The sequence below is a fragment of the Leuconostoc citreum genome (genome assembly GCF_007954785.1).
Classification (GTDB): Bacteria; Bacillota; Bacilli; order Lactobacillales; family Lactobacillaceae; genus Leuconostoc; species Leuconostoc citreum.
In genome coordinates, this window is sequence record NZ_CP042410.1 from 1,735,001 (window position 1) to 1,792,671 (window position 57,671).

Annotated in this window: 58 protein-coding genes and 2 tRNA genes (1 of these 60 cut by a window edge); 40 read left to right on the forward strand and 20 right to left on the reverse strand. The window is 39.6% G+C overall.

Annotation, left to right across the window (positions count from 1 at the left end):
* Positions 1–257: 257 nt before the first annotated feature.
* On the forward strand, positions 258–1,460 hold the full coding sequence (locus tag FGL72_RS08700) for an MFS transporter (RefSeq protein ID WP_004905072.1): 1,203 nt from the start codon (positions 258–260) through the stop codon (positions 1,458–1,460).
* Positions 1,461–1,498: 38 nt separating this feature from the next.
* Here FGL72_RS08700 and FGL72_RS08705 read toward each other — a convergent pair whose 3' ends face one another.
* The gene (locus FGL72_RS08705) at positions 1,499–2,272 is read right to left on the reverse strand and encodes a TIGR01457 family HAD-type hydrolase (RefSeq protein ID WP_004909326.1); all 774 of its coding nucleotides are present in this window, start codon (positions 2,270–2,272) and stop codon (positions 1,499–1,501) included.
* A 276-nt stretch (positions 2,273–2,548) separates the two neighbouring features.
* Here FGL72_RS08705 and FGL72_RS08710 point away from each other — a divergent pair, with 276 nt between their 5' ends.
* Positions 2,549–2,977, forward strand: coding sequence for a hypothetical protein (locus FGL72_RS08710; RefSeq protein ID WP_004902196.1), 429 nt, complete (start codon positions 2,549–2,551; stop codon positions 2,975–2,977).
* Complete coding sequence (locus tag FGL72_RS08715; protein ID WP_004909322.1) at positions 2,978–3,781, forward strand: DUF6681 family protein; 804 nt, start codon at positions 2,978–2,980, stop codon at positions 3,779–3,781. It begins immediately after the preceding gene.
* Here the strand turns inward: FGL72_RS08715 and FGL72_RS08720 are convergent.
* Positions 3,778–4,221 carry a GNAT family N-acetyltransferase gene (locus tag FGL72_RS08720; protein WP_004909319.1) on the reverse strand — a complete coding sequence of 148 codons (444 nt, stop codon included), beginning with the start codon at positions 4,219–4,221 and terminating at the stop codon, positions 3,778–3,780. The genes FGL72_RS08715 and FGL72_RS08720 overlap by 4 nt on opposite strands.
* A 58-nt stretch (positions 4,222–4,279) precedes the next feature.
* Here FGL72_RS08720 and FGL72_RS08725 point away from each other — a divergent pair, with 58 nt between their 5' ends.
* The 4 genes from FGL72_RS08725 (at position 4,280) to FGL72_RS08740 (ending at position 9,083) form a co-directional block, all read left to right on the forward strand.
* A complete protein-coding gene (locus FGL72_RS08725; protein WP_004902191.1) occupies positions 4,280–6,481 on the forward strand; it encodes an LTA synthase family protein in 2,202 nt (733 codons plus the stop codon).
* A gap of 89 nt (positions 6,482–6,570) precedes the next feature.
* On the forward strand, positions 6,571–7,638 hold the full coding sequence (locus tag FGL72_RS08730; protein ID WP_012305452.1) for a glycosyltransferase: 1,068 nt from the start codon (positions 6,571–6,573) through the stop codon (positions 7,636–7,638).
* A 17-nt stretch (positions 7,639–7,655) separates the two neighbouring features.
* Positions 7,656–8,156 carry a MerR family transcriptional regulator gene (locus FGL72_RS08735; RefSeq protein WP_004902186.1) on the forward strand — a complete coding sequence of 167 codons (501 nt, stop codon included), beginning with the start codon at positions 7,656–7,658 and terminating at the stop codon, positions 8,154–8,156.
* A 6-nt stretch (positions 8,157–8,162) separates the two neighbouring features.
* Positions 8,163–9,083, forward strand: a complete 921-nt coding sequence (locus FGL72_RS08740) for an RluA family pseudouridine synthase (protein ID WP_085700040.1) — start codon at positions 8,163–8,165, stop codon at positions 9,081–9,083.
* 49 nt (positions 9,084–9,132) lie between these two features.
* Here the strand turns inward: FGL72_RS08740 and FGL72_RS08745 are convergent, their stop codons facing one another.
* Positions 9,133–9,852, reverse strand: a complete 720-nt coding sequence (locus FGL72_RS08745) for an MIP/aquaporin family protein (protein WP_004909313.1) — start codon at positions 9,850–9,852, stop codon at positions 9,133–9,135.
* A 283-nt stretch (positions 9,853–10,135) separates the two neighbouring features.
* Between FGL72_RS08745 and FGL72_RS08750 the strand changes: the two genes are divergently transcribed.
* Both FGL72_RS08750 and FGL72_RS08755 read left to right on the forward strand, forming a co-directional pair.
* Entirely contained in the window at positions 10,136–11,491 is a 1,356-nt protein-coding gene (locus tag FGL72_RS08750) for a gluconate:H+ symporter (protein WP_004905063.1), read from the forward strand.
* A 94-nt stretch (positions 11,492–11,585) separates the two neighbouring features.
* Positions 11,586–12,323, forward strand: a complete 738-nt coding sequence (locus FGL72_RS08755) for a DUF1003 domain-containing protein (protein WP_004902176.1) — start codon at positions 11,586–11,588, stop codon at positions 12,321–12,323.
* 26 nt (positions 12,324–12,349) lie between these two features.
* Here the strand turns inward: FGL72_RS08755 and FGL72_RS08760 are convergent, their stop codons facing one another.
* Both FGL72_RS08760 and FGL72_RS08765 read right to left on the reverse strand, forming a co-directional pair.
* Positions 12,350–14,389, reverse strand: a complete 2,040-nt coding sequence (locus FGL72_RS08760; RefSeq protein ID WP_085700044.1) for a copper-translocating P-type ATPase — start codon at positions 14,387–14,389, stop codon at positions 12,350–12,352.
* 2 nt (positions 14,390–14,391) lie between these two features.
* Positions 14,392–14,826 (reverse strand): CopY/TcrY family copper transport repressor, encoded by a 435-nt coding sequence (locus FGL72_RS08765; RefSeq protein ID WP_085700038.1) that lies wholly within the window; start codon positions 14,824–14,826, stop codon positions 14,392–14,394.
* An 88-nt stretch (positions 14,827–14,914) separates the two neighbouring features.
* On the opposite strand from FGL72_RS08765, the gene FGL72_RS08770 reads away from it, so the two are divergent.
* Together FGL72_RS08770 and ubiE are read left to right on the forward strand one after the other, a co-directional pair.
* Entirely contained in the window at positions 14,915–16,354 is a 1,440-nt protein-coding gene (locus FGL72_RS08770; RefSeq protein ID WP_004902170.1) for an o-succinylbenzoate--CoA ligase, read from the forward strand.
* A 44-nt stretch (positions 16,355–16,398) separates the two neighbouring features.
* A complete protein-coding gene (ubiE, locus tag FGL72_RS08775) occupies positions 16,399–17,109 on the forward strand; it encodes a bifunctional demethylmenaquinone methyltransferase/2-methoxy-6-polyprenyl-1,4-benzoquinol methylase UbiE (protein WP_085700042.1) in 711 nt (236 codons plus the stop codon).
* Positions 17,110–17,223: 114 nt separating this feature from the next.
* Here ubiE and FGL72_RS08780 read toward each other — a convergent pair.
* The 7 genes from FGL72_RS08780 to FGL72_RS08810 all read right to left on the reverse strand — a co-directional run bounded on the left by FGL72_RS08780 (position 17,224) and on the right by FGL72_RS08810 (position 22,544).
* A tRNA-Asn gene (locus FGL72_RS08780) sits at positions 17,224–17,295 on the reverse strand.
* Positions 17,296–17,351: 56 nt separating this feature from the next.
* Positions 17,352–18,473: an aspartate aminotransferase family protein gene (locus FGL72_RS08785; RefSeq protein WP_004902161.1), complete on the reverse strand. Its 1,122-nt coding sequence runs from the start codon at positions 18,471–18,473 to the stop codon at positions 17,352–17,354.
* Between the two features lie 10 nt (positions 18,474–18,483).
* Positions 18,484–19,221 carry an acetylglutamate kinase gene (argB, locus tag FGL72_RS08790; protein WP_004902157.1) on the reverse strand — a complete coding sequence of 246 codons (738 nt, stop codon included), beginning with the start codon at positions 19,219–19,221 and terminating at the stop codon, positions 18,484–18,486.
* Positions 19,222–19,243: 22 nt separating this feature from the next.
* Positions 19,244–20,458, reverse strand: a complete 1,215-nt coding sequence (gene argJ / locus FGL72_RS08795) for a bifunctional glutamate N-acetyltransferase/amino-acid acetyltransferase ArgJ (RefSeq protein ID WP_012305447.1) — start codon at positions 20,456–20,458, stop codon at positions 19,244–19,246.
* 16 nt (positions 20,459–20,474) lie between these two features.
* The gene (argC, locus tag FGL72_RS08800; protein WP_146992940.1) at positions 20,475–21,518 is read right to left on the reverse strand and encodes an N-acetyl-gamma-glutamyl-phosphate reductase; all 1,044 of its coding nucleotides are present in this window, start codon (positions 21,516–21,518) and stop codon (positions 20,475–20,477) included.
* Positions 21,519–21,642: 124 nt separating this feature from the next.
* Entirely contained in the window at positions 21,643–22,149 is a 507-nt protein-coding gene (locus tag FGL72_RS08805) for a YbhB/YbcL family Raf kinase inhibitor-like protein (RefSeq protein WP_004909287.1), read from the reverse strand.
* Positions 22,146–22,544, reverse strand: a complete 399-nt coding sequence (locus FGL72_RS08810) for a hypothetical protein (RefSeq protein ID WP_040177524.1) — start codon at positions 22,542–22,544, stop codon at positions 22,146–22,148. The genes FGL72_RS08805 and FGL72_RS08810 overlap by 4 nt, the downstream gene beginning before the upstream one ends.
* 98 nt (positions 22,545–22,642) lie before the next feature.
* Here FGL72_RS08810 and FGL72_RS08815 point away from each other — a divergent pair, with 98 nt between their 5' ends.
* The 5 genes from FGL72_RS08815 (at position 22,643) to FGL72_RS08835 (ending at position 26,523) form a co-directional block, all read left to right on the forward strand.
* Positions 22,643–22,948, forward strand: a complete 306-nt coding sequence (locus FGL72_RS08815) for a hypothetical protein (RefSeq protein ID WP_004902140.1) — start codon at positions 22,643–22,645, stop codon at positions 22,946–22,948.
* Positions 22,949–23,059: 111 nt separating this feature from the next.
* Complete coding sequence (locus tag FGL72_RS08820; RefSeq protein WP_004902139.1) at positions 23,060–24,601, forward strand: DHA2 family efflux MFS transporter permease subunit; 1,542 nt, start codon at positions 23,060–23,062, stop codon at positions 24,599–24,601.
* 33 nt (positions 24,602–24,634) lie between these two features.
* On the forward strand, positions 24,635–25,159 hold the full coding sequence (locus FGL72_RS08825; protein ID WP_004909278.1) for a PadR family transcriptional regulator: 525 nt from the start codon (positions 24,635–24,637) through the stop codon (positions 25,157–25,159).
* Positions 25,160–25,185: 26 nt separating this feature from the next.
* A complete protein-coding gene (locus FGL72_RS08830; RefSeq protein ID WP_085700034.1) occupies positions 25,186–25,611 on the forward strand; it encodes an OsmC family protein in 426 nt (141 codons plus the stop codon).
* A gap of 90 nt (positions 25,612–25,701) precedes the next feature.
* Positions 25,702–26,523: an alpha/beta fold hydrolase gene (locus tag FGL72_RS08835; protein WP_004902136.1), complete on the forward strand. Its 822-nt coding sequence runs from the start codon at positions 25,702–25,704 to the stop codon at positions 26,521–26,523.
* Positions 26,524–26,579: 56 nt separating this feature from the next.
* Here FGL72_RS08835 and FGL72_RS08840 read toward each other — a convergent pair whose 3' ends face one another.
* Together FGL72_RS08840 and FGL72_RS08845 are read right to left on the reverse strand one after the other, a co-directional pair.
* A complete protein-coding gene (locus FGL72_RS08840; protein WP_004902135.1) occupies positions 26,580–27,245 on the reverse strand; it encodes a potassium channel family protein in 666 nt (221 codons plus the stop codon).
* A gap of 18 nt (positions 27,246–27,263) precedes the next feature.
* A complete protein-coding gene (locus FGL72_RS08845) occupies positions 27,264–28,667 on the reverse strand; it encodes a TrkH family potassium uptake protein (protein ID WP_085700032.1) in 1,404 nt (467 codons plus the stop codon).
* 159 nt (positions 28,668–28,826) lie between these two features.
* Between FGL72_RS08845 and FGL72_RS08850 the strand changes: the two genes are divergently transcribed.
* The 6 genes from FGL72_RS08850 to FGL72_RS08875 all read left to right on the forward strand — a co-directional run bounded on the left by FGL72_RS08850 (position 28,827) and on the right by FGL72_RS08875 (position 34,615).
* A complete protein-coding gene (locus FGL72_RS08850; RefSeq protein WP_133285972.1) occupies positions 28,827–29,120 on the forward strand; it encodes a bacteriocin immunity protein in 294 nt (97 codons plus the stop codon).
* Between the two features lie 67 nt (positions 29,121–29,187).
* Positions 29,188–29,355, forward strand: coding sequence for an arginine repressor (locus tag FGL72_RS08855; RefSeq protein WP_240740991.1), 168 nt, complete (start codon positions 29,188–29,190; stop codon positions 29,353–29,355).
* Between the two features lie 201 nt (positions 29,356–29,556).
* Entirely contained in the window at positions 29,557–31,113 is a 1,557-nt protein-coding gene (locus tag FGL72_RS08860) for an ABC transporter ATP-binding protein (protein ID WP_085700030.1), read from the forward strand.
* Complete coding sequence (locus FGL72_RS08865; protein WP_146992943.1) at positions 31,113–32,249, forward strand: ABC transporter permease; 1,137 nt, start codon at positions 31,113–31,115, stop codon at positions 32,247–32,249. Before FGL72_RS08860 ends, FGL72_RS08865 begins: the two co-directional genes overlap by 1 nt.
* A gap of 2 nt (positions 32,250–32,251) precedes the next feature.
* Positions 32,252–33,208 (forward strand): ABC transporter permease, encoded by a 957-nt coding sequence (locus tag FGL72_RS08870; protein WP_004902123.1) that lies wholly within the window; start codon positions 32,252–32,254, stop codon positions 33,206–33,208.
* Positions 33,209–33,391: 183 nt separating this feature from the next.
* Positions 33,392–34,615, forward strand: coding sequence for a NupC/NupG family nucleoside CNT transporter (locus FGL72_RS08875; RefSeq protein WP_004902121.1), 1,224 nt, complete (start codon positions 33,392–33,394; stop codon positions 34,613–34,615).
* A 92-nt stretch (positions 34,616–34,707) separates the two neighbouring features.
* Here the strand turns inward: FGL72_RS08875 and FGL72_RS08880 are convergent, their stop codons facing one another.
* The gene (locus tag FGL72_RS08880; RefSeq protein ID WP_004908858.1) at positions 34,708–35,622 is read right to left on the reverse strand and encodes a lactate/malate family dehydrogenase; all 915 of its coding nucleotides are present in this window, start codon (positions 35,620–35,622) and stop codon (positions 34,708–34,710) included.
* Positions 35,623–35,863: 241 nt separating this feature from the next.
* On the opposite strand from FGL72_RS08880, the gene FGL72_RS08885 reads away from it, so the two are divergent.
* Positions 35,864–37,201 carry an amino acid permease gene (locus FGL72_RS08885; RefSeq protein WP_085700028.1) on the forward strand — a complete coding sequence of 446 codons (1,338 nt, stop codon included), beginning with the start codon at positions 35,864–35,866 and terminating at the stop codon, positions 37,199–37,201.
* 73 nt (positions 37,202–37,274) lie between these two features.
* Here FGL72_RS08885 and FGL72_RS08890 read toward each other — a convergent pair whose 3' ends face one another.
* Genes FGL72_RS08890 through trpX form a run of 3 tightly spaced genes read right to left on the reverse strand, consistent with a single transcriptional unit; the run spans position 37,275 to position 39,923 of the window.
* Entirely contained in the window at positions 37,275–38,030 is a 756-nt protein-coding gene (locus FGL72_RS08890) for an ABC transporter ATP-binding protein (protein WP_004908853.1), read from the reverse strand.
* Positions 38,023–38,922 (reverse strand): ABC transporter permease, encoded by a 900-nt coding sequence (locus FGL72_RS08895; RefSeq protein WP_024047494.1) that lies wholly within the window; start codon positions 38,920–38,922, stop codon positions 38,023–38,025. The genes FGL72_RS08890 and FGL72_RS08895 overlap by 8 nt, the downstream gene beginning before the upstream one ends.
* Positions 38,919–39,923 (reverse strand): tryptophan ABC transporter substrate-binding protein, encoded by a 1,005-nt coding sequence (gene trpX, locus FGL72_RS08900; protein ID WP_085700026.1) that lies wholly within the window; start codon positions 39,921–39,923, stop codon positions 38,919–38,921. Before trpX ends, FGL72_RS08895 begins: the two co-directional genes overlap by 4 nt.
* 467 nt (positions 39,924–40,390) lie before the next feature.
* On the opposite strand from trpX, the gene FGL72_RS08905 reads away from it, so the two are divergent.
* The 12 genes from FGL72_RS08905 (at position 40,391) to trhA (ending at position 51,137) form a co-directional block, all read left to right on the forward strand.
* Positions 40,391–40,591, forward strand: a complete 201-nt coding sequence (locus FGL72_RS08905) for a hypothetical protein (RefSeq protein WP_004902107.1) — start codon at positions 40,391–40,393, stop codon at positions 40,589–40,591.
* Between the two features lie 235 nt (positions 40,592–40,826).
* The gene (locus FGL72_RS08910) at positions 40,827–41,684 is read left to right on the forward strand and encodes an NADPH-dependent FMN reductase (RefSeq protein WP_146992945.1); all 858 of its coding nucleotides are present in this window, start codon (positions 40,827–40,829) and stop codon (positions 41,682–41,684) included.
* Positions 41,681–42,658 carry an FAD:protein FMN transferase gene (locus FGL72_RS08915; protein WP_085700024.1) on the forward strand — a complete coding sequence of 326 codons (978 nt, stop codon included), beginning with the start codon at positions 41,681–41,683 and terminating at the stop codon, positions 42,656–42,658. The genes FGL72_RS08910 and FGL72_RS08915 overlap by 4 nt, the downstream gene beginning before the upstream one ends.
* Positions 42,633–43,103, forward strand: a complete 471-nt coding sequence (locus FGL72_RS08920) for a PAS domain-containing protein (RefSeq protein WP_085700023.1) — start codon at positions 42,633–42,635, stop codon at positions 43,101–43,103. Before FGL72_RS08915 ends, FGL72_RS08920 begins: the two co-directional genes overlap by 26 nt.
* 77 nt (positions 43,104–43,180) lie before the next feature.
* Positions 43,181–44,065 (forward strand): LysR family transcriptional regulator, encoded by an 885-nt coding sequence (locus FGL72_RS08925; RefSeq protein ID WP_085700021.1) that lies wholly within the window; start codon positions 43,181–43,183, stop codon positions 44,063–44,065.
* Positions 44,066–44,090: 25 nt separating this feature from the next.
* Positions 44,091–45,482 (forward strand): class II fumarate hydratase, encoded by a 1,392-nt coding sequence (locus FGL72_RS08930; RefSeq protein ID WP_085700019.1) that lies wholly within the window; start codon positions 44,091–44,093, stop codon positions 45,480–45,482.
* Between the two features lie 6 nt (positions 45,483–45,488).
* On the forward strand, positions 45,489–46,883 hold the full coding sequence (locus tag FGL72_RS08935; protein ID WP_133285971.1) for a flavocytochrome c: 1,395 nt from the start codon (positions 45,489–45,491) through the stop codon (positions 46,881–46,883).
* A gap of 27 nt (positions 46,884–46,910) precedes the next feature.
* Positions 46,911–48,332 carry an anion permease gene (locus tag FGL72_RS08940; RefSeq protein ID WP_085700015.1) on the forward strand — a complete coding sequence of 474 codons (1,422 nt, stop codon included), beginning with the start codon at positions 46,911–46,913 and terminating at the stop codon, positions 48,330–48,332.
* A gap of 375 nt (positions 48,333–48,707) precedes the next feature.
* On the forward strand, positions 48,708–49,106 hold the full coding sequence (locus tag FGL72_RS08950) for a fluoride efflux transporter FluC (RefSeq protein WP_170167802.1): 399 nt from the start codon (positions 48,708–48,710) through the stop codon (positions 49,104–49,106).
* Positions 49,103–49,444: a fluoride efflux transporter FluC gene (locus FGL72_RS08955; protein ID WP_004902086.1), complete on the forward strand. Its 342-nt coding sequence runs from the start codon at positions 49,103–49,105 to the stop codon at positions 49,442–49,444. Before FGL72_RS08950 ends, FGL72_RS08955 begins: the two co-directional genes overlap by 4 nt.
* A 48-nt stretch (positions 49,445–49,492) precedes the next feature.
* Positions 49,493–50,374 carry a DegV family protein gene (locus FGL72_RS08960; RefSeq protein WP_004902085.1) on the forward strand — a complete coding sequence of 294 codons (882 nt, stop codon included), beginning with the start codon at positions 49,493–49,495 and terminating at the stop codon, positions 50,372–50,374.
* Between the two features lie 124 nt (positions 50,375–50,498).
* The gene (gene trhA / locus FGL72_RS08965; RefSeq protein WP_004902083.1) at positions 50,499–51,137 is read left to right on the forward strand and encodes a PAQR family membrane homeostasis protein TrhA; all 639 of its coding nucleotides are present in this window, start codon (positions 50,499–50,501) and stop codon (positions 51,135–51,137) included.
* A 108-nt stretch (positions 51,138–51,245) separates the two neighbouring features.
* Here trhA and FGL72_RS08970 read toward each other — a convergent pair.
* A tRNA-Lys gene (locus tag FGL72_RS08970) sits at positions 51,246–51,318 on the reverse strand.
* Positions 51,319–51,496: 178 nt separating this feature from the next.
* Here FGL72_RS08970 and FGL72_RS08975 point away from each other — a divergent pair.
* Complete coding sequence (locus FGL72_RS08975) at positions 51,497–52,345, forward strand: undecaprenyl-diphosphate phosphatase (RefSeq protein WP_004902081.1); 849 nt, start codon at positions 51,497–51,499, stop codon at positions 52,343–52,345.
* Between the two features lie 66 nt (positions 52,346–52,411).
* On the opposite strand, the gene FGL72_RS08980 is transcribed toward FGL72_RS08975, so the two are convergent.
* On the reverse strand, positions 52,412–53,080 hold the full coding sequence (locus FGL72_RS08980) for an NAD(P)H-hydrate epimerase (protein WP_004902079.1): 669 nt from the start codon (positions 53,078–53,080) through the stop codon (positions 52,412–52,414).
* Between the two features lie 132 nt (positions 53,081–53,212).
* Between FGL72_RS08980 and FGL72_RS08985 the strand changes: the two genes are divergently transcribed.
* The 4 genes from FGL72_RS08985 to atpB form a co-directional block, all read left to right on the forward strand.
* On the forward strand, positions 53,213–53,836 hold the full coding sequence (locus tag FGL72_RS08985; protein ID WP_040177487.1) for a carbonic anhydrase family protein: 624 nt from the start codon (positions 53,213–53,215) through the stop codon (positions 53,834–53,836).
* 92 nt (positions 53,837–53,928) lie between these two features.
* On the forward strand, positions 53,929–55,440 hold the full coding sequence (locus tag FGL72_RS08990) for a peptide chain release factor 3 (RefSeq protein WP_040177485.1): 1,512 nt from the start codon (positions 53,929–53,931) through the stop codon (positions 55,438–55,440).
* A gap of 514 nt (positions 55,441–55,954) precedes the next feature.
* On the forward strand, positions 55,955–57,232 hold the full coding sequence (locus FGL72_RS08995; RefSeq protein ID WP_036058429.1) for a solute carrier family 23 protein: 1,278 nt from the start codon (positions 55,955–55,957) through the stop codon (positions 57,230–57,232).
* A 405-nt stretch (positions 57,233–57,637) separates the two neighbouring features.
* On the forward strand, positions 57,638–57,671 hold the 5' end (the start) of the coding sequence (gene atpB, locus FGL72_RS09000; protein ID WP_004905003.1) for a F0F1 ATP synthase subunit A. The gene runs 692 nt beyond the window's last position; only the first 34 of its 726 coding nucleotides appear in the window; it begins with the start codon at positions 57,638–57,640; the stop codon falls past the right edge of the window.

Consider the following 57,671-nt stretch of genomic DNA (forward strand, 5'->3'; position numbering starts at 1 on the left):
AGCCGTAAACAACACCTTGAATTGTTAACTTAATTGACAATTTTATGAGATAATTAAAAAAATTTTGCGTCCCTTGTGAAAAAGTGGTATTCTAAAATTAACTGTTTCGGTTTACAACGTTTTCATGCAAGCTTGCAGTGTAAAAACGAATGGGGTTTACAGAAAATGGATGGTACAAAGACTGTTCTTCGCCAATCACCATCACCAACGTAGCGTTGCGAATATTGCTATGTTGACTGATTACGAAGGACGGATTGATGGAAGAAAAATTATTCAATAAAGGTTTTATCACAATTACACTGATTAATTTCATTGTTTACTTAGTTTATTATTTGATGATGGTTATTATTGCTGTCATTGCGCATGACCAGCTGCATGCTTCGTTTGGACAAGCTGGATTGGCATCGGGTATTTATATTATTGGTACTCTTGTTGCTCGCCTCATTATGGGAAAAGAATTGGAAATTATTGGGCGCAAGCGTGTCGCACGTTGGGGAGCGATTTTCTATCTTATTACGACTGCAGCTTATATGTTTGTTCCCACAATTGCTATTTTAGATACAGTGCGTCTACTTAATGGTTTTGCGTATGGTATGACCTCTACTGCTTTGAATGCGATTGTGACTGAATTTATCCCAGAGCAACGTAAGGGTGAAGGAATAAATTATTATGGTTTGAGTACTAGTTTAGCAGCCGCAATTGGACCATTTATTGGGTTACTCCTGCTTAATGCAACAAGTTTCCACTTCATTGTAATTCTTTCTGTTGTGTTAATTGCTTTATCAATGCTTGCATTGTTTGCTATTCAAATCAACAATGTCGTATTAACTCCAGAACACTTAGCAGAACTAAAATCATGGAAAGTCTCAAGTTTCATTGAATATAAAGTATTGTTAATTGCATTCATTGGTTTCTTGATGGGACTTTCTTATTCAAGTGTATTATCATTCTTAGCGTCATATGCGGAAACATTGAACTTAGTTTCCATTAGTTCATTCTTCTTCGTTGTTTATGCAGGTATCGTGACTGCAACACGACCAATGTCAGGACGAATTTTTGACCGCTATGGTGAAAATATGGTTATGTATCCCAGTTATATTTGCTTAACGATTGGTTTAATCATTTTGGGACTAACGACTAATGGCATTATGCTTCTGGTTTCAGGTGCATTTATTGGTTTAGGCTATGGCACCTTTATGTCAAATGGCCAGGCCGTTTCATTAAAGTTAGTGACAAGTCATCGCGTTGGGATTGCTTTATCAACATACTTTATTGGTCTAGACTTAGGTTTGGGTGTTGGACCTTATGTATTTGGTGCCCTGCATGCACAAATGCCATTTAGAGATTTGTACTTTGTCGCTGCAGTTATTCCAGTTATTTCAGCAATCTTATACCTACTATTCTACAAGTCAGGTAAGACAAAGAAAACTGTTGTTACAAAAGCTAAAGAATTAGCATAAAATAAAAAAGCAATTGTTTCACATGAAACAGTTGCTTTTTATATTGACCAATCATCGAGAGAATCGACTTCATAAGTTGGTTTCTTGGCCAGTTTAGCAATTTGATCTTTTGTTGAAACACCTGAGTACACTAATAAGGTATCAATCCCATTATTGATACCTGCTAAAATATCGGTATGGTAGTTGTCCCCGACCATAATTGTTTCATCTTTGGTGGCTTTCATATAATTTAAAGCCCCTAACATAATGGGAGATGCTGGTTTAGCGATGATAGTTGGGGCGACATTTGTTGCAGTTTGAATAGCTGCGACTAGTGCGCCGGCTCCAGGCATCATACCGTTTTCTGTAGGAAGATTAGTATCAGTATTTGTCGCAATGAATTTAGCGCCATTTTGAATAGCGATAGTAGCCTGAGCCATCTTATCGTATGTTATTTGGCGGTCTAACCCAACAATAACGGCATCAGCACTAGTACTGTCGACAACGTCAAAATTAGCTGCTGATAGGGCTTCAATGAGGCCTAACTCGCCAATAATGTATAGCTTAGCTTGCTTTGGCAAAATATTTTTCAAATAGTCGGCAGTAGCCATGGCGCTAGTATAGATTTGAGAGGGCGTTGTAGGAATATTGTGGTTTTCACTGAGGTTTTTTGCCACGGCAAGAGGGCTTTTGGTGGAATTATTCGTCACGAATAAGTAGGGTATATCCTTTGCTCGTAAGCGGTCAATAAATCTTTTTCCCGAGGGGTACTTAATTTTACCTTGATAAATTGTACCATCAAGATCGATAAAGTAGTTTTTATAGTCAGACATGATTTAATCTCCATTTAATTTGTGTCAATTATATTATATACATCAACAAGTGTTGATATCAAACAACGAATCAACGGACCTCTCTCCAATCTCAATCTCCCTAAAAATAAAATCTCCTAAAATATTTTATAAAAATGTCCGCCCGCAAGCAGTTGCGGGTTTTCGTTGCTTAAGGGGGAGAATTTTGCAGTAAGTGAGTGATACTGATAGAATAAGTTGAGAGCCTTTGTTTACTAATAAACAAAGAGAATTAAAAAATAATGATTGGGATTTATTATGGTTAAAAAATACCGTACCCCGCCTTTTCTAACACCGTCAGCAATTGTTTCACTAATAGTGGCTATTAGTGCAGCTAATTTGGCGGTTAATGTGGCTACCGGTACAAGTGAAGGAAAGCGGGTTGTGCCACGAGAAAGTAGCATCAGCACATCAGCGCCAATTGATAGTAGTCGATCTGATAGTACAACTAGCGCTGTATCGGACAGTGAATCAGCGCCTAGTGTTTCTAGTAAAGACAGTATATTGTCGTCTTCAACGAACTCAGCGGCGTCGGTCACAGAAAAAAGTAGTGCCATGCCATCGTCAAACAGTACTTCATCCGTTGATACAGATAAGGCTGTACCTAATCAACCAAGTGCTAAGTCTAGTACACCGACGACACCACCAGCGCGTACAAATGGCAATAACACAGGGGGTGGGCAATAGATGTTTACAATTCTAGATTTAATTAACCATTACCTTGGATATTTTACAACTAATTCACGTACTAAGGGCCGTATATATGCTGTTGTTGGCGCCGTTGGTGTGTGGTACCTGCTCTACTTAGCCTACCGTTTTTTTGAAAATGGGCGTTGGCTGCGTGGCGGTCTGATTGCAGCTGTCTTTGTAGTTTTATTATATTTTGTTGTTTTGAACCTAGTCTACTATTTCACTGATAAAACTGTGAAGTGGGATGTTTCACCACGAATTGAGCAAGTTTTAGGTGGACCACATAATGAAGAAGGTCAACAACAGCCACAACAATCAGTTATTATGCCTGTAAATGGCCTTTACCAACGGCAAAATACAATGACAGGTGTTATTGAAATCGATAGTACACAGCAAGATAATATTGATCAGCTGGTTAGGTTATTAGATGATTTGGGCTTAATTCAACGCGATTATGGTCATCTTGGAGAGCAGGCACAACGACAAATCATAGCCCAACGTGGCGTTGTTTTCGCTAATCATCCGGGTACGCTGTTACCATATTTTGACATGTTAACTACAGGCGATACCGTTAAAATTATGGGTGGCGTCAATCAACTTCAAGCATACGATTTAGGCAGCTTAGTTATGGTAGGCATGACACCGACAAAGCAAGCATTGCAGCATTATCGTTTGGCATTGTCGTCTGCTGTTATTCTTGGTGGCGCAGGGCATATTGCGACACGACGTGGCCTAGCTAACGTTGAGCGACCTTATAAGATTCAGGTTGAGGTAGCGTATGAAAAAAGAATTGAAAACTAGTTCAATTCTTTTTTCATACTAATATGTTTAATTCCTGCTTCAATGAATTCAGGCCCATAGGCGACAAATCCGATCTGTGTATAAAAGGGACTGGCATGTAGCTGCGCGCCTAAATAAAGACAATGAATGTGATATGACGGTGCAAGTGCCTCGATATAGTGGAATATCTCTTTTCCAATGCCGCGCTGGCGCATATTTTTTAAAGTAGCAACGCGTTGCACATGCCAAGTACCTGGCGTTTCTTCAAGTAATCGTGCTGTAGCAGCGGGTTGATTGGCAACATAGGCAACGATATGGATGGCTTTTTCTTCATTTTCAGGATTGTCCAATTCATCATCTAATGGCACACCTTGTTCCGTTACAAAAACGATTTTTCTGATATATAGGGCATCGTCATGGATATGGCTGAGACCGGATTGATGTTTAATTTGTGTTGTCATAGAAGTATTATAACAAGATTTAAGGCAGAGCGTATAGCTTATTGGTATAATGATACTTATGAAAAAACGAGTAAAAAAGTGGTTAACAAATTTTTGGCAGAATGTGATTTTACCGCATAACTGGTTGCGTCAACTTAATACACGACAAGGTTTTTTTAATTGGATTGTTGTATTATTGACATTTAAAACAATATTGGCTTATGGTGCCGACTTTGAGTGGTTACATGTCCAAGAACCAATCCAGGTACTGTTAATGCTTATCAACCCAATTGGGTTTGCATTGGTTTTATTTAGTCTGACACTATTTATTAAACCACGACAGTTGTATTATGGGGCAGTATTGATTTTAGATACCGTGATGTCGCTTTTGCTCTATCTCAATGTCATTTATTTTCGAGAATTTTCGGATTTCTTATCCGTTAATACAGTGCTAGGATACAATACGATTAATCAAGGTGGTAAAGCAGCCGGAGCCATTTCTTTTGGTTTTCATGATGTCTTTTTTTGGATAGATATTGTTGTGATTATTGCTCTCATGCTGGCACGCAAAATTAAGCTTGATGCGCAGACCTTGCCACGGTTTAAGCCATTCAAAATATTTACAGTTGGTCTATTTGTGCTGACAGCTAATATTTTGGTGGCAGACATTGATAGACCCCAGTTACTGACACGTCAATTTGACCGAGAGTATATGGTTAAGTATTTAGGCTTGGGTCCGTTTATGATGTATGATGCTTTTAACACTTATCAAACTAGTCAAGTACGTAAAAGTGCCACACCAGAAGAATTTACACAGGTAAAAAATTATGTGACAAAACATTACGCCGCAATTAATCCAGAGTTCTATGGTAAAGCAAAAGGAAAAAATGTTATTGTTATTCATCTGGAAAGTTTTCAACAGATGTCAATTGATCGTAAAATTAATGGTCAAGAAGTAACACCTTTTTTAAATAGTATCTATCATAACCAAAGCACGATTGCATTTGATAACTTCTTTAACCAGGTTGGCCAGGGAAAAACGTCTGATGCGGAAAATATGTTAGAGACATCTACTTTTGGTTTGCCGCAGGGATCATTATTTTCAAAATTAGGCAATGATCAAACGTTCCAAGCCATGCCGGCTATTTTAAAACAGCGTGCCGGATACTCTAGTGCAGTTTTTCATGGCAATACTGGTACTTTTTGGAACCGTAACAATGTTTATAAACATATGGGCTATCAGAATTGGGTGTCTGGCGACTACTTTGATGTTACTGGTCAAAAAGCGACAACTTGGGGCTTGAAAGATAAACTACTTTTCAAAGGCTCTATTCCTTACCTAGAAAATCTACAGCAGCCATTTTATAGTAAATATATTACCGTCACAAACCATACACCGTACACACTTGATCGTGAAGATAAGGATCCAAATTTTGTGACGTCCAACAGTGGTTCTAAAATTGTAGATAATTACTTTGTTACGAATCATTATTTAGATCAATCTGTAAAAGAATTCTTTACCTATTTAGAAAAATCAGGATTAGCTAAAAATACAATGGTTGTACTCTATGGGGATCATTACGGGATATCGAATACAGATGCTAAATATTTAGCGCCAATGTTGGGTAAAGATGCGAACCAATGGAACGATTTAGATAATGCTAATTTACAGCGTGTGCCGTTTATGGTTTACATACCAGGGATGAAGCAGGGCTATATCGACCATCGGTATGGCGCAGAAATTGATGTTGCCCCAACTATAGAGCATCTATTAGGCATTAGTTCTAAGCGGTATATTCAATTTGGTCAAGATATGTTAAGCAAACAACATTCTGAAGTTGTAGCCTTTCGTAACAAGGACTGGATAACACCTGATTATGCTAGCTTATCAGGTCGTTATTGGAATGTTAAAACTAATATTATGATTGATACGCCGACGCCAGACCAACAAAAACTTTTTGATACCATCCAAAAAGGCGTTAATGAAAAGTTGGACATGTCCGATAATCTCAATCAGAAAAACTTATTGCGTTTTTATAAACCAAAAGGTTTCAAAACAGTTGATCCGAAAGACTATGATTATGGTAAAAAAGCGACAATTGCGCGTCTAAAAGAGGATAACAAGTCCCTAGGGAAAGCCTCTAAAAGCCTTTTTTCTAAACGACATAATCGTTCAACCTTGAGTCAGTATGTTACTGATGCACCGGAAGCCAATGATCAGCAAACTGATTCTACACGTGTTTTGCCACGTAACGCAGATGATTGGAGTCAAAGTGAGTAACTAAAAAACACCAGGAACTGTTAACATTTAGTCAGTCAACGTGGTGTTTTTTTGTTACAATTAATGCAACACAGTGGGAGGTGCGCTAGATGAAGATACTAATGGCACTAGAGAATATTGGTTTAGGTGGTATGAAACGGGCGACAACCGTTGTCGGTAATGCGTTAGCAAAAAAACATAACTTAGTTTATTATAGTTTTTCAGATATTGTCCCTTTTTATACATTAGAAGCACCATTGCTGGTTGCCAAAACACCCTGTGTATTAGACAATGAAGCACGACCATTTGAACGTTTTAATGATGAAATTAAGGCTTTTGAAACGGTTGCACGTGAGTTTGACGTAGTTATCTTAGCCGGAGGGCTGTTAGCTAGCTTTGCAGCACATATGACGTTACCAGATACGAGAGTAATTGGTTGGATGCACAATAATGTGACAACGTATCAGACGCAGTATTATGCTAAAATGCGAACAGAATTTGATGCTGGCTTACGTGCTCTTGATGGAATCGTTGCTTTAACTGAAACAGATTTAGCTGGTTTTTCACAGTATAATCATACAACAAAAATATGGAATCCACTCACAATTGTGCCTGATGGTCGTGCCGATTTATCACAGCATACGATTGCTTTGACATCGCGGATTGCGATTGAACATAAAGGTCTGGATTTGGCTTTAGCATTTGCCGCTAAACTACCTCATGATTGGCAGTTAGCCATAGCAGGTGGTGGGACAGATAGCGATGTTAGTCGTTTTCATAGTTTAGTCGAACAAAATCATGTGGCTGATAAGCTTATTTATCGTGGTGCACTGAAGGACGAAGCACTAAAGAAGCATTACAGGGCAGCCAGTATTTTTTTGCAAACTTCTCGCTGGGAAGGGTTACCGCTTGTTTTAGCTGAGGCAATGAGTTTTGGCTTGCCAGTAGTTGCCATGTATAACACCGGATCTGCAGAAGTATTAGAATCAGGGAAGTATGGGTTGATTACACCGGCAACCGATGTCAATGCCTTATATGATGCGATACGACCATTATTAAACAATATACAGTTACGAGAAGAATATGCACAACGCAGCTTACAACGTGTTGAGGACTTTAAAATTGCCCCCATTTTAGCACAATGGGAAGCGATTTTAAGCCCTACCTTTGACAACTAAGCTGACAAGCATATAATATGTTAGAGGCTATGGATATGAATTCTAAATCACAAACATTTCATTTGAAACAATTTAAAAAACCGTCGTTTGATAATATGCAATTTCGTATTGGTGAGTTAGCACGTATGACGGGGGTATCGACACGGCAGTTGCGTTATTGGGAAAAGCAAGGTTATGTGTCCACTATTAAGCGAGAAGACGAACAAGAATCGCGTTTATATGGGTTCAAAGCTTATGTTAAAGTGTCTGTCATTAAACAATTCCTTGATGATGGTGAATCGCTGCACGATGCGGTAGTTGCTGCCAATGAGCAATTAGAAAGTGTCTCAGTAGTACAGCATATTATGAAAACCGCTTTTCAAGGTTTAAAAATGCATGATGGTAGATTTGTAGTGAATTTAGGTTATTTTGATGAGGCTGAGACGCAGCTACTTTATGTGAGTATCGACTCTGGTAAGGTTAAATATACTGTTGTGAATGCATCAGAAAATAGTGATGCAGGTCACTTGGAAAAGTAAAATTTTATGACAACATGGCATTATCAAATGACAATTACCCCTAATTCTGAGCATATTGGGCAGTCAATTAAAGCAGTACTAATACATTGGTTAATACCACAGCGGATACGTGGCGCTTTACGTCTTAAACAACATGTCCGAATTAACGGCTTATATCGACCAACTAATTATCAGTTACAGGCTAACGACCAATTGTCGCTTGTATTTGATCAAGCGGATTTTCGTACAGGGGAATCACAGTATCCAGCAAACAATTCGCACGCGCTGGACATTATTTTTGAAAATGATGATTTAGTTGTTGTTAACAAACCGGCAGGTATGAAAATGCACCCACACTCACCGTCAGAAACAGATACCTTGTTAAATTTCTTAGCAGCAAATTTTTCAAAACGTCATCTATATAGCGCTGGCGCTATTGCTAAGCCCTACATGGTGCATCGAATTGATCGTGAGACTTCTGGTGCCGTGATTGTTGCCAAAAATCCGGTTGTTGTGCCGATACTTAATCGGATGTTAAAAGAAAAAGTAATCCAACGGACGTATCTTGCTTGGGTACAAGGCATATTACTGAAAAACTCAGGCACAATAGATCGGCCCATTGGGCGCGATATATCAAAACCATTTCAAAGGCAAGTAAATGGTGTACAGGCACAACATGCTAAAACACATTGGTTTAAAATACACACAGTTTTTCAAAATACATTACTACGGTTACAGTTAGATACAGGGAGAATGCACCAAATTCGTGTTCATCTAGCGAGTATCAATCATCCAATTGTTGGCGATTCATTGTATGGTCAAAGATTAAATCAGCAGCGTATGATGCTACATGCAATGTCACTGACCTTACCACTGCCATTTGATGGGCCGAAAAGAATTATTACCACATCTCTGCCAAGTGATTTTCCTAAGCAGTTATATGTTTAATATCAAAGTAAAAGAGCTTCGTCATTGACGAAGCTCTTTTACTTTGATATTAAGCTGTTTCTTTAACGTCTTTATTGAAGAAATTTGCAGCGAAGGCAGCAAGAGCACCACCTAACAAATCAGCAACAAGGTATACCCAAACATGACCTAATGCGCTACCCTTAACAAACAGTACTGGTGCAAGTGCTCGTGCAGGGTTGAAAGCGCCACCTGTGATAGGTAAAGCCACAATCATAAGTACTGTCAGTAACAAACCAATCACGATAGGTGCTGGCACATTTGCTAACTTAGTGACAATTGAAATAACCAAAACAAACAAGAATGTCAAAACAAGTTCAAAAATGAAAGCAGAAATTGTTTCACCATCAGCAAAGTTTGTTTGTCCTAGGCCAGCCAAATTAATAAATTGAGTAACTGTTATCTTTTGACCAGACAAAGCTTGCGCAACAGTTGGGGATTTCAAGTAAGCAGAAACACCACCAAACACAGCAAGAGATGCAACAATGGCACCAAGTAGTTGGGCGATAACATAGCCAACAAATTCAACCCATGATAAGCGCTTTTGAATCGCCATTGCTAATGACACAGCCGGATTGAAGTGGCCACCTGAAATGTGGCCGAAGGCATAAATACCAACAGTCAAAGCTAAGCCAAAGGCTAAAGCAATTGTGAGTGGTGATGGTGTTGTGGCAGCTGAATAAACAACGCTACCAGTTCCAAAGAACACTAACATAAATGTTCCGAGGAATTCTGCGATATACTTACGCATGAGTATTTCTCCTTAATTTGTATGTATAAAATTACCAATACATTCCATTATACACGCTTAGATTAAGTAACGGTTAAAAAAGCGGAAAATCAGTCTTAAAAACGCGAACTTATAAGCATTGTCCTAATAAAAGGACAAATTATTGGTATTTTTAAAGATGTATGTTAAAATATTGAATATGAAAGCGCTTACAACAATAGAAAAAGTTTTCATCTTAAAACTGTTTTCCTTCTGAAAATAGCGCAGAACTGGTTTCATAATATAAGTTAGGAGAGCGTACATTATGATGTCTTTTGTCGTTTTAGCAGTTGGGATATTATTTCTACTGTTACTCATTATTAAGTTCAAAATTAACACATTTATTGCGTTAATTTTCACCTCTGCTTTAGTTGGTATTGGTTTGGGGATGAAATTAGACCAAATTCCCAACGCGATACAAAATGGTATTGGCTCCTCGTTAGGGGAGCTCGCCATTGTCTTTGGTTTTGGTGCAGTCCTTGGTCGACTGGTTGCTGATGCAGGTGGGGCTTACCGAATTGCGCATACATTAATTGCTAAGTTTGGTAAAAAACGTGTACAACTAGCGATTATGGTGGCAGCGTTCATTATTGGGATTGCCTTATTCTTCGAAGTTGGTATGGTGCTATTGATTCCAATCGTCTTTGCCATCGCACTTGAAGCATCCGTACCACTATTATATTTGGGCATCCCAATGGCTGCAGCGCTATCGGTAACGCATGGCTTCTTACCACCACATCCTGCGCCAACAGCTATTTCGGGTGCTTTAGGCGCTAATCCCGGGACGGTTTTGGTATATGGCTTGATTGTGGCGATTCCAGCAGCAATCATTGCTGGGCCAGTTTTCACAAAACTCGCTCAGAAATTTGCACCCGATGCCTTCGTGATAAAGCATGAGTTGACGGCATTTGGTGAACAGAAAAAATTCGTCTTGAATGAAACGCCTAGTTTTGGTATCTCGGTGTTGACATCATTGTTTCCAGTACTAATGATGGGTATTACGACCGTCTACACAATTATTTTTAATGATGGTCAGCCATTCAAAAAACCAACCGGATTCGATGCCTTTATTACTATGATTGGAAATCCTGTAGCAGCTATGATTATTTCATTAGTCTTTGCTTTGTGGGCGATGGGTTGGCACCAGGGTCGTAAGACAACAGATATGATGACAACTGTTGAAGAGGCTGTGAAGTCTATAGCCATGTTACTGCTCATTATTGGTGGCGGTGCAGCATTCAAGCAAATTTTGATTGATGGTGGTATTTCAGGGCAAATTTCCGCTTTATTTATTCACTCAGCAATCTCACCACTACTGCTTGCTTGGATTATTACAGTTGTACTACGTGTTGCATTGGGATCAGCTACTGTTGCCGCATTAACAGCTGCCGGATTAGTACAACCACTGATGGTCGCTTCTAACGTCAATCCTGCTTTAATGGTGCTTGTGATTGGTGCCGGCTCATTAGCAGCATCTCACGTAAACGATGCGGGGTTCTGGATGTTTAAAGAATATTTCGATTTAAATGTGAAACAGACCTTATTGATTTGGACAGTTTTGGAGACAATCATTGCCGTGGTTGGTTTAGTCATGGTACTCTTGATGAGTTTGTTTGTCTGAGTAGTTCAAAAAAGACGTCATAAGACGTCTTTTTTTGTTGATGTTGGCCACAATGCTATAATGAAGGCATTCTAGACTAAAAGGAGTGGGATTGATGAAAGATAGGAACGACATATTTCAGTGTTTAGTCGACCATGCTGATAAAGATATTGTTGCTGGCGTTTTGGTAGGAGAATTAGATGGCACGTTACAGCACACGATTAGACGTGATTTCCCAGAGGTACGTCCCAATGATTTTATTTGTTTTGATCATTTGTTAGCCTATCGGTTAGCTAAAATTGACAAAATGATTGCAGACAATGGCCAATCAAGTCAACGCATAAATCATAAGTTGGCTCATATTTTGACGGATAAAAGTTTTAAAGTTATTAATGTTAAGAAGTATCAAAGAGAGTCTTACACATTTGGCCAAAGAATAGCTGATGATGTCGCACGATTTGGTGGCAGTTGGGGTTTTATCATATTATCTGTGCTAACTATGATTATTTGGATTATGATTAATGGGCTGCATATTTTCCACGTTAACTTTGATCCGTACCCTTTTATTTTATTGAATTTGTTTTTAAGTATGATCGCAGCATTGCAGGCACCGCTTATTATGATGAGTCAAAATAGATCCTCGGACTATGATCGCTTACATGCAGATAATGATTTTCATGTTAATTTGAAAACAGAGGAAGAAATGCGATTGTTACATGCCAAAATTGACCGCTTATTGAAAAAAGACAACCCAGATTTGCTGGCACTGCAAAAGTTACAAACGACAATGCTTGGAGAAGTGCAACAACAATTAATTGCGATAAATCAGCAACAAAAGGCGGATAGGCAATAAGTCATACTACAAAAAAGCCGTTTAAATCAACGGCTTTTTGCAGGTGTGTTTAGTGTCATGGCATTAAGTGCGACGATAAGCGTTGATAATGACATGATAATAGCCCCAATCATTGGATTGAGCAGGATGCCAAACCCAGATAGAATACCGGCTGCTAAGGGCATAGCAATGATATTATAGCCAGCCCCCCACCACAAATTTTCGATTTGTTTAACGTTGGCACGTTTGGCCAAAGCCAAGAAATCAATAATTTTGGGTAAATGATTCGCAATCAATACAGTGTCGGCAGAAGCTTGAGCCACTTGCGTACCAGCACCAATGGCTACTGATAAGTTTGCTTGAGCGAGGGCAGGAGCATCGTTGATGCCATCACCAATCATCATGACGCGGCCGCGCTTTTGATAATCTGCGACTAAGGCAATTTTTTCCTGTGGCGATACTTCAGCATGAACGGCATCGATAGTCAGTTGATTGGCAACAGCTTGGGCTGTTTTTATATTGTCTCCAGTGACTAACACGGGCGTGATACCTTGTTTAAGTAGTTGTTTGACAAAATCTTTTGCGGTGTCTCTTAAGCTATCACTTTGCACCACAGCAGCAATGACCTGCTTGTCTGCTAGCAGATAGGACACAGTGCCGTCTTGAACCACTGGTGTAAATGCAATATCGTGATCTGCTAAATAACGACTAGAGACGAGTAAATAGTATGTGTCATTGACTTTACCGGCGACACCATAGCCAGGTAAATTTTCAACTTCGGTTGCCGTCTGATTCGGTGCAGCATGCTGATCTGCGTAAGCAACAATTGCCTGAGCTAATGGGTGCGTGGATTGTTTATCTAGTGCAGCCATGAGGCTTAGTGCTTGGTTTTTATCACCTTTGTAGATCTCAAGATGTGTCACACTAAACTTGCCAGTAGTCAATGTGCCAGTTTTGTCCATTAAAGCAAATTTGACTTGGGTCGCTGAGGACAAAGCTTTACGGTTTTTTATCAGAATGCCTTGGGCGGCGGCAAGTGATTTAGTACGCTGAATCACTAATGGCACAGCCAGACCTAGCGCATGTGGACAGGCAATTACAAGAACCGTCACAGCAATATTTGTGGCAAAACTTACGCCACGTAAAGGCAACCAGACAATTAAAGCTATCAGCGCGATCACTAAAGCAATCCAGAAAAGCCATGAAGCAACACGATCAGCAATAGTTTCGACACGAGATTTCGCACTCTGCGACATCACAAGTGTTTGCTGTAATTGACCAAGGAATGAGGCCGCGCCAACTTGAGTGAGTTGGATTAATAATGAGCCATTACCATTAATTGTGCCACCTACTACGTTACTATGTTTGTGCTTATCAATTAAACGGCTCTCACCAGTCATTAACGATTCATCTACCTGACTATGACCATTAACCACAACGCCGTCTGCTGGGAAAGCTTCTCCAGCTAGTACTTGAACAATCATGTCAGACTTTAGACTGCTTATAGGCATGTCCATCATCTGATTATCGTGCTTAACATGGGCAGTTTGGGGTAGAAGGGCCTGTAATTTTGCAGTGGCATCTCCGGCTTGCATTGTAGCAGTCATTTCAATACGATGACCTAGCAACATAATAACTGTTAGTGTCGCAAACTCCCAGAGAAAATCCATAATATGCGATGTGTGGAAGAATTGATTCACTAAAACGGCATAAATAGAATACCAAAATGTAACCAATAGCCCCATACTGACCAGACACATCATGGCTGGTTTTTTAGCTTTGATTTCTGCTTTGGCACCATCAAAAAAAGGTTTTGAACCAATAAAATATAGCAGAATAGCAAATAGGGTGGCGAACCAAATGCTACCAGGAAATGTGAGTGTAAATGGTAGTTTCATACCCATAAATGGGCTTAAAACAATAATTGGTATCATCAAAATAACAGACCACCAGAAACGGCGTTTCATGTCAGTTATATCCATATTTGCCATACCAGGATCATCCGACATGTGTTGATGATGCGCTGTCATGTCATGATGCGACATAGCTTGCGATGCATGTTTGTGTTCATGTGGTTGCATGTTCATCGTCATTTGAAATCCTCCCCGTGTGTTGGCATACAGTCACAGGCGATTGACTGCGGTGCGTGTGACTGTTTGTCACGTAATAGCTGCTGTAAGTTGGTAATATCTTGCTGTGATAAAGGTGTATCATCAATGACTGCGATAAGAGAACGTCCCACACACATAGCGCACATTGACTGTACCGTATGCGTTAGTGTTGCTGTCATGGCTTCAATCTCAGGTATGGTTGGCGTAAATAAACGATCACGTGTCGCGCCGTTGGCAACCAAATAACCTTTTGTTTGTAACCGTGTGATGAGTGTTTTAACAGTCGATGGCGACCATTGATTTTTTTGCGCGAGAATACGAATGAGTTGTCGACTTGTGGCCTCGCCCAATGTCCAAATAATACGCATGATTTCCCACTCACTAGCTGTCATTGTTTTTTCATTTGTTTTCATACAATAAGTTTACAACTGTAAACTAAAAAGTGCAAGCAATTACATGACAAAATGGTATGATAATATAGTGATTAAAGAGGTTGAAAAAATGGAAAATTGGTTGGTTAAGCGTGCACAAATTACGCCAAACCGTGTTGCTGTGACAATGGCTCATCAAGATATGACGTTTGCTGAGGTCGCCCAAAAAGCGAATCACATCGCCGGTAAAATTAGTAGTTTAAAAGATTGCAATGCGCGTGTCGCTTTGATAATGACGAATAATGTAGCAGGTTATTTAATTATTATGGCGTTACAACAGCTAGGAAAAACCATTGTGTTCATTAATCGGCGTTTATCGGTTGATGAAATCAATTATCAATTATCAGATGCGGGTGTCACGTTATTATTGACTGACGATGATTACACGCAAGCATTACAAATTAAACAACAAATTCGCTTTTCTGATTTACCTGATGGGGAACCAATTATACCTGTTACAGCCTTTCCGGATGATTTTGTAACTAGTGTGATGTACACCTCTGGCACGACGAGTCAGCCTAAAGGTGTGATGCAAACTTATAAGAATCATTTTTATTCAGCGATGGGCAGTGCTATCAATCTCGGATTATCTGCTCAAGATGCTTGGTTAGCTGTTGTGCCGATATTTCATATTAGTGGCTTTTCAATTTTAATGCGTAGCTTGATATATGGCATGCGGGTGGTCTTAGTGGAAAAATTTGACAGTCAGGCGATTAACGAGTTACTGATTCACGATGGTATCACAACGATGTCAGTTGTGCCGGTTATGTTAAAACAACTATTAGCAGCGCTACCAGATGATGTCAACTATAATTCACATTTTCGAGCAATGTTATTGGGTGGTGGACCGACTGATTTAGCAACGTTACAAAAAGCACAACTTCACAAACTGCCAGTTATTCAGTCTTATGGTATGACAGAAACGGCATCACAGGTAGTGGCCTTAGATTCTGCAGATATAGTCAAAAAAATGCAATCAGTAGGCAAACCATTATTTCCAGTATCAATAACCATTAGAGATCAAGATGGTCAACCAGCAGATCAGGGCAACATTTGGATTAAATCACCAACGCTGACAGTTGGGTACTTAAATAAGCCACAAAAATTACTACAAAATATGCATGATGGTTGGTTCGATACGGAAGACTTCGGTTATTTGGATGAAGATGGTTTTCTTTATGTTCAAGGTCGTCAAGGCGATATGATTAATTCCGGTGGAGAAAATATTTTCCCAGATGAAGTTGAGTCGGCTTACGCTAAGATGCCAGGCTTGGATGATATTGTGGTTATTGGTATACCAGATGATGTTTGGGGTGCGGTACCGGTTGCTATCGTCTCAGGGACAGGCCTATCCAGTGATAGCTTGCGTCAATTTGGTCGAGAAAAGTTAGCACATTATAAAGTGCCACAATCTTTTTACCAAGCTAAGTATTGGCACCGTACAGCAAGTGGCAAGGTGCAACGGCAACAATTCAAAGCGGATTTAGATGCGCTTGAAATTTTAAAATAATTGAGGAGAGAGGCGAAGTGCATTGGCTTCGCCGGTTAAAAATCATGACACAATCACCAAAAAATACAGATGTCCAAGCACTGTTTAATAAGATTGCACCTGAATATGACAAAATGAATAATATTATTTCGTTAGGAACCCACAAATTGTGGCGTCAAAAAGTGATGGCAAAAATGTCGTTCCCCGTGGGGGCCCAGATTATTGATTTAGCAACAGGTACCGCTGATTGGGCGCTTGCGTTAGCTGAAAAGAGCAACGAGACGTCTCACGTTACTGGGCTTGATTTTAGCGAGGAAATGCTCGCGGTTGGGCAAAAAAAGGTTGACGTTAGTGATTACTCTGACAAAATCACTTTAATTCAGGGGGATGCCATGGCGCTACCTTTTGATGATGCGTCATTTGATATTGTGACTATTGGTTTTGGTTTACGTAATTTACCTGACCCAGTTATGGGGTTAAAAGAGATGTATCGCGTGTTGAAACCAGGTGGGCAATTAGTTATTCTAGAGACATCTCAACCGGATAATCCAATAGTAAAGCCTTTCTGGCAGTTTTATTTTGGTATAGTGATGCCTGTATTTGGTAAAGTATTTGCTAAAGGGAAGTATCAAGAATACAAATATTTAGATGAAACAACTGAGAAATTCATGGATTATATGACCCTTGGCAAGCAGTTGTTAAAGATTGGTTTTGCCACTGTTAAAATTTCGCGTTTTAATTTGGGTGCAGCAGCAGTGCATTATGCGGTGAAATAATAAAGGCATCTTAGGCGAACACGGTAGGGTTCTTTTGTCAATCAAAACCCATAACCATCTAAAAATAAAAAGGTAGTCAAATTAATTTGACTACCTTTTTTTATTTTTATTAAACTGCTCCACCTGGATTCGAACCAGGGACCTGCGCATTAACAGTGCGTTATTCTACCACTGAACTATGGAGCAATAAGTTGATTAATCAACTGTTTAAGTATATCAACATTAAAAATAAATGTCAACACTTATTTTTTAGAAAGATAATTTTTAATTTTATCTAGGGAGTTTATTAATTTATCTGATGGTATTGTTAGTGGTGGTAGCAATCTTAGGGTGTTTTGTCCGGCAGATAAGACGATAATATGCTCATCTAGTAAGTCTGAAACGACGTCTTTCACAGGTGTTTCTAATGCAATACCGGCCATCATACCTAGACCGCGCACCTCAGAAACAACAGATAATGCTGCAATTGCTGCTAACTTTTCCCAAAAAATGTCAATCTTAGGCTGTAATGTTGGCAGTACATCATCTAAGACAGATAGGGTTGCTTGTGCAGCTGACATCACTAGGGGGTTGCCACCAAAAGTTGAACCGTGAGTACCATATGATAATGCATTGGCCAAGTGGTTCTTGGCTAGCATAGCGCCAACAGGTAACCCGTTTGCTAACGCTTTAGCGCTCGTCACAATATCAGGCTCAAATTGATAGTTCATATAGGCAAATTTAGTGCCCGTACGTCCCATACCAGTTTGTACTTCATCAACAATAATTAAAATATTATGCCGCTGTGCTAGTTTTACTAATGCTGAAATAAATTCCTGATTTGCTGGAAATACGCCACCTTCACCTTGAACTAACTCGAGCATAATGGCTGCAGTGTCGTCGTCAATCAGCGCAGCGACACTATCTATGACATTGAAATTTGCATATTTAAAACCTGTTAACATCGGTAAGCCACTGTGAATACTGTCTTGGCCAGTAGCAGACATAGCACCATAAGTACGACCATGGAATGACTGTTTAAAGGAAATAATAGTTGACTTACCAGTAGCTAAGCGCGCTAGTTTAATAGCTGCTTCGTTAGCTTCTGCACCAGAATTAGCGAAATAAACAGTATAATTATCGCCACCTAACTTTTGCGCAACTGCTTCTTGGAGAGGATTTTGATACAGATTTGGCAAGTGCCAAAATTTTTCAGCTTGCTGTTGTAGGGCATGAACTACCGTGGGATGATTGGCACCAACGTTATAGACGCCAATACCGCTTGATAAATCTGTATAGGCTTGCCCTTTGTCACTATACCAAGTGGCATTACTCATTTTTGAAAAAGTAATTGGGGCACGATGATAATTTGGAAATAGAGTCATACTTTTCTCCTTAAAGCGTCACAATGGTTCCAGGATGTGTGACTGTGTCGGTAATATGCACGTTGTGTACACCGCGTTTAACCGCGTGTAGTGCACTATTAATCTTAGGAATCATACCACCAGTAATAATATGATCGTCTTGTAATTGTTTTGCTTTACCTGGTGTTAATTCTTGTAAAATATTACCACTAACTGCCACACCGGAAACATCAGTGAGTAAGTAGAGTTCATCGGCTTTTAGATATTTGGCGATAGCGGTTGCGGCGTGATCAGCATTTACATTTAACCATTGACCATCATTTGTGATAGCTAATGGGGCAATGATAGGAATCAGTTTTTGCTGCCAAAGTTGGTGGATGAGTTGTGTATTTACTTGGTGGATGGCACCAACATATCCATAAGTATCGGAATCTAATAGGTGACCAGTCAGTAATTGGTTACTCCCTGCATTTAAGCCAATTGTGGCAATCCCTTGTTGACGGCAGGCTTCTATCAGTGCCGGTTGTACTTGTCCTAGAAGTGCCATTTTAGTGATATTAATACCGGTTTGAGTCGTCAATCGAATGCCATTAATTTTCTCAATTGGTTCATGTAATTGCGACATGAGTTGAGAAATACGATCGCCACCGCCATGAACAATGGCAATTTGTGTGTCTTGTGTTTGCCAATACTTAATTGTGTCAAAAAAAGCTGGTGTAAGTTGTTCAGCAGCACTGCCGCCGATTTTAATGATAATTTTTTTGGTCATTTTGTTCTCCAAAATAATGCCGTTATGTTGTATACAGTGCGTTGATTTTGACATAGTCATAGGTTAAATCAGAACCCCAGGCTTGCCCAGATGCTGCACCTTGATGCAGATTGATTTCAATATCAATGTTTTTTTGAGACAGTGAATTGGCCATGGCTGTCGTATCAAAAGTCACAGGAGCACCGTTTTTCATTACAAAAAAATGGTTGATGGTAATATCAATAATATCTGGGTCAATTTGTACATCGGCTGCACCAATAGCCGCAATAATACGTCCCCAGTTAGGGTCTTTACCAAACATTGCTGTTTTGACTAACGATGAGCCAACGACTTTCTTTGCAATGAGTCTGGCGTCCAAAGCATTGTTTGCATGGCTAACGGTAACAGTAATTAATTTTGTTGCGCCCTCGCCATCATTAGCAATGGCGATAGCCAGTGCAGTTGTTACGGTGTGTAGCATTGTTTTAAATTGATTGTATGCTGCTGAAGCTGCTTTGATTTGTGTGTTACTAGCTAGACCGTTGGCTAAGACTAAAACCATATCATTTGTACTGGTATCTCCATCAATCGTAATTTGATTGAAGCTCGTGTCAATATCTTCGGACAAGGCTTGTTGTAACATGGTTGAAGATATGTTGGCATCAGTAGTAATAAAACCTAACATTGTTGCCATGTTCGGATGAATCATTCCAGACCCTTTGGCCACACCGCTCATTGTGATTAGATCACCATCAATTTCAGATTGAATGGTGATGGCTTTTTCAGATGTATCAGTTGTCATAATAGCATGAGCAAAGCCGTGCGCATCTCCGTCAACGTGCAGTTGTTGTATCCCGTTCACGACTTTGTTGATTGGTAAGATTTGACCAATAATGCCAGTTGATGCAACCCCAACTAAATGAGGCGGTATATTTAACTGTTCGGCTGCTGTTGCTTGCATGATTTTTGCGTGCGTCAGACCAATTTTTCCGGTAACGGCATTAGCATTACCAGAATTAACAATAATTGCTTGTAACTGGCCGTTTTTAATGGTTTGCTTATTGAGTTGTACTGGGGCAGCTTGAACTTGATTGGTTGTAAAGACGCCAGCGACAGCAGCAGGCACTTCACTGAAAATCCAGCCCAAATCTTTTGATTTGTGTTTTAGACCAACGTGTTGACCGTCAGCATGAAAGCCGATTGGGGCCGTAATGTTAGCATCTGATATGTAATGAATTTTTTCAAGTGTATTTATCATATTATTATCCTGTTTCTTAAGCATACTGTGCAATTAATTCGAGGCCCATTGTTTCATCAAAGCCAAAAAGATGATTCATGTTTTGGATAGCCTGTCCAGCAGCGCCTTTAATCATATTATCAATAACACTGACAATTGTGAGGTATTTCGTATCCTGATTATATGCTAATCCGATGTCGGCAAAATTCGTGCCGACAACCTGTTTGATATTGGGCAATGTGCCTTCAGGCATCACGCGAATGAAAGGTTTTTGGTAGTAGGTCGACGTATAAAGGCGATGCAGTACATCAAGTGATGTGTCTTCATTGAGCTTGACATAGGCACTGATAAAAATACCACGATTAATCGGAATAAGTGAAGTATTGAACTGTATATGTTCAATGTTTGGTTGCCATTTTTGTAATTGGCGTGTGATTTCAGGTATATGTTGGTGTTGATTCGCTTTATACATGGTGACATTTTCATTTGCATTGATAAAATGACTAGCAGTTGTTAGCGATTTACCAGCACCAGATAAGCCACTTTTAGCATCAATGATGATGTTGTGTTTGTCTAGTAGATGATGTTGTGCTATGGGGGCCAAAGCCAGCAGTGTTGCCGTGGCATAACAACCAGGATTGGCAATATAATTTGTTGTTGATGCTGAATAAAAATCAGCTAAACTATAAGTTGTCTGGTCAATGAGTGTTTGTGGTGCCGGTGTTTTATGATACCAACTGGCATAATCTTCGGCAGACAAACGAAAGTCGCCAGACAAATCGATGACCGGAAAGTGAGCAGCAATAAAAGGTGCAACGAGATCTTTAGACACACCACTAGATGTGGCAAAGAAAACGATATCCGCCTCTTGCATAATATGCAATGGGTCAAACGGGGTTGTTGTGATTTTATACATACCTTTTAAATGTGGATAGGCCTCGGCAATCATTTGTGAGTGATTGGCAGTATTGTGAATCGAGACGATTTCAACATAGCGATGGTTTTTTAGTAAGCGTAGTAATTCTAAACCACTATAACCTGTAACGCCAACAATGGCGACCTTAATTACTTTCAATGCCATACAATAATCCTCCGCAGTTGATGTTTTAAATATTAGACGATAATGTATTTAAATGCAATAAATATTCATAATAGCGCTGAATATTTATTGATTAATTGCATAAAAAAACACCTATTGCTAGGTGTTAAGCACGTGCTGGTAATGCTAATGTGACTGCTTTTAGTATATGGCCTTGGCTGTGTCGTTTAAAATCATTTAGAAAAAAACCATTCTCTAAATCTAGTAGTGTGTCTAGTGCGAAAACTGTTAATGTGTAATCGTGTGTTTTGTCGGGGGGCATCGGTCCGATATAAGCCTGGTTAATGTCGGGATTAGCCGGTTGATTGGCTTTTTGTACAAAATGCCAAGTGGAATTTGTCCCTGAAATAGCAAGACCTGATTCCCGTAAATTTTCTGGGATATTGCCAACTGGGATATTGGCTGCCAACCAGTGAATCCAAGGAAAACCACCGACTGGTATCGCATCATAATCAATGAGACTAACAGCCAACGATTGCGTACCAGTTGGTAGATCTGTCACGTGAATAGGAAAATTTGTGGTCGGCATATCAGCGGTTCGCTGATCTTTCGGTGCAAATTTGGCATACTTATCAGGAATTAAGCCGTGGTCTCGGGGGACATCAATTTTCATATTTCTTCTCCAATCAAATGCTTTTTAGTTTGTGCTAAGTGTGCTCGAACAGTAACATTCATTTGTTTATTATATACGCGGACAGCGTTAACGGATGCAATTATGTGGTCCGTTTTCATTTCTGAATCAGCTATGTGTTGTAGATCATTTTGCAGCTGTTTTTCAAAGCGTGTCAGAAAAGCTAATTGTAGTTTTGATTGATTAGCGCGTAGTGTTTCTGCAGCCGCAACCTTACCGTTGTTTTCCAAATCAGTGACTGCTGCTTCATAGCCCTGGAAAAAAAGGTCGGGATCAAAAGTATTTTCCCAAGTGATTGTTTGCTCTTCCGGTAGCTCAACTGACGTCGTTGTGTTGGTAGCAGTTGGTTTCTTTTTAAAAAAATCAAAAAATGACATGATAAGCAGCCTCTCATATAAAATAATTATATCTCTATTGTACCGAACATCTGTTTTATTTGGTACAATAAGTTTAGCATTTAAACTTGGGGAAAATCATGGCAGCACATAAAACAGTTTTTAATGATAAACAACGCATTTTGCGATTATATTCTGCACTCATCAGTCATCGTGCACTTTCCATTGAAGAAATTGAGGATATGTTTTTTATTGGCCGAAAAACTGTACAGCGTGATATCTCGGAAATTCGTGATTTTCTGCATGACCTACAGGTGGGGGAACCTGTCCAGTCAGAGATTGTTTATGATCGTAATTTAAAAAAATATAAACTAACTGAAATGGACAATTTATTTCGTGTATTTGATAAAATTAATCAAATTGATGAAAGTGATCCGATTGAGTAAAGCAACAGTGTAAAACCATTATCTTTGGATAATGGTTTTTTTTATGGCTTGACAATGTTATCATTTCCGTTTATATTAACAATGTTAATATAAACGGAAATGAGGAAGCTGATGAAAAAGCGCATGATAACGGGTGTTTTTGTATTAGGGATATTTATATGTATGTTAGATACGACAATTATGAATGTTAGTTTACCCAATATAGGTTTGCATTTAGAGGTTGGATTAGACAAATTGTCATGGGCATTGAATATCTATATCATTCTTTTTGCGGCACTAACCATCCCATTAACACGACTTGCTGAGTTTTTCGGTATGTCAAAAGGTTTTTTATTGGGGGCCATCGTCTTTGGTATAGGTTCAATCATATCAGCGTTCGCTGGTACATTGATGCCATTATTATTAGGACGGGCTATTCAGAGTATCGGGGCCGGCTTAGTCTTTCCTTTGGCCATGACTTTAGCGATTCGCATTGTGGCGGATCGTGACCGCACGCATATGATTGCTATTTTAGGTGTCACACAGGGATTGGCTGCAGCGTTAGGACCAACTATAGGTGGCGTGGTGACACAATACATGGGTTGGCGCTGGATTTTCCTGATAAATGTGCCCATTATTGTGCTGATGATTAGTATGGGCCTATTATATTTACCATTACGACAAGATATACAAAATCGACAAAGTATTGATTTATCAGGTGCGATTTTTAGTACGATCTTTCTGAGCACGCTATCATTGGTATTAATGCAGGGCAGAGTTTGGGGGTGGCATAATTGGTTGACTTACTTATGTGCAATTGTGAGTTTGTTAAGCTTTATTTTCTTTATCATGATTGAGCGAGTAAGCATTAATCCAATGGTACCCTTACAACTATTTAAAAATCGTGCATTTGCCTTAAGTGCAATCATTATTGTTTTTAGTAATCTATTTTTGGTTGCAACAACGGTTATTTTACCGAATTATTTTACTAATGTTGCTGGAATGGATACTTTACAAGCATCATTCCTGATTGCCCCAATTTCTTTTTCAGTGTTTATCTTTGCGCCGATTGCCGGTTTTGCTAAATCACACATATCAGTCCGCTGGTTAATCAGTAGTGGTTTCTTGATGATGGCAGTCGGGTACCTTTGGTTAGGCACCAACGCATTACAAAGTGTTTGGCAGGTTATTATTGCAGGGATTTTGATTGGTTCAGGCTACGGTATGATTACTGGGCCCATCTTAGTCATTGCCGCAGGGACGCTACAAGGAAAGTTATTAACTGCCTCTCAAAGTGTGACAGGGGTACTACGTCAGGTTGGCATCATGTTAGCGGTAGCCCTGTTTGTCACAGGGTTATACAGTGGTTTAACCCAAGCCCAACGACACGCTAACAGTTATGCGCAAGAGCAGATTAATGATTTGCACTTGCCAAAACAAGACACGGCAGAGATGATACAAAAAGTACAAACTAAAATGAAAGCAAGTGTTTTCACGCCGACAGCAACGCAAGGGTTACCAACTAAAGTCGCAACAGCTATTTCAAGGATTGAAAAGGAAACAACAGCGCAGTACCGTCACGCCTTTGAAAAGCTGTATTTGATAGCTATCCCGTTTATGCTGTTGCTGGTGATTATGAGCCTATTTTTAACAGACAAATCTGATGGTGTATAATATGAACTAAACAGATTAATGGAGGGCAATTCAGTGGCAATGAAGGGTCGAGAAATCATTTTAGGTATATTAAAAAACGGACCGCACACGGGATACGAGATTAATGATATTCTGCAAACGCGTTTGAATCATTTTTTTGATGCAACGTTTGGCATGATTTACCCGACACTTAAAAAATTAGAAGCCGAAGGCTTGGTAACCAAACAGCAAGTGACACAGACTGACAAACCGAACAAAAATATTTATCAGATTACAGACACTGGAATGACGGTGTTTCAGAAGGCATTGCGCGAACCTACGTCAGATGATATTTTGAAATCTGACGTATTAATGCGTTTGTATTTTAGTGAGGATTTAGCAGATAACGACATTTGTACGTTTTTAGATGAAGAAATTAGGCGAAAATCAGATAAACTCGCTGCCCTCCAAGCACAGTTACAGACTTGGCTTGACCAAGGGATGACGGAGACACAACGTATCACATTTGATTACGGGGTAGCGTCTTATAATGCGACACTAGCTGTTTTGAAAGCAGCCCGCAGTAAGTATAATATTTAAGGATATACAATAAGGGGGAAATGGTAATGACAACGCAAGTGTTATATCATACTGAAGTTGAAAATGCTGAAGGAATTGCTGGTCGCGTTCATACAATTAATAGTAATGATTTAAATATAACGGTCAGCAGTCCGCTATCATCTGAAGCAGGGACCAACCCAGAGCAATTATTAGGTGCGGCGTTTGCAACTTGTTTGAATGCTACGCTAGAAGCCGAAGAAAAAAGACAAGGACTTGCGCATCGCAGCGTTGTTCGTGTGTTAGTTGATATGTCACGTGATGTTATTGGCTTTCAGTTCCATGTTGAAGCGCGTGTTTATATACCAGACGTTGAACGGCAATTAGCACAAAACATTTTAGACACTGCGGCACAACGTTGTCCAGTGGATAAGTTACTATCCGGCAGCAAAAATGTGGTTGTACGTTTAGTTGACAGTCTCGACGAGCCATAAAAATTTGTGTTAGATTTCTTGCAAAGCACACAATTGTCAGATATACTTATTTAAAGTAAGCTAAAAACGGTAAGTGTTAAGAGGTGATGTATGGGTCGAAAAAAAATAGTGATAGTTGGACTGATTTTCCTTGTGATTGTAGCAGCAATTGCTGGCTTTTTACGCTTTAACATGACAGGTCAGCGTGGCACGCAAACGGTTATTTTATTACATGGGTATGGCAGTAGTTCAAATGCCACAACAAAATTAGCTAAAGCGATACAAAAACAAACAGCCGTACAAAAACGTTTGCAGGTTAATGTCACGAAAGATGATAATTTTAATGTTGCGGTATCCTCTAAAGCCGCTATTTATCAAATGAACTTTAGCAATACAGAGATTACGGAAGAACGAGAAGTGGCTGTTTTAGAGAAACTACTAAAGCAGATCAAACAAAAAGGTATTGACCACGTATCTCTCGTTGGACATTCGATGGGAGCTAATGTTGCATTATATACGTCCTTGAATCATGATTACCGCACAACATCTATATATCCGAAAATTGATAAGTTAGTAGCTATTGCAGCGCCTTTTAATTCAGGCATTACCGCAGCAGGCTTTGATCGTCAATTTGATAATAATACGATTGATTCTAAAACAAAACAGCCTAAGCTTCAGGACGAAAACTATCGTTTCTTTTATCAACACCGTCAAAATATGAATCCAGATATGCAAATTCTTAATGTGATGGGCGATGTGGGTGACAATAGTGATGGGGTTGTGACTAACTTTAGTTCACAAGCGCTTGGCTTCTTTGTAAAAAAAGATCAGAATTATAATATGTGGGTAGTTAAAGGTAAGAAAGTGCAACATAGCCAAGTCAGAACAAATGATACAGTTGTTCGACAAATTGCAAAATTTATACAAAATTAAGCATTATTAAAAGCCCTAAGTTGATTTGTCAACTTAGGGCTTTTAATAATCTGTGGTTATGCGCGGTTTGTCATCTGATCAAAATCGTCAACCATGTCTTTGGGACCGACGACAGATAAAATATCGCGGTCGTGGAGCTGATACTGTGCGCTAGGCGCAACGACCACCTCACCATCATGTCGCACAGCAATAATATTAAGGCCAAATTTTTTACGAATATTGAGCTCAGCTAACGTTTTGCCAGTGAAACTTGGGTTCACAATCTGTACTTCGGCCATCGAATAATCATCTGACAATTCGATAAAGTTAAGCATGTTAGGCGCTAATAATTTACGAGCAATTCTTTCACCCATTTCTCGTTCTGGTTGTACGACAACATCAGCACCTATTTTAGTCAAGACACGTAAATGTGTCTTGTTTTCAGCTTTAGCAATCACATTTTTGGCCCCAAGATCCTTGGCATTAATCGTAGCTAAAATACTGGCTTGCATATTATGACCGATAGCAATTATGACATGATCAAAGCTGGCAATATCTAATTTGCGTAAGACATCATCTTCTTGTGCATCTGCAATAACAACTTGTGTTGCAATATCGCGATAGTCATTGACGTGTTCTTCGCTGACATCAATTCCTAATACATCTTGTCCGTTAGCAACTAGTGTTTCGAGTAAAGCACCGCCAAAACGACCTAACCCGATAATAGCATAAGTTTGTCGCATAATAAGTCCTTTCTATGATTAACCAATAATGACAGATTCTTCTGGGTAGCGGTAAGGGGCATGCTCACCATGAACGTTCAAAACAGAGAACATGACTGTGTAGACACCAACACGCCCAATAAACATGGTCAACATAATGACACATTGACCAAAGTCAGTGAGGTGTGGTGTCAAACCAAGGGTAAGACCAGCAGTTGCAAAAGCGCTAATAACTTCAAAAATAACATATTCCAACCCAAATCTCGAATCAGTACCTTGTGTTAGCATAAGTAAAAAGGACAAAATAGCCAAGAATACAAGTGATACAAAAACTAACAGTAGTGAACGTGTAATATTTTCATCAGTGAGTCGACGATGTGCAAAAGTCACGTCTTTTTTACCACGTAAGGCAGCGTGTGTTTTAAGTAATAAAACGCCAAGCGTTGTGGTTTTAATGCCGCCAGCTGTTGAGCCAGGGGTGCCACCAACATACATTAACATCATTGTCAGTAAAATGGTTGCTGGGGTCATCTGACTAAAACTAAATTGTGAAAAACCAGCTGTACGATAAGATATTGACATGAATAGCGTATTAACGATTCGGTTAATGGGTGATAATGTCTGTGCCAGAGCTAAGTTGCTTTCAGTCAACTCAAAGAGCAACCAACCACCAATAATTAATAAGCCAGTCATCATTAGTGCTAGTTTTGAATGAAGACTGAGTTTGTGTTTGTGATGATAGAGTAACAAATCACGCCAAACTAGAAAGCCAAGCGAACCAGCAATAATTAGTAAGGCAATAATAAGCAGGACAAAGGGCCTATTCGCATAGGCGATGCTACCGGCAGGTAATATCGTAAAACCAGCATTGCCGAAAGCTGAAATGGCATGAAAAATAGCGTAAAACAAGCCGCGCTTTAAGCCGAAATCCTGAATGAAGAACGGCGCTAATAAGATAGCACCAACAAATTGAATGATAACTGACAGTTTGATAACATAACCAAAAACAACACGTGTATCGTAAAGACTTTCCAAACTATACACTTCTTGCACCATCATTTTATTACGTAAATCCATTTGTCGCCGCGTGGCAGTAAATAATAATACCGAAAAAGACATGAATCCAAGGGCACCGACTTCAATTAAGAACATGATGACAGTTTGTCCAAATACAGTCCAATGGGTGGCTGTGTCAACGACCGTTAGACCAGTTACAGAAGCTGCGGAAGTTGCCGTAAAGAGCGCATCCATAAAGGAATGGTGCATATTGCCATAGTGGCTAATTGGCATCATCAACAATAACGCACCAATAGTAATAACAGATAGGAAGCCAAGCGTCAAACGTTGTGGCATTGAAATGTGTGTCCAAAAGGTGTGCTTACGTGATTGATTATGAAATTTTTTCATCTCCGCAGCAGATGGCAATTCGATTTTTCGTGACATGACTCTATTATAATATACTGTTGAACCTTTTTTGTTATTATCATCAAAATTGTTTTGCTCAGAGGGTTAGCAAATAGCTATCAGCAAAACAATTGACAGACGTTTGTTACTTGTGCTGTAATAAGTCATGAGAGCAAAACATACCATACTGGAGGAGTTATGCAAAAAGATGAATTATGGCAATTACTAAGTCATGCTTATGCAGATGATGAGGTAAAGCAAGACGAGTCATTACAGCAGATTATTTTTCAATCAGCAAAGGAATTAGATAAAACAACAGATTACCAATTAATTTGTATGAAATTAAATCAAGCGCTATCAACTTATTTGCTGACGAACCATTTAAAAGCGCCTAAGTGTATTGAGCAACTGTTAGTCAAGATTGCAAAATATGCGGAGAAATATCGCGGTGCAGCGAATCAAAGTTTTTTACTGGGCAATTTATTTCAATAGAGATAGCAGCTGCACACATAAAAATAAATTAACAATAGAAAAAGTACGCAATAACAAATCGTTGTTAGTGCGGACGAGTAACTATGCGGGTAGTATCGTTGCTGCACATATCGATGAACTGAATATTCCAGAAATTGTCAGTACGTTAGCTGGCATCAATAATATTATGATTATTTGTCAATCTGACAACGATGCTGACATTGTTTTGCAAGCATTTAAGGCTATATCTGAATAACCAGAACGACAAATGATTTACAAATAACCACTTTGCCATAATTAAAGCATCAGGTAAATTAATTGAAATAATTGAGACCCAACAATCATGATATAATACTCTTTGAAGAAAAATCCCACGAACAGATTCTGTCCGGGGTTTTTTTAAAAATATAATCAGAAAGTGGAAACGTATGCCGCGGCATACGCTCTGAGAAGATAAATGACCGAATCAACACCAGTCATTGAGATGCGTCATATCGTCAAAAAGTTTGGCGATTTCGCAGCCAATGATGACATTAATTTACAAGTCCAACAAGGTGAAATTCACGCGTTACTTGGTGAGAACGGTGCCGGAAAATCAACCTTGATGAACATTTTAACAGGGTTATTGCAACCAACATCTGGCGAAATCATAATCAATGGGCAACCAGTGACGGTTGACTCACCCTCAAAGTCCGACGCACTGGGCATTGGTATGGTACATCAGCATTTTATGCTAATTGATGCCTTTACTGTGACGGAGAATATTATACTAGGTTCCGAAGTGACCAAAGGGTTATCTTTAGACACAAAATCGGCAGCCAAAAAGATTAAAGCGCTGTCGGAAAAGTATGGCTTGCAAGTAGACCCTTATGCTAAAATAGCCGATATTTCCGTAGGGCAGCAACAACGTGTTGAAATTTTGAAAACATTGTACCGTGGCGCTGATATTTTGATTTTTGATGAACCAACAGCCGTTTTGACACCGCAAGAAATTGATGAATTGATTACCATTCTGCATAATCTTGCTAAAGAAGGGAAGTCAATCGTCTTGATTACCCATAAGCTCGATGAAATTCGTGCAGCAGCAGACACGGTGACAGTTATTCGTGCAGGCCAATCGATAAAAACTTTTCCAGTTGCTGGGGTGTCTTCTCAAGAATTAGCCGATTTGATGGTTGGTCGTGAAGTTAGCTTTAAAACGGAAAAAGCAGCAGCTAAAACCGGTGCTACTGTCTTAAAAATGGCTGATCTTGAGGTGCATGACGCTCGCGGTGTTACGGTTGTAAAAGATTTTTCACTTGAGGTTAAGTCAGGCGAAATTGTTGGTATTGCTGGTATTGACGGCAATGGCCAGACAGAGTTGATTCAAGCTATCACTGGTCTGACAAAAGTACAAGCGGGGCATGTTTTGCTTCAAGGTAAAGAAGTTACTAACAAACGACCAAGGCAGATAACAGAAGCCGGTGTCGGTCATATACCAGAAGATCGGTTACGATTTGGTATGGAGGTTGATATGACATTGTCAGAAAACCTTGCTTTACAGACATACTATAAGGCGCCATTGTCGAAAAATGGTGTCTTACAAACTGATGAAATGGATAAACTTGCCAATAAATTAGTTGAGGAGTTTGACGTCCGTGCAGCCGGCATTCAAGTGACGGCAGGATCAATGTCTGGTGGGAATCAACAAAAGGCAGTTATTGCCCGTGAGTTAAACCGCGATAATGAGCTTATCATTGCCGCACAACCAACGCGTGGATTGGATGTTGGTGCGATTGAATACATTCACCAACGGTTAATAGCTCAGCGTAATGCAGGTAAAGCGGTGCTGGTCGTCAGTTTTGAATTAGATGAAATTTTGAATTTGTCAGACCGCATTGCTGTCATTAATGCAGGTAAAATTGTTGGTATAGTTGACGCTAAAGATACAAATAAACAAGAATTAGGTTTGCTGATGACTGGGATGAGTTTATCTGACGCCCGAGCAGCCCTGAAAGAAGAGGTGGACGCCTAATGGCAGCACAAAAAAATTCATTTTCTGTTGCACTATTTTCAGTGCTCTTTGGTTTGATTATTGGCGCCGTAATTATGCTGATATTCGGTTATAATCCAATTTCAGGTTATACAGCACTATTGGGTTCAGCGTTTGGATCAACACAAGATATTGGTAGTGTGTTGACTCAAATGACCCCCTTGATTTTAACAGCATTGGGTTTTACTGTTGCACAGACAGCAGGGTTCTTTAACATCGGTTTATCTGGTCAGGCATTAGCTGGATGGGTTGGGGCTGTATGGTATGCACTGAGTTTCCCTAATATGCCAGTTTACTTGATGTTACCTAGCGCATTAATTATTGGTGCTGGTTTAGGCGCATTGGCTGGTGCGATACCTGGTTGGTTACGGGCACAAGTTGGTGCGAGTGAAGTAATTGTCACAATTATGATGAATTACATCTTGTTGTTCCTTGGCAATAATATCTTACAAAATACAATGTCAAAAGGGATTAAAGTGTCTGCAGAAACAACAAAGCAAGTGGGGGCTAATGCCTCTTTGCAAATGAAATGGTTGACCGATTTGACTCAAGGTTCAAGTATATCGGCAGGGATTTTCATCTCCGTATTTATGATTTTTGTTGTTTGGTTTGTCATGAAAAAAACAACGCTTGGTTTTGAGATTCGTGCGGTTGGATTGAATAGTGATGCTGCCAAGTATGCGGGGATGTCTGCCAAGCGTAATGCTGTGATTGCTATGGCCATTTCAGGTGGTTTAGCTGGTTTAGCTGGCACAATTGAAGGATTAGGTAATTATCTTAACTTCTTTACGCAAAATGGTTCACCATCTATTGGTTTTGATGGTATGGCTGTTGCCCTACTTGGTGGTGGTTCATATCTTGGCGTATTAGCTGCTGCAGCCATTTTCTCTGTCTTAAAAATCGGTGGCTTGGGGATGCCGATGTCTTCCGGTGTACCATTTGAGCTGGTTGACATTGTAACTGCCTCAATTATTTTCTTTGTTGGGGCAAGCTATTTAATCAAACTCATTCAGAAGCGAGTGAAAGCCATGGATGATAAGGCAGCGCGCGCATCTCAGGATAAAAAAGCGGTGAAGGCCGCTGCTGACAGTAATAAAAATTCGAAAGGCGGTGAATAAAAATGTCATTAATGGCGATGTTATCACTCGTAATTTCTAGTACATTGGTTTATTCAGCACCGCTGATTTTTACGTCCATTGGTGGGACATTTTCGGAACGCGGTGGTGTGGTCAATGTTGGGTTAGAAGGTATCATGGGCATGGGTGCTTTTGCATCAATCGTCTTTAACCTAACATTTGCGAATACATTTGGTGCGGCCACGCCATGGTTAGGGTTAGTTGCTGGGGCTTTTGTTGGGGTTATCTTTTCACTCTTACACGCCGTTGCAACAGTGACATTACGTGCGGATCATATTATTTCTGGTACGGTAATTAATCTGATGGCACCAGCCCTAGGGGTTTTCTTGATCAAGGTGCTTTACGGAAAAGGACAAACAGCACCAATTTCACAAGATTTTGGTTATGCATCAGTCCCAGGACTGTCTCACATTCCAATCCTCGGTCAGTTGTTCTTTGCTAAAACATCAGGACCAGCATGGCTCGCGATTTTTGTTGCCATTTTATCGTGGTATATTATTTTTAAAACAAAATTTGGCTTGCGTCTCCGGTCTGTCGGAGAAAATCCACAAGCGGCTGATACGCTAGGTTTAAACGTTGCCAAGCTAAGATATTCAGGCGTGATGATTTCGGGCTTGTTGGGTGGTATTGGTGGTGCCGTTGTAGCACAATCAATTTCACTTAATTACTCAGCCAGCACGATTGTTGGCCAAGGGTTTATGGCGATGGCGGCTATGATTTTTGGCCGCTGGAACCCGCTTGGCGCGCTTGGTGCATCATTATTCTTTGGTTTATCACAATCACTAGCCGTCGTAGGCGCGCAATTACCTGGATTAAAGTCTGTTCCATCAATTTGGTTACAAATCGCACCTTATGTCTTTACAATTATCGTGCTGGCATTCTTCTTTGGCAAAACTAGGGCACCAAAAGCCGATGGTGTCAATTATATAAAGGCCGCATAGTGCCAAAAAAATCACCTTAAACTGTTTAAGGTGATTTTTATAACTATTAAATTTTAATATAGGTGAAAGAAAGCGCTCACAAAGGGCGTTAAGCTTGATATAATAGAAAGAGATTGAACGATTCGTGGTACATCTTGTTTTGCATTTATACTGGATGATTGATCCAACCTTGAGGTGAATAAAATGTTAATAGTCATTAATGCAATAAGTATTCCAGTCTTTATCGGTATTGCTTACTTATTTTCAAACAATAAAAAACAAATTCAATGGCGCTCAGTAGCAATTGTGCTAGTTTTAGAGCTCTTGTTGGCTTGGTTCTTTACACAATTCAAAGCTGGACAAGCTGCAGTCCAAGGGGCTGCAGATGGCTTTAATTGGCTCGTATCTGTTGCATCAAAAGGGATTGCTTTTGCGTTACCTGATTGGCTAACAGCTAATCATGGTGGCCCTAATTTCGTTACCTCAGCGCTGTTACCCATCTTGCTTGTGGTACCGTTGTTTGATATTTTAACCTATATTGGTGTATTACCTTGGCTGATTAAATGGATTGGTAAGGGATTGGCTTTTATCACTGGACAGCCCAAGTTTGAAGCATTTTTCTCGATTGAAATGATGTTTTTAGGCAATACAGAAGTTTTAGCTGTCTCAAAAGCGCAATTAGATAGTATGCCAGCGCGTCGTAACTTCACGCTAGCGATGATGTCGATGAGTTGTGTGACATCTGCTATCATTGGCTCTTATACGCAAATGGTACCAGGTAAATATGTACTGACAGCTATTCCGTTAAACATTCTTGGGGCAATCATTATTTCAGCTATTCTCAATCCGACAAAAGTTGCACCTGAAGATGACGTGATTGTTAGTGTTGGCGCAAAAGATGGCAAGAAAGAGCCTTTCTTTTCATTTTTGGGGGATTCTATCCTTGGCGCAGGAAAGTTGATTCTAATTATTACTGCTACGGTGATTGCTTTCGTATCACTTGCTGCTTTAATTAACCAACTATTTAGTCTAACAGGTCAGCATTGGTTAACACTAGAAAATATATTCGGTGTTGTCATGTTTCCATTTGCTTGGCTACTCGGTTTTAACCCACATGAAGCATTCCAGATTGCGCAATACATGGGTACTAAGTTAGTTACAAATGAGTTTGTTGTCATGGGAGAAGTATCTAAATCAATTATGGCTGGAAAAGGTCTATTTAGTAACGAACATGCTCGAATCGTATTGACAGTATTCCTCACTAGTTTCGCTAATTTTGGCACGTTAGGCATGATTATTGGTGCTTTCAAGGGTCTCGTCGACAAGGACAAAAACGATTATATTAGCGCGAGAGTACCTTATATGTTACTTTCTGGTATTCTGGTATCACTTGTTTCTGCAGCAGCAGCAGGCTTGTTTGTCTGGTAAACACAATCATCGATATTTGAAACAAAAAAACACCAAGTTGTTATGATACAACTTGGTGTTTTTTTGTTTCTTAATATCTTATTTGTATCAACTTAGAGATAGGCTGCTGTTTTTTCGGCAATAGCGTTAGCAGATTGCTGTAATGCGCGTTGTTCATCAGCAGTTAAAGTGAGTTCAAAATTAGCAACAACGCCTGAACGACCGATAATGGCAGGTGTAGAAATATAGCCCGCAAAACGTGCATCGTAATGTGACACAATAGCCTCGTTATGAGCATCTGATAAGACAAGTTGCGCCAATGAAACGGCAGCATGGGCAATAGCAAAATTAGTATATTTTTTACCAGAAAAGACGGTAAAACCGCCAACACGCGCATCGTTAGCAACAGCATCTAAGTCAAGATGATAATTGGTTACTAACTCATCAGCTTTTTGGCCAAGCACGCGTACAGTTGACCAAGCAGCGAACTGCGAGTCACCATGTTCGCCCAACATGTAACCTTGTATACTACGTGGATCAACATTTAAAGCATCACCGAGTGAGCGTTTTAAGCGCGCAGTATCTAAGTAAGTGCCGGTGCCAAAGACCTGATTGGCAGGTAACCCAGTAACTTGTTGATAGATACCGGTAATGACATCAACAGGATTTGAAATGACAATCAGCACGCCATTGAATCTAGCACGATGTAATGCTTGCCCAACTTGTTGCACTTCGGGCGTATTAGCACGCAACTCGGTAAACCGGTCACCGCCTGGTTCAATGAGGTCAATATGACCTAATGCTGAAATCACTACATCAGCATCAGCTAGGTCAGCTGGGGTGCCTGAAGCAATATGGACGTGGTGAGGTAAGAGACTAGCTGCATCACGAAAATCTAATACTTCAGAGTCGCGCTTAGCAGTGTTTTTATCCACGAGAATTAATTCGTCAGCTAGGCCTTGACTAATAATAAGATGAGCCACAGTAGAACCGACATGACCAATACCGACAATGCCTATTTTTCGCATAAAACTTCTCCATTAATTTTATATGTGTTATTGATTAAATTATACACATATTAATAACGAATGAAAATACAAAAAGCAGAAATATAGGTTTCACGTGAAACACTAGTATTTTTATTATAAAACCAAAGCCGATAATATCATGAATAATATTCATCTATACGTGAAAAAGATTAGTTTTCTTTATGAGTCATAATGAACTAAGATATAAAGTATATGTTATTTAAGGGGAAAGCAATTCATTATGCAACAAGAACATAAGTTAGCGCGTACCTTATCTGGTCGCCATATCAATATGATTGCACTTGGCGGTACAATTGGCACAGGATTATTTTTAGGTGCTGGTGACTCGATTCAAAAAGCAGGACCAGCCATTGTCTTGGTATACATTATTACTGGTCTATTTGTCTTCGCGATGATGCGCGCATTGGGTGAGTTGTTATTATCAGACCATGATCAAACAACATTTATTGGTTTTATTAAGTCATACTTAGGTCCACGCGCAGGATTTGTTATGGGGTGGACATACTGGATTGGTTGGATAATTATTGCCATGGCCGAACTCACAGCAATTGGTAAATACATGCAATTCTGGTTGCCAACAACACCTGCTTGGCTTTGGGAACTCATTTTTCTTGGGTTACTGTATACAATGAATATTATTGCTGTCAAAGCATTCGGCGAAACAGAATTTTGGTTTGCATTAATTAAAATTGTTGCTATTATTGCTATGATTGTAATAGGCATTGTGATGGTAGTATTTCATGTACGTACTAGCGCCGGCGTCACGCAATTATCTACCTTGTGGTCTCATGGTTTGATTGCTAATCATGGTCATAATCTGTTAGCCGCCTTTCAAATGGCGTTCTTCGCTTTCCTAGGTGTTGAGTTTGTTGGTATTGCAGCTTCTGAAACCCAGAATCCGATTCAGACAATTCCAAGATCGATTAATGCTATTATTATGCGCATTTTAATTTTTTATGTTGGTGCATTGTTAGCCATTATGGTGATTCAACCATGGACAAATTATAGTGCCAATCAGTCACCATTTGTGCAGGTTTTTTCCAAGATAGGTATTCCAGCAGCTGCCGGTATCATTAATTTTGTGATTTTGACAGCAGCAGCTTCATCTCTAAATAGTGCTTTGTTCACGACGGGGCGTATGATTTTCTCCTTATCACCAAAGACAAGTCGTTTTGCTAAGCTTAATAAACACTATATCCCGATGAATGGGATAACATTATCGGCTGGTTTAGTGGCAACTGCAATTGTTTTAAATTACATTTTTCCAAAAGATGCTTTCAGTCTGGTCACATCAACAGCCTCAGCGACATTTATAGTTATTTATATCGCATTAATGGTGACACATGTTAAATACCGTCAATCTAAAAATTATCAACAGAGCGATAAGCATTTTAAAATGCCATTTGCACCGTATTTAAATTATTTGACTATTCTTTTCATGCTGATGATTTTTGGGATTCTGCTTTTCTCATCCGCAACGATGATTACCACACTTCTGGCAATTAGCTGGTTTATCGTGTTGGCGGTCATTAGTGTTGTTAAATATAAAAAAGTTTAAATCTATTTTTTATTAGTGGCATCAAAAAAACGCCGTAAAAGGCGTTTTTTTGATTTTGTTAAGACGTTGTACATTAAGCCATAAAATATTTTAAGATTTGTGTGTCATCTAATGCTGCTTTGTCACTGTCTCTGACATCTAACACAATTTTACCAGCATTAAGTATGATTAGCCGATTGCCATATTTTAAGGCATCAGCTAAGTTATGAGTAATCATCAAGGCAGTTAATTTATTTTTGGTCACTTGTTCATTGGTTGCTAACATCAGCTGTTCTGAAGTTTTCGGGTCTAGTGCAGCGGTATGTTCATCTAAAAGTAACAATTCTGGTTTCACACGTGTAGCCATCAAAAAGCTTAAGGCTTGGCGTTGACCACCAGAAAGGTTACCTGTAGCAGTCTGCAGTCTTGTGTCAAGATTGTTCCCCATGACTTTGGTGATGTTAGCGTATTCGGCTAACTTTTCCTTGGTTAAACCACGACTGTGTAATGTCCGTTTTTTGCCACGTTTTTCAGCCAATAATAAGTTTTCAGCAACTGTCATGCGTGGTGCTGTTCCCATTTTTGGGTCTTGAAAAACCCGCGCAATATAATCAGTACGTGATACTGCGCTGTCATTGGCAATGTTTTTATCGTGATGCTTTAACACGCCAGAGGCAATTTTAAGATTGCCCGCAATCGTGTTGAACAACGTAGACTTACCTGCACCGTTTGTACCCAGCACTGTTATAAAATCGCCGTCAAAGATATCGAAGTTTAAGTTGTCAAGTATTCGCACATTATCACCGACAGTGACAGTAATGTTTTGAAGTGAAAAAACTGGTTTACTCATGTGGGGCAACTCCTTTTTTAATCAATGAATCGAGCTTTAGTGCATGGCGTAGTCGCGGTAACATCATAGCAATTGCTAAGACAATGGCTGAAATTAAGTTCAAATCATTGGTTGAAAAGCCGAGCTGTAAGACCGCCAATAATACCAGACGATATAAAATAGAACCAACAATTACTGCTACCAAGCGCTCATTTAGGGATAATTCACCGAAAACGACTTCACCGATTATAATCGATGCCAGTGCGATGACAATAATACCAATACCCATATTAATGTCGGCATAGCCATTATTTTGGGCAATGACAGCACCACCAAAAGCAATTAAGCCATTGGATAGCATCAACCCCATAATAGTCATACGATCCGTTTTAATCCCAATTGATTGTGCCATCGTTGCGTTGTCTCCAGTAGCAATAAATGCTTGACCAAGATCTGTTTGTAAGAAAAAAATTAAAGCTAACGTAATAATGGTAATGATGATGAAGCCAACAAAAACCGCATCAAAATATTTTGGTAAATGTTGTAAGAAATTGGCGGAGAAGATTGATTTTTGATTCAGGAGTGAGATATTAGCTGAACCCATGATTCTCAAATTAATTGATAATGCTGCTGTCATGACTAAAATACCTGCTAGCAGGATGGGAATACGTCCCTTTGTGTAAAGTAGTCCCGTAATTAAGCCAGCGCCAGCGCCGACCAGAAAAGCTGCTATTGTTGCGAGGTAAGGATTAATGCCATGTGCAATCATTGCTACAGTTGTGGCAGCTCCCAACGGAAATGAACCCTCAACGGTCATATCTGGGAAATCTAAAATTCTAAAAGTCAGGAACAAGGCTACGCCTAAAACAGCCCATAGTAACCCTTGTCCAATGCTTGATACAATCATACTCATTTGATTACTTCTCCTTTGGATTCTGCTGCTTTGACCATACTTTCAGGTAATTGAATGCCTAAGCGTTGTGCTTGCTTTAAGTTGACGACCATATCACCCTGTGTGATTGTCTTAACTGGATAAGTGGCCGTTTCTTTGCCTTTTAGGACTTTAGCTGCCATGATACCAGCTTGGTAACCGATATTATATTGACTAACCGACATTGTTGCAACACCGCCATCTTTGACCATAGTATCTACAGCGGGAATGACTGGAATTTTATTTTTATTCGTAATGTTAATTAATGTTTTCATAGCACTTGCAACACCATTATCTTGTGGTGCGTAGATAACATCAACTTGACTTGCCACTGTTTCTGCAACTTGTTGCATGTCATTAGTTGTTGAAATGGTATAGAGTTTGGCATCGTAGCCAGCCGCCTCAGCTAGCTTAGCCATATTCTTAGCGTTATACTCGCCGCCATGGTCAGAAGTTGTGTAAATGATACCAAGCTTTTTTGCATGAGGAACAACTTGCTTAATTACGGCAAGGTGCTGTTCAAGTGGCGAATCGCCTGAAGTACCGGTAATGTTGCCACCAGGTTTTTGTGCTGATTTGACTAATCCAGAACCAGCAGGGTCAGTTATTCCAGCTAAGATAACAGGATTATTGCCATTAGCTGTTTTTGCTAAGGAGAGTGCGGCCGGGGTAGCGATACCAATGGTTAAGTCGGCATTTTCATTCGTAAATTGTTGTGACATTGTTTTGAGGTTTGCTTGATTCGCTTGCGCATTTTGATAATCAATTTTGATCTTGTTTTTGGTATAACCTTGTGATTTTAAGCCTGCAATAATACCACGATGGATTTCATCTAATGCTGGATGTGTAACAAGTTGTAAAATACCAACTGTGGGGACATAGTTTTTCTTTTTTGTCACAGCAGTTGGGTTATTAGTCATCACAAAGGCGACGGCCAGAAAAGCGACAATGATGGCAATAACAGACATCAAACGTTTATTCATAATAAATCTCCAAATTCTTTGTCAAATAAAATAGACCTTAGGCGGCCATACAAGGCTTTCCCAAGGTCAAAAGAAAAGTCTGTACGGCATATTTCCATACAGACTCAGTGCGTTACAAAATACGTCGGTATGGATAAAACAAATGTTTTAAACATCAGCTTTATCCGTTACCGTAAAGCTGACTTACCGACGCCACCAGGCGTTGTTCAATTGTGCAAACGCATTTTTCATTATTGTTCTCCGAGTTGTTATGCAATAAGAATACTAAGAATTTGATGAGTTGTCAATAGGACAATTCAAATTACTTACTACATATAGGGGTCTCTTTAACAACAATGATTGTTGCCATAAGATTTTTTGTGCAACAAAACGTTACTAGAAATCTTAAAAATGCACTGGTCATTGGTAGATTAAGCGCAGCATTTTTGCTATGATAATCTAGACGGTTTAGTTGTAAGGGGGATGACATGAACCATATTTTCGATGTTGTTAGGCGTGGTGAGCGATTGCACTGGTTGCTCATTGTTGTTTTTTCTACGTTATTTATCTTATTGGTATTAGGTGATGCGGGCGTCATTGTCAAAGTATCTGTGGTTGATTATTACTTCAATACAATAATGGTTTTATTTTTTGTGATAATAGGTTGGTTATCATCACGAAAGAAATAAGGTACTTAAAAAGTAACTACGTTAATGTAGTTACTTTTTTTGACGGTTAATTTATTAGTTTAACTTATAATTTAAAAATTATCAGGTATAGGGTCTCTTAGATTCAGTGACACCAATGTTTCAAGAACTTGTGAAGAAATTAATAAACTTTGACTTAATTCAATGACCAGGGTTTAATAAAGTTACAGATAACAATGTGAAAAGATAAACTAATTAAAATTTTGAGGATAGATAAATGAACTTTGTTGCTATTGTAGGAACCAACGCACGCAAATCATATAATCGTAAGTTATTGTGGTTCATGAAAAAGCATTTTAGCACACAGGCTAATATTGAGATTGTCGAAATTGCTGACTTACCTCTGTTTAGCGAAGATGATGACGTGCCGCTACGTATTGTCGAAATTGCGCATCTTATTGCATCGTCTGACGGGGTCATTATATCGACGCCTGAATATGATCATTCAATTACAGCTGCATTAAAGTCATTTATTGAATGGATGAGCTACGGTGAAACACATCCGTTTACAAATAAGCCGGTTATGCTGGTCGGTGCGTCACTAGGACGGCAAGGGACGAATAACGCACAAGAACACTTACGTCAGATTATGGATGCACCAGGTATTGACGCTTTAGTGTTACCAGGAAATCAGTTTTTAGTTGGGCCTGCTGCTGAAAATATTGATACAGCACGTGACGAACTAACCGATGCGACAACAGTGCGTTTTTTGGATAGCATCTTCCAAAATTTCGTGACGTTTGCGAAACTGTTGCGGCCAATGTGTGGTGATGGCAGTGATAGTGAGAATTGCCAAACGCGTCCAAAATCGGATAGTGTCTGTTCAGTGAATTTGGGTTACCAATCATTTGAACATGTGTTAAACGATTCGCCATATGATAATGATACTGTCCCAAGCAAAATTATTTCACCAGATCAGAATACTCAAGTTATTGAGCAAGGTGATGGTTGGTGGATTGAACAGAGTGATTTGTTACATGAAAATATTGTTGATAATGTTGATAATGTCGTGACCAATGAAGTAGTGGCACCGGTTGTGACAGCCGACGCAACGACAGGAGCATCAATGTTTTGATTAAAATTGAAAAATCTTGGCGTGCCATGGGAACAACAAATCGATTGACGCTATTTGGCACAGCCGACGAACGGGCTATTGATGACGCAATTCATTTTGTCAATGATTATGAAAAAATATTAACGGTAAATCGTCCACAATCAACGATTATGGCAATTAATCAAGCGGCTGGGCAGAAACCTGTAACGGTATCGGCAACAGTGTATCAATTGATTAAACGTGCTGTCTATGAAAGTAATCAGCATTTTGGCTTCAATGTTGCGATTGGCCCGCTGGTTAAATTATGGCATATTGGCTTTTCAGATGCACAGGTACCGTCGCACACCGCTATTGAGCATGCACGCCGGCAAATCAGGAGTGACGGTATTGTGTTAGATGATGATAAGCTCAGTGTATATTTACCACAAAAAGGTATGTCTTTAGACTTAGGTGCAATTGCTAAAGGTTATATTGCTGATAGACTACAAGATTATTGGCGCGCTCAAGGGCATATTGCTGGAATCATTAATTTTGGTGGTAATGTCGTCCTAATGAACGACGCACCAAACCATGTTTCTGGTCGTTGGAGGATTGGCATACGCAACCCATTAGTACAACATGGCAACACAATTGCACTCATTGAAACCAAAGCCATGTCAGTTGTAACCAGTGGCGTTGCTGAGCGTCATCTAGTGTCTAATGGACATGTATACCATCATATTATTGACCCTGAAACGGGCTATCCTCACGATAATGACTTAGCTAGTGTGACAGTATTATCACCGAAATCAATTGATGGCGAAATTGAGACAACACGATTGTTTTTTAATGATGGGCCACCCGATAATAGTGATTATCCTTTTGGTGCCATCTTTATATATCGCGATCAGTCAATTAAGTTAATTAATATACAATCATCTGATTTTCACATCATTAATCAATCATTTTACATTAGGGAGACAATGACTTATGGTAGGTCAAATAGCATCAAATAAGCACAACAAGACAGTTGATACACAGGCAATAATTAATTTACCGACGGGGAGTCTGTCATTAAATGCACTCTATCAAGTATTGAATATATTACCTTTTGAAGTGACTTTTGCCGATGAAAATGATTTTATTGCCTACTATTCTGATAATCCTCAGCGCGTTAATAGCAGGACAGTCGATTTATTAGGGCAGCCATTTTTATCATTATTTAACCAAGATGAACAGGAAGCAATCTCACAAATACTACGCGATTTGCACCAAGGTGCTGCTGACCACTATGAACAATGGTTTCCACAAAATAAACAAACGATTTATAATAATTTCTATGCTGTGCGCGATGAGGATGGGACATTTTTAGGGACACTGCAATTAACTGGGGACATCACGCGCATACAAGGATTACGCGGTATTAGAACTGTTTTTAATGCTGGTAAATCTGATCGATAGCAGTTAGGGGGGCATGTAAGCGGTGATGAAAATGTGTTATACTTTGTGAACAAGATAATTTGTGGAGGTACAACACTTTGTTGCTCAATGATTTAGATTACTTTGTAACGTTAGCCGAAGAGGGCACGTTTACAGGGGCATCTCATAAAAAATTTGTATCACAACCATCAATCACCAATGCATTACACCGTTTGGAAAAAGAGCTAGGGGAGACGCTCATTATTCGACAACGTGGCACGCGTTCAGTCAGTTTAACGCCAGCTGGAGAAATATTAATTAAGCATAGCAAACAGATTTTGCGAGAAACAGAAATCATTAAAAGTGATATTACCAACCAACGCAAAATTTGGCTTGGTGTACCGCCGATTATTGGTGCAACTATCTTTCCACAAATCATGCGAGACTTAAGTGATAGAGAAATTGATAGTTTTCATATGGTGGAGAGTGGGTCAAGCAATATGTATGATTTGCTTGATAACGACAAGGTAGATATGGGTTTTGTGGGGAGCCTAACCCCTGAACATAGTCAGCGTTATTATAGTCATTACATCACCAAGAGCCCGTATGTTGTTGTATTACCAAAAGGACACCCATTAGCTAATCAACCGTTTTTAACATTTGAGGATTTACGAGGGGAACGGTTCATTTCTGTTGGGGAAGAATTTACGCAACACCAGGTACTAGTCAATCAACTCATGGCCAGTAATATGACAACAGAATTGCGTAATACGTATATAACCAATGAGCTTATGACTGAACAAGGTCTCATTGCCGCAGGCAATGGTGTTGGTATTATGGTGCAATTAGCTGTTATCGGACGGAACGATGTTGCAATATTGCCATTGAAAGATCCGATTAATTTTTATATTTATTTAATTCAAAAACGTGATCATCAATTGTCAGATTTTGAAGATCAAATTAAGCAGAAAATGGTTGAAGTTATCCAAAAAATAGACTTCTAAGATAATCAAGGAGAATAGATTAATTATGTCACAAGAATATCGTATTGAAACAGATGCTATTGGTGAAGTGAAGGTGCCACTTGATGCTGCATGGATGGCACAAACACAACGCTCTTTACAAAATTTTCCAACTGGTGCACGCATGCCGTTGGCTATTATTCGTGCGCTATTGAACATTAAGCGTGCAGCGGCACTAGCTAACCAAGCTAACGGTTCATTGGATTCAGAACGCGCTAATGCCATTGTCACCACAATTGATAGTTTGTTGACACTAGGGGATGTGGACTTGCGTAAAGACTTTCCTTTGTCAGTTTACCAAACAGGCTCTGGGACACAGACAAATATGAACACCAACGAAGTTGTGGCGCATTTGGCTAGCCAACAAGGGGTTGCTGTGCTACCAAATGATCATGTCAATATGGGACAATCATCAAATGATATTTTTCCAACCGCAATGCATATTGTTGCTGTTGCTGCTGTTAATCAGGTTGAAATAGCTATTACGCATTTAATTGATGAATTACGTGTCAAGCAAGTAGCATTTTGGGATGTGATTAAGGTAGGTCGGACACACTTACAAGATGCAACGCCTTTAACTTTTGGACAAGAGTTATCAGGATACATTGCCGCACTGAAGCATAATTTAGACAATATAGCTGCTATAAGACCACAATTGTATGAATTAGCCATGGGCGGCACAGCTGTTGGTACAGGTCTTAATGCCGATACAGCCTTGGGCGCTAAAATTGCTGAAATCATTTCGGATGCTTATGGTTTCCCATTTACAGGGGACAGTAACAAATTTTATGGTTTAGCCAACCATACGGCACTGAATACAATGCATGGGGCCTTGAAGTCTTTAGCAGCGGACTTGATGAAAATAGGTAATGACATACGTTTCTTGGCTTCTGGGCCACGTGGTGGGTACGGTGAATTAAAGATTCCAGCAAATGAACCAGGGTCTTCAATTATGCCAGGTAAAGTGAATCCAACGCAAGTTGAAGCACTGACCATGGCTGCAGTACGTGTCTTTGGAAATGATACGACAATTACAATGGCGTCAAGTCAAGGTAATTTTGAGTTGAATGTCTTTAAGCCGGTTATGGTTGACGCTTTCTTAGAGTCAACTGACTTGCTGGCGGGGACAATGACTGGTTTTGCTGACCGTTTGGTGCGAGGCTTAGAAGTTAATCCAGATCGTATGCGTGAATTGCTTGATAATTCTTTGATGACAGTAACAGCCTTGTCACCTCATATTGGCTATCATGCAGCTGCCGAAATTGCGCAATCTGCTGACAAAAATGGCACAACGTTAAAAGTGGCGGCGTTAGCATCGGGTGAAATAACTGAAGCGCAATATGATGAGTGGATGGACTTTATGGCGATGACGAACCTTGAACGTTCGCATAAGGAGTGAGATGTAATGGCTAAGTTTATTTTTCCAAAGACAAATATTTCTGATTTAAAAGATACATATGATTTTGTTGTGATTGGTTCTGGCGCTGCTGGTATGACAGCGGCTCTGCAAGCACAAGAATTGGGATTAGATGTTGCAATTGTTGAAAAACTATCAGTTTTGGGCGGCAATTCAAATCGTGCCTCATCAGGCATGAATGCAGTGGAAACATTTGTTCAATTAAATCATGGCATTGTTGATTCTCAAGCGTCTTTTTATGATGATACGTTAAAAGGTGGTGGCGGTACAAATGATAAGAGCTTATTATCTTATTTTGCGACGCACACGGAGTCTGCAATCGATTGGTTATACAACCACAATATTAACTTAACAGACATTACGGCCACAGGGGGGATGTCACAAAAGCGTGCACATCGGCCAAATGATAAATCGGCTGTCGGCAGTTATCTTGTTAAGGGATTACAAAAGCAATTGGCTTATAAACAGATTCCGTTGTTTGATGAAACAGAAGTGATTGCACTTCAGAAATCAGCCGATCGAATTACTGGGTTGACAGTGCGAAATGCTGAAATAGGTGAAAAAACAATTCAAGCCAAGGCGGTGCTTATCGCGGCAGGGGGCTTTGCTCAGAATCGTGACATGCTAGCTGAGTATGCACCTGAATTGTTATATTTAAAAACAACAAATCATCCTGGTGCCACAGGTGATGGTATGAAACTGGCGACGGCTGTCGGTGGTGCCTTAGTTGATATGAAGAAAATTCAGATCCATCCAACAGCGCAACAAGATACTGATCATGTATATTTAATTGGTGAAGGTGTACGAGGCGAAGGCGCTATTCTAGTTAACCGTGCGGGTCAACGTTTTGTCAATGAAATGACAACACGAGATAAAGTAACAGCTGCTATCAATGATTTACAGGAAGATGGGGCAACATTAATTCTAGACCAAGGTATTCGAGAAGCCTTTACAGCGATTGATTTTTATCTAGCCGTTGGTTTGGTTATGTCTGGCGACACATTGGCAGAATTGGCTGATAAAGCAGACTTAGACGCTGATAATTTAGCAAAAACCATTGCACAGTGGAATGCTGCCCAAGAAGAGGGAAAAGATACAGAATTTGGCCGTCAAACAGCCATGGAACGTGGTATCGTCAAAGCACCTTATTATGCTATTCATATTAAGCCAGCAATTCATTACACAATGGGTGGCGTTAAGATTAATCATTTAGCCGAGGTGCTACGTGAAGATGGGGCAGCCATTAAGGGGTTATATGCTGCAGGCGAAGTAACTGGTGGGTTGCATGGTGACAATCGCATTGGTGGGAACTCAATTGCTGAAACAGTTGTCTTTGGTCGTCAAGCTGGGAAACAAGCTGCCAAATTAGTTTTAGGCTTGTAGATTAGAGACGAAATAGGAAATATTGAAATGAATGCTTTAGAAAAAGTTGATTATCGCAAATTTATTGCGCCGATTGTTGTTGGTTTGATTATTTGGTTTGCTGGTCCCTTGCGCCCAGATGCACTTAGTCTATCAGCATGGCACATGTTTGCAATTTTTGTGGCTACGATTATTGGCTTGGTTACCAAACCCTTGCCTCTGGGAGCCATAGCATTAATTGGTTTTGTTGTAACTGTTTTGACTGGCATTATGCCAATGGAAAAAGCGGTAGCTGGTTTTGGAAACAGTGCCATTTGGCTGATTGTGATGGCATTTTTTATTTCTCGTGGCTTTATTAAAACAGGTTTGGGTCGACGTATTGCATTAATTTTTGTGCGAGCGTTTGGTAAACAAACGCTGGGCTTAGCCTATGCTTTGTCTGCAGTTGACTTAATTGTTGCCCCCGGCACACCATCTAATACGGCTCGTGCTGGTGGCGTAATGTTTCCTATTATTAAATCATTGGCGCAGACTTTCAATTCAGACCCGGTAGATGGGAGTGAACGGCGCATTGGCGCTTTCTTAATTTTTACAGAATTTCACGCTAATATGATTACTGCAGCTATGTTTTTGACCGCAATGGCTGGAAACCCTATTGCACAAGCTTTTGCTGGAAAGCAAGGTATCCATATTACCTGGATGGGTTGGTTTTTAGCTGCGCTTGTACCTGGATTGATATCACTCATTGTTGTCCCATTTGTTATTTACAAAGTGTACCCACCTGAACAAAAGGCAACACCTGATGCCAAAAATTGGGCAACTGGTGAGTTAGCTATGATGGGTAAAGTATCCAAAGCAGAAACAATGATGATTATTGGTTTTGTATCGGCACTGGTACTCTGGATTACAGGTGCAATAACAGGTATTGATGCGACCACAACTGGATTTCTCGTTATAGGTTTTCTTTTAGTTGCTGGTGTCTTATCATGGCAGGATATTCTAAAGGAGTCAGGTGCTTGGAATACGTTATTCTGGTTCTCGGTGCTAGTGATGATGGCGAGTGCTTTGAATACACTTGGATTTATCCCATGGTTATCCCAAACGATTGGCAATAGTTTGCATGGTATGAATTGGTTTGTTGTTCTAGTCATTTTAGTGTTAGCTTATTTTTACAGTCATTATTTCTTTGCTTCATCAACTGCGCATGTGTCAGCTATGTATGCAGCATTTTTGGCGGTTGCATTGGCGGCACATGTACCACCGATGCTAGCAGCATTAATGCTAGGATTCTTTGGTAACTTAATGGCGGCCACGACGCACTATTCTTCAGGTCCCGCGCCCATATTATTTGGTTCAGGGTATGTAAAACAAAGCGACTGGTGGCGACTGAATTTTATTTTAGGTCTAATCTACATTGTGATTTGGGTTGGTGTAGGCAGTCTTTGGATGAAATTATTGGGAATGTGGTGATTTTAAAAAGCAGCTTAATTTTTCATAAGCTGCTTTTTATATTATGGTAATCGCTGTGTTTTGATAAACACCCTACTAATAGAAAAAATGAGGGTTACATTGAACCAAATACCATAAAATTGGGTCAAAATACTGTGTTGTGAAAATAGTCCAAAAATTGCCAGTACAACTGATTTAATCATTAGACCTTGAAATTCATACATTGTGACAACAAAACGTATAGGTTTTAACAGAGAAAAGGCAAATAATACAATTAGATACCCTGTTGGTAAGATATAATACGAAAACATAGGCGCTCCTTGACTGAGTTAGTTTGATTATAACAAAGGAGCGTCTTTTTTGCTCATTAAAGACAAAATTGTTAGAATAGTAAGTATGCAAAAACAACGACTTGATTTAATCGAAATGTTTGTTGTAAGTTTGGGTGGTGGCATTGGCGGTAGTTTGCGTTATTTATTGAGCTTTTTACCAATTGCGGGACAATGGCCATTGATGACAATTTTAATTAATTGGTTAGGCACATTACTGTTAGCAATCCTTGGGTCGTATCTTTCACATCGAAGTAGTCGATTAAAGAGATGGCAAGCATTCCTTGGGACTGGCATATTAGGTGGTTTTACAACGTTTAGTACGATGTTACTCCAGACAGCACAATTGACGCAGAGTAATATAGTCATGGCTGGTTTATACCTTGTTATGACAGTAGTTGGTGGGGTGCTCATGATTATTCTGGGACAGTATATTGGACACGTACTGTGTGGTGAGCGATTATGATAATTTTAATTGCCATATTTGTTGGCTCTAGTATAGGCACATTGTTACGTTACCTTGTGATCACTTTTTGGCCATGGCGAGCAACCTACATCACAGCAGTATTTACCGTCAATATGTTAGGGACATTCTTCATGGGCATATTATACAGCACAAACCAGATACACTTATGGCATAATGTATTATCAGTTGGCGTACTTGGCGGTTTAACCACTTTTAGTACGATGATGACGCAAAGTGCACAACATTCCCGCTCACAACAAATGGTTTATTTATCACTACAAATTGTTGCTGGTCTATTGAGCTTTTGTGTTGGTGTTGTGATTGGTTTAATTTTATAGTTAGCCGGGCCATCTTTAATGATAGCCCGTATACATTGGGAGAAAATAATGTCTAAAATAGCAATTATTAGTGATTCTGCATCTACAATACCTGCGACGTTACGCAATCGCTATCATATTTTTCAAGTTAACGATCCCATTATCTTTGGCGATGAAGTCTATAAAGAGACGATTGATATTCAGGGACTGGGTCAATTGGTTAAAATGATGAAAGAAAAGAATATGGTGGCTTCAACTTCGCAACCGGCGCCAGGTGATTGGGAGGAAGCCTTGAATGCTGCGAAAGCTTCAGGATATGACGCAGCATTGATTATTCCGATTTCTTCTGGGCTTTCGGGTGCTTATCAGACAGCACAAGCAGTAGCCTCAAGTTATGATGGGATGACTGAAGTGTGTGCTTGGGATTCTAAATTTGCAGTTATGGGTTCTGGTATGCAAGCTGTGATGGCAGCTGTGATGGCAGAAAATGGGCGGTCGATGGCTGATATTTTAACATCATTGGAGACACTACGTGAAACGTTTGATGTACGGTTTGTTGTGAATGATATTTCTCATCTTCAACGTACGGGGAGACTATCTCGTGGCGCAGCACTTGTCGGCGGTCTGCTGAACATTAAGCCAATTTTATCGATGGACATCCAAGGGGAAGGTAAGATTGGTGCGGTTGGGAAAGCTCGGAAGATGAGTGGGGCCTTGAAAGAAATTAAAATAGCACTCAATCAATATCTGACACAAGTCGATTTCCCTGTACGTGCTATAGTTGTTGATGGTAACGATCCAAAGCTTGGCGATAAATGGCTAAAGGATTTGCAAGCTGAGTATCCAACCGTTAAGTTTGAGCGTGGTGAGTTGGGCGCTTATATTGGCGTACACACTGGTGATGGTGCGATGGGTGTATTATGGGCACGTGATTGGGAAACACTAGTATAAGTAGCGTTAAAAACAGTGAGCCAAAAGAATGGGCCACTGTTTTTATATGCGCTGATTTACTAACCGATAGATAGTAAATCAATGGTATAATGAAGATACTAAATTGATTTATGGGGACAACTAAATGCAACGATCTAAACGTTATCATATTGTCTATGAAGTATTGAACGCGGTCACACATGGTTTGGGCTTCTTATTAGCTGTTTTAGCAGGAATTTTATTAATTTTTCATATTTTGCGTCGCCCTGTCACGGCTTTTGAAATCACGGCCATTGCTATTTACGTTGGAACCGTTGGTTTCTTCTTATTGGCTTCAACGTTATTTCATTCGCTCGTTTTTACACGTGCTGCAAAAGTATTTCAATTCTTTGATCATGCAGGTATTTATCTCGTTATCTTAGGCAGCTATACACCATATACATGGCTGTTGATTAAGGGCTGGGTTGGCTGGTCAATATGGGGTGCCATCCTTGCTATGACAATTGCCGGTTTTGTTTATGACTTATTTTTTGTTGGTCGTTGGCCGTGGGTGTCAGTGACTATTTATCTGGTTATGGGTTGGCTGATTGTTCTGGCGATGCCTGTTTTGTGGGGCGTGTTATCACATACAGCATTTTGGTTGTTATTAGCTGGTGGCCTGACTTATTCAGCCGGAACAATCTTCTATTTGATACCACAGATACCGATGGGTCACGTTTACTGGCATGTATTTGTCTTAGGTGGTGCAGCGTTGATGTTTATTAGTATTTATATTAGTCTCTAATAATATTATATTAGTTGGCACAATAAAAACGCTTACTTTGTAAAGTAAGCGTTTTTTAGATACAAAAAGACCAGTCATCAAGTAGACGACTGGTCTGTCTTTTAAGGATGGACAGTCAGGGGCTCGAACCCTGGACCCACGGATTAAGAGTCCGTTGCTCTACCAACTGAGCTAACTGTCCATATTACTGAATTGCCTTAAGCAACATATAATATAATAACATGCGCCTTTTTTAAAAGCAAGACTTTAAAAAAATATTCTATGAAACAGGTGTTCGATAGCGAAATAACAGGATATAGGATAGAATAAAAGAAGTTAAATTGGAAGGAAACGTGTCATCATAACACGTCATCAGGCATATGTTCGATTTTATAAAATCAATTATTATTGGTATTGTTGAAGGCTTGACAGAGTTTCTGCCAGTATCTTCTACAGGTCACATCATTTTAGCTGAGGCTTTAATGAAAATTCCGGGTGGGATGGTATGGACTAAAAGTTTCACCGCAGTGTTTGATTATGCCATTCAACTCGGCGCAATATTTGCCGTTATTCAACTATATTTCCATAAATTAAATCCTTTTTCGCCACGTAAAACATCTCGCGAGCAGTTTCAAACATGGCGTTTATGGATTAAAGTCATTGTTGGTGTTTTACCGGCTATGGTATTTGGTTTGTTGTTAAATAACTTTATGGATGCGCATTTATTAAATCCATGGGTTGTGTCTGCAACATTGATTATCTACGGTATTGCCTTTATTGTTATTGAAAATCGCCAAAAAAATATTGCGCCAGTGGTAACAGAAGTGAATCGTATCACATTTAAAATGGCCCTCTTCATTGGACTATTCCAAGTATTGTCTTTGGTACCTGGTACTTCACGCTCTGGGGCAACCATTTTAGGCGCCGTTATTTTAGGGGCATCACGATTTGTTGCCGCTGAATTTTCATTTTTCCTATCAATTCCTGTGATGTTTGGAGTGACTATCCTTAAGGTTGGCAGTTTCCTACTTAAGGGTGGCTCATTTACTGGTGCGCAACTCTTTGTCATGTTGATAGGGTTTGTTGTGTCATGGGTTGTTGCGTTGTTTGCTATTAAAGTGATGATGCGTTATATCCAAAACAATGACTTTAAGATTTTCGGTTGGTACCGTATTGTTGTTGGTATTCTCTTCTTGATTTTGGGCATTGCTGGCTTGGTCAAAATGTAAATCTTGTGATTGTTTTGAAAAAAATGATGATATAAAAAGCAGCGGAACAATTAGTTCCGCTGCTTTTTATGTTGTGGCAATATTGTCAGGAGTTACTGTGGTAAATGTAAAGTCTTCTGGCAAGCGTAAGCCGATATCTTTAACGATGACGTTACCAGAAAGATAACCACCAACATTTTGTGTTAAGCCAACTTTATTGTACCCAAAAGTAACGGTTGTGTGTGCTTTTAACGCCGCACCACGCACTTCACCTGTCGTGGCATCAATACCAGTTGGGATGTCAACGGCAATAACTGTTTTTTCAATGTGGTTAGCGGCTTTAATCATTTTTTGTAAGCCTTCAGGGAGTGTGTTGTTGAGGCCGACGCCAAAAATAGCATCAACAATTAAAGTTGCTTCGTTAAAATCACTTTTTTCAGCTCTTATCAGTCCGTAGTTCTCGATAATTTGTAGTTGCTGTTGGACACTGGCCTTGGCACGCGAAACGTTACCAACAAATTGTAATGATACATTGAATCCTTGGGTGTAAAGTAGGCGAGCAATGGCAATGCCATCGGCACCATTATTACCTAAACCTGCCAAAACTAGTATATGATCTAAATTAAAATGGCCAGCACCAATCACATCAATCACTGACATTGCAGCCCGCTCGATGAGCACGTTTTGTGGCATGCCAATGGTTTCAATAGTGTAGCTATCAATTTGTTGCATCTCAGCAGCAGTTACAAGTTGCATAATATCACTTTTCTTTCCAAATCTTAGTCTTATTATACAGGATTATCTTGTCAAACGTGAGCCAATTATTTGTTTTTAACACGTTCGTACTAATCTTTGATAAAATAGAAAGAAATCTTTTGGAGTCAAATCATGAATCATTTGGATTATAGTCAACAAAGTACATGGCATGAAGCTGGTGAAACACCATTACAGTCACCAATCAATATTGAGAGTAAGCAACTGGTTGATGAAGGTACTGATCATTTGAACATGGTGTTTACAGGCAAAACACAATATGAAGACCGTGTTGTGGGTGAACAATTTTTGGTGTCAGGGACGTTGCAAGTAGACGGACAAACATGGCAATTGGAACGTATACATTTTCATGAAGGCGCAGAGCATCTGATTGATGGTTATCGACATGACGCTGAAACACATTTTGTCTACTTAAATGGCGACAAAGTCTTAGTTGTGGCAGCTTTTGCCGATGTTTCAAAAACAGCAACAACACACACGATTATCCAAGATATTTACCATACGTCAATTGCGGCAACGCGCTTAATCGAATTATTGCCTCAAGATCATTCCTATTATCGTTACACTGGTTCTCTCACGACACCGCCATTGGGACAAGATGTCACTTGGTTAGTATTGAAGCAGCCAATTGTCATTAGTTCAGCTGAATTAGCATTATTACATGAAAAATATCCGAATAACTATCGTGACGTACAACATATTGCTGCGCGCGACGTTAAAGTCGTTGCTGATCGTTAAAATTTAAAAAGTAACAGCATGCTGTTAGGCTAATCGGTAACGGTTGGCTTTTTCTGTTGTGAAACACTGGTATATCAGGTAAACTAGATTTTATGGAAAACTTTCAAGAACAATTACAAAACCGTCGGACATTTGCTATCATTTCTCACCCAGATGCAGGTAAAACGACATTAACTGAACAACTATTATTACACGGCGGTGTGATTCGTGAGGCTGGAACAGTCAAGGGTCGCGGATCTCATAAGTTGGCTTCCTCAGATTGGATGGCAATCGAACAACAGCGTGGTATTTCGGTGACCTCTTCGGTCCTACAATTCGATTATGATGGGAAACGCATTAATATTTTAGATACACCTGGACACGAGGATTTTTCCGAAGATACTTATCGTACGTTGATGGCAGTTGATTCTGTCGTCATGGTTGTCGATGCGGCAAAGGGTATCGAACCACAAACAAAAAAGTTGTTTGAAATTGTTGCTCAGCGTGGTATTCCTGTCTTTACTTTTTTTAACAAAATTGACCGTGATGCACGTCCAGCTTTAGATTTAGTGGACGAGTTAGAGTCTATTTTGGGGATACAAGCTTATCCTATGAACTGGCCGGTGGGATCAGGTCAAATTTTACAAGGTATTTATGACCTGCAAAATGATCAAATGGTGCCATTTAAAAATGCCACGGCTCATCCAGAAGTTGTTACTGAAACAATGGATGAAATTGAGTTATTGCGTGATGCTGGGAATGCTTTTGACCAAGAAGCAATCAGTCGTGGTAAGTTGACACCTGTATTCTTTGGGTCCGCATTAGTTAATTTTGGTGTAACCGAATTTTTGCGTGAGTATTTAACTTATGCACCAGCACCATCGGCGATGGGCACAGTTGATGGTCAGCAAGTAACACCAGATAAGCCACAATTTACAGGATTTGTGTTCAAAATTCAGGCAAATATGGATCCGCGTCATCGTGACCGTATTGCTTTTGTTCGTATTGTCTCAGGCGAGTTTAGTCGTGGTATGGACGTCACTTTACAGCGTAACGGTAAGAAGCTGAAATTATCCAATGTAACGCAGTTCATGGCTGAAGAACGTGAAAATGTTCAGACAGCGGTGCCTGGCGACATTATTGGTGTTTATGATACAGGTAATTTCCAGATTGGCGACACCATCTATGCCGGTAAACAAGCTGTACAGTTCCCAGACCTACCAACATTTACACCAGAGCTATTCAACCGTGTCATTGCTAAAGATGTGATGAAACAAAAATCATATCATAAAGGCATTGAACAATTAGTCCAAGAAGGCACGATTCAGCTTTATAAGTCTTGGCAAGGCAGTGATTACATTATTGGTGCCGTTGGTCAACTGCAGTTTGAAGTTTTCCAATTCCGTATGGAAAATGAATACAATGTTGAAATTCAATTTGAGTCAATTGGGTCAAAAGTTGCTCGTTGGATAGCACCAGAACAACTAGATGAGAAGATGGCTTCAAGCCGTAACTTGTTGGTTAAAGACCGCTACGATCAGCCAGTATTTCTATTCGAAAATAAGTTTGCAATGAATTGGTTCCACGATAAATATCCAGAAGTTAAATTAGAAGAAAAAATGTAATGCGATATCAAAGCATTGTTTTTTTAATAGTTATTGTAAGCGCTTTCAAATTATGATATAATCAAGGTAACAAAAGCAAAGGAGGCCGTGAATGACGCAAAGTAAATTATTTGAATTCGACATATCATTGGCCGGCATCTTGTGAACAACGATTAGTGATTAATTTGATGCCAGTAAAGCATAACAAAAGCCAATGTTTCGAGCAGTTAATCTGAGTTATAAAAACCTGCCACTGTGATATGATTTAATTAAGAGCAGATGATACGCATCTGGACACTATCAACGCGATTTACAGGTGTGCAGGTTGGCAAGGTACGAGAAATCAGCCAGATATGTCGGAGTCAAGTCTCAAAAGCGTGCGTTTGCTGCGCACCATAATAATTGAATAAACAAAACCTGACATTGTTTAACAACATGTCAGGTTTTTAGTTTATAATGGTATCGTTTAGATTTATTATTGTTAACGGTAAAAGATTGAGGAGGAAGCGAACGCTTGGGTGTTCGCACTAACATTATGGCAGCAAAACCCGATAATCATGCAATTTACGATTTGCATGATAAACCACCATTTCTTACTTGGCTAGGACTTTCATTACAGCATCTGTTTTCAATGTTTGGTGCCACAGTCTTGGTACCATTATTAGTAGGGCTTAATCCAGGGGTCGCATTATTTACATCTGGCATTGGCACACTATTACATTTATTGATTACACGTGGTAAAGTACCAGCTTATATGGGCTCTAGTTTTGCGTTTATTATTCCAATGGCCTCGTTGATGAAGACAGTGGGTTATCCGGCAGTGGCACAGGGAATTATTGCTGTTGGTCTAGTCTATTTGGTTGTTGCATTGATTATAACAGTTACAGGAACAGGCTGGTTGGATACGATATTTCCACCCGAAGTGGTCGGCCCTATTATTATGGTGATTGGCTTAAGTTTAGCCGGTTCTGCGGCTACTTCTGCTACGATGATTAATGGAAAATATGATTGGAAAGTGTTTGTCGTCGCATTATTAACGTTATTAGCCACAGTTGCTTTTAATATGTTCTTGAAGGGTTTTCTTGGTTTACTACCGGTTTTATTAGGCATTGTATTCGGTTATCTCATGGCATTAGTTTTTGGGCTTGTTGATTTGTCTCCCGTTGCTACAGCGCATTGGTTCCAATTGCCAAATTATGAAACATTCATCGGTAAAAATGGTTTTCACTTTTATCCTGCGGCAGTGCTCAGTATGGCACCACTAGCATTGGTGACGTTATCCGAGCATTTAGGTCACTTGATGGTGCTTTCAAAAATTACAGGACATGATTTTTTTGTCAATCCAGGCTTGAAACGCACATTAACCGGTGATGGTACAGCTTCGGTTGTTGCTGGATTAGTTGGTGGCCCAGCAGTCACCTCTTATGGTGAAAATATTGGTGTGATGCAACTTAGTCGTGTGTATTCTGTATGGGTAATTGGTGGGGCAGCATTCTTTGCGGTTATCTTCAGTTTTGTAGGTAAGTTATCTGCTTTAATTTCAACTATTCCTGGGGCGGTTACGGGCGGTGTTGGTTTTATGTTATACGGTGTTATTGCAGCCGCTGGCTTGCAAGTGCTGGTTGATAATAAAGTTGATTATAGTAAAAAACGTAATCTCATGATTGCAGCACCAGTACTCGTCATTGGTATTGGTAACTTCCATTTGCAATTAAGCGCACAAATGGATTTTTCAGGCGTTGCTATTGCAACCTTACTGGGCATTTTATTAAATCTATTATTGCCTAAAGTGGCGGCCAGTGATCGCCATTAAAAAACACGACATTTTGTCGTGTTTTTTGTTTTTTAAATCACAAAACAGAGAGAAATATTTCGTTTTTAAGCTTTAGTGTCTAAAATGTTGTCTTGTATTTTTCGTTGTCAATGACACAGTTTGCGATAATACGTGTCAGAAGTTTTTATCATAAATGGTATATAATGTGCCCAATAGTAAGAGTTTTTAACGTTTTTAAGGGGATTAAATAAATTGTAACTTTTAATAATTACGCAGTAAAAACCATTTTACCAACGTTTAACAAAAGACGTGAATAACTCTTTGTGAAAAAGTGACACAAAACGGTTGTATTTCAATTTCAAAAGCGTATTATAGATTTATATGTTATGACGAATAGCCGTTTACGACCATTTCGCCAAATTTATATGAGAAAGGAGAAGGCGCATGGATGACCCTACGGCACCGTTTGAGTTTCTAG

Coding starts and splice junctions, on each gene's coding strand:
- FGL72_RS08700 (WP_004905072.1), top strand. CDS start 258: ATGGAAGAAAAATTATTCAATAAAGGTTTTATCACAATTACACTGATT.
- FGL72_RS08705 (WP_004909326.1), bottom strand. CDS start 2,272: ATGTCTGACTATAAAAACTACTTTATCGATCTTGATGGTACAATTTAT.
- FGL72_RS08710 (WP_004902196.1), top strand. CDS start 2,549: ATGGTTAAAAAATACCGTACCCCGCCTTTTCTAACACCGTCAGCAATT.
- FGL72_RS08715 (WP_004909322.1), top strand. CDS start 2,978: ATGTTTACAATTCTAGATTTAATTAACCATTACCTTGGATATTTTACA.
- FGL72_RS08720 (WP_004909319.1), bottom strand. CDS start 4,221: ATGACAACACAAATTAAACATCAATCCGGTCTCAGCCATATCCATGAC.
- FGL72_RS08725 (WP_004902191.1), top strand. CDS start 4,280: ATGAAAAAACGAGTAAAAAAGTGGTTAACAAATTTTTGGCAGAATGTG.
- FGL72_RS08730 (WP_012305452.1), top strand. CDS start 6,571: ATGAAGATACTAATGGCACTAGAGAATATTGGTTTAGGTGGTATGAAA.
- FGL72_RS08735 (WP_004902186.1), top strand. CDS start 7,656: ATGTTAGAGGCTATGGATATGAATTCTAAATCACAAACATTTCATTTG.
- FGL72_RS08740 (WP_085700040.1), top strand. CDS start 8,163: ATGACAACATGGCATTATCAAATGACAATTACCCCTAATTCTGAGCAT.
- FGL72_RS08745 (WP_004909313.1), bottom strand. CDS start 9,852: ATGCGTAAGTATATCGCAGAATTCCTCGGAACATTTATGTTAGTGTTC.
- FGL72_RS08750 (WP_004905063.1), top strand. CDS start 10,136: ATGATGTCTTTTGTCGTTTTAGCAGTTGGGATATTATTTCTACTGTTA.
- FGL72_RS08755 (WP_004902176.1), top strand. CDS start 11,586: ATGAAAGATAGGAACGACATATTTCAGTGTTTAGTCGACCATGCTGAT.
- FGL72_RS08760 (WP_085700044.1), bottom strand. CDS start 14,389: ATGAACATGCAACCACATGAACACAAACATGCATCGCAAGCTATGTCG.
- FGL72_RS08765 (WP_085700038.1), bottom strand. CDS start 14,826: ATGAAAACAAATGAAAAAACAATGACAGCTAGTGAGTGGGAAATCATG.
- FGL72_RS08770 (WP_004902170.1), top strand. CDS start 14,915: ATGGAAAATTGGTTGGTTAAGCGTGCACAAATTACGCCAAACCGTGTT.
- ubiE (WP_085700042.1), top strand. CDS start 16,399: ATGACACAATCACCAAAAAATACAGATGTCCAAGCACTGTTTAATAAG.
- FGL72_RS08785 (WP_004902161.1), bottom strand. CDS start 18,473: ATGACTCTATTTCCAAATTATCATCGTGCCCCAATTACTTTTTCAAAA.
- argB (WP_004902157.1), bottom strand. CDS start 19,221: ATGACCAAAAAAATTATCATTAAAATCGGCGGCAGTGCTGCTGAACAA.
- argJ (WP_012305447.1), bottom strand. CDS start 20,458: ATGATAAATACACTTGAAAAAATTCATTACATATCAGATGCTAACATT.
- argC (WP_146992940.1), bottom strand. CDS start 21,518: ATGGCATTGAAAGTAATTAAGGTCGCCATTGTTGGCGTTACAGGTTAT.
- FGL72_RS08805 (WP_004909287.1), bottom strand. CDS start 22,149: ATGAAAATTGATGTCCCCCGAGACCACGGCTTAATTCCTGATAAGTAT.
- FGL72_RS08810 (WP_040177524.1), bottom strand. CDS start 22,544: ATGTCATTTTTTGATTTTTTTAAAAAGAAACCAACTGCTACCAACACA.
- FGL72_RS08815 (WP_004902140.1), top strand. CDS start 22,643: ATGGCAGCACATAAAACAGTTTTTAATGATAAACAACGCATTTTGCGA.
- FGL72_RS08820 (WP_004902139.1), top strand. CDS start 23,060: ATGAAAAAGCGCATGATAACGGGTGTTTTTGTATTAGGGATATTTATA.
- FGL72_RS08830 (WP_085700034.1), top strand. CDS start 25,186: ATGACAACGCAAGTGTTATATCATACTGAAGTTGAAAATGCTGAAGGA.
- FGL72_RS08835 (WP_004902136.1), top strand. CDS start 25,702: ATGGGTCGAAAAAAAATAGTGATAGTTGGACTGATTTTCCTTGTGATT.
- FGL72_RS08840 (WP_004902135.1), bottom strand. CDS start 27,245: ATGCGACAAACTTATGCTATTATCGGGTTAGGTCGTTTTGGCGGTGCT.
- FGL72_RS08845 (WP_085700032.1), bottom strand. CDS start 28,667: ATGTCACGAAAAATCGAATTGCCATCTGCTGCGGAGATGAAAAAATTT.
- FGL72_RS08850 (WP_133285972.1), top strand. CDS start 28,827: ATGCAAAAAGATGAATTATGGCAATTACTAAGTCATGCTTATGCAGAT.
- FGL72_RS08860 (WP_085700030.1), top strand. CDS start 29,557: ATGACCGAATCAACACCAGTCATTGAGATGCGTCATATCGTCAAAAAG.
- FGL72_RS08865 (WP_146992943.1), top strand. CDS start 31,113: ATGGCAGCACAAAAAAATTCATTTTCTGTTGCACTATTTTCAGTGCTC.
- FGL72_RS08870 (WP_004902123.1), top strand. CDS start 32,252: ATGTCATTAATGGCGATGTTATCACTCGTAATTTCTAGTACATTGGTT.
- FGL72_RS08875 (WP_004902121.1), top strand. CDS start 33,392: ATGTTAATAGTCATTAATGCAATAAGTATTCCAGTCTTTATCGGTATT.
- FGL72_RS08880 (WP_004908858.1), bottom strand. CDS start 35,622: ATGCGAAAAATAGGCATTGTCGGTATTGGTCATGTCGGTTCTACTGTG.
- FGL72_RS08885 (WP_085700028.1), top strand. CDS start 35,864: ATGCAACAAGAACATAAGTTAGCGCGTACCTTATCTGGTCGCCATATC.
- FGL72_RS08890 (WP_004908853.1), bottom strand. CDS start 38,030: ATGAGTAAACCAGTTTTTTCACTTCAAAACATTACTGTCACTGTCGGT.
- FGL72_RS08895 (WP_024047494.1), bottom strand. CDS start 38,922: ATGAGTATGATTGTATCAAGCATTGGACAAGGGTTACTATGGGCTGTT.
- trpX (WP_085700026.1), bottom strand. CDS start 39,923: ATGAATAAACGTTTGATGTCTGTTATTGCCATCATTGTCGCTTTTCTG.
- FGL72_RS08905 (WP_004902107.1), top strand. CDS start 40,391: ATGAACCATATTTTCGATGTTGTTAGGCGTGGTGAGCGATTGCACTGG.
- FGL72_RS08910 (WP_146992945.1), top strand. CDS start 40,827: ATGAACTTTGTTGCTATTGTAGGAACCAACGCACGCAAATCATATAAT.
- FGL72_RS08920 (WP_085700023.1), top strand. CDS start 42,633: ATGGTAGGTCAAATAGCATCAAATAAGCACAACAAGACAGTTGATACA.
- FGL72_RS08930 (WP_085700019.1), top strand. CDS start 44,091: ATGTCACAAGAATATCGTATTGAAACAGATGCTATTGGTGAAGTGAAG.
- FGL72_RS08935 (WP_133285971.1), top strand. CDS start 45,489: ATGGCTAAGTTTATTTTTCCAAAGACAAATATTTCTGATTTAAAAGAT.
- FGL72_RS08940 (WP_085700015.1), top strand. CDS start 46,911: ATGAATGCTTTAGAAAAAGTTGATTATCGCAAATTTATTGCGCCGATT.
- FGL72_RS08950 (WP_170167802.1), top strand. CDS start 48,708: ATGCAAAAACAACGACTTGATTTAATCGAAATGTTTGTTGTAAGTTTG.
- FGL72_RS08955 (WP_004902086.1), top strand. CDS start 49,103: ATGATAATTTTAATTGCCATATTTGTTGGCTCTAGTATAGGCACATTG.
- FGL72_RS08960 (WP_004902085.1), top strand. CDS start 49,493: ATGTCTAAAATAGCAATTATTAGTGATTCTGCATCTACAATACCTGCG.
- trhA (WP_004902083.1), top strand. CDS start 50,499: ATGCAACGATCTAAACGTTATCATATTGTCTATGAAGTATTGAACGCG.
- FGL72_RS08975 (WP_004902081.1), top strand. CDS start 51,497: ATGTTCGATTTTATAAAATCAATTATTATTGGTATTGTTGAAGGCTTG.
- FGL72_RS08980 (WP_004902079.1), bottom strand. CDS start 53,080: ATGCAACTTGTAACTGCTGCTGAGATGCAACAAATTGATAGCTACACT.
- FGL72_RS08985 (WP_040177487.1), top strand. CDS start 53,213: ATGAATCATTTGGATTATAGTCAACAAAGTACATGGCATGAAGCTGGT.
- FGL72_RS08990 (WP_040177485.1), top strand. CDS start 53,929: ATGGAAAACTTTCAAGAACAATTACAAAACCGTCGGACATTTGCTATC.
- FGL72_RS08995 (WP_036058429.1), top strand. CDS start 55,955: ATGGCAGCAAAACCCGATAATCATGCAATTTACGATTTGCATGATAAA.